Raw genomic sequence first — 44297 nt, forward strand, 5'->3', positions numbered from 1 at the left:
GGCCGGGGACCGGGCGGCGCTCGGCGCCGCCGCCCGGGCGCACGCGCTGGCCCGGTTCGACCTGGCCGTGGTGACCGACTCCTGGCAGCACCTGCTCCAGCAGGTCACCACCGGCCGTTAATGATCCGTCAGGAAGCCGTTCCGAAGCCTGGTGGTGCCGCAGGACCGCGCGCATACTGTGCGCGCGGTCCGCCGTACGTCGGCGGCCAACGGGGAGGACGACAGGCATGGGGATTTTTGTACTCGCGGGGATCGGCGCGCTGGCGGTGTTCTGGCTGGCGAAGGGATTCCGGGTGGTGCAGCAGTACGAACGCGGGGTGGTGTTCCGGCTCGGCCGGGTCCGCGGGACCGTCCGGGACCCCGGGCCGATGCTGCTGATCCCGCTGGTGGACCGGCTCAGCAAGGTCAACATGCAGGTGATCACCATGCCGGTGCCGGCCCAGGACGGCATCACCCGGGACAACGTCTCGGTCCGGGTGGACGCGGTGGTGTACTTCCGGGTGATCGACCCCGTCCGGGCCACCGTCGACGTGCAGAACTACAGCTTCGCGATGTCCCAGGTGGCCCAGACCTCGCTGCGCTCGATCATCGGCAAGAGCGAGCTGGACGACCTGCTCTCCGGTCGGGAGGGCCTGCACCGGGGGCTCGAACTGCTGCTGGAGAGCCCGGCCGTGGGCTGGGGCGTGCACATCGACCGGGTGGAGATCAAGGACGTCGCGCTGCCGGAGTCGATGAAGCGCTCGATGTCCCGGCAGGCCGAGGCCGAGCGGGAGCGGCGGGCCCGGATCATCACAGCCGACGGTGAGTTCCAGGCCTCCGCCAAGCTGGCCGAGGCGGCCCGGCAGATGGACGAGACACCGTCCGCCATGCAGCTGCGGCTGCTGCAGACCGTGGTGGAGGTGGCGGCGGAGAAGAACTCGACCCTGGTGCTGCCGTTCCCGGTCGAGCTGCTCCGGTTCTTCGACAGCGCGGCCCAGCAGGCCACCAAGGCCGTTGCGGCGCCAGTGCCAGTGCCAGTGCCAGTGCCGGAGCAGCAGCAGGAGAGCTGATCCGGCCGTTGGGCCGTCCGGGCGAAGATTCGCTCCGGACGGCCCGTCAACTGGCTCGGCGGGCAACTGTGCTGGCAGCATGCCGACCGTGAACCCGCTTCTGCGTACCGCCGTGCTGGCCGTTGTCGCCAGCGGACTGCTCGTCACCCCGGCCACCGCCGCCCCCGAGGTCCCGCACGAGGGCGGCCTGGTGGGCCGGATCGACCACCCCGGCCCGGTCCGGGCGGTGAAGCAGGAGGCGGTCGAGTTCTTCTGGTACGACTGCGGGCACTCGCAGCAGCTGGAGATCCCGCTGGAGCGCTGGGCGGAGAAGCACCGGGCCGACGTGACGCTCCGTCGGGTGCCGGCGGTCTGGGTGGGCAGCCACGAGGAGCAGGCCCAGCGCGGCCACGCCCGGCTGTACTACACGCTTGAGCAGCTCGGCGAGGTGGACCGGCTGCAGCTCGCGGTGTTCCGGGCGGTGCGCGAGCGGGAGACCGATGTCACCACCGAGGAGACCGCCGCCGCCTGGGCGCTGACGGTCGGTCTGGATCCGGACAAGTTCCGGGCGGCGTACCGGTCTTCGGCCGTCGAGCAGGCCACCGAGGCGGCCGCAGGCCTGCTGGTCAGGTACCAGGTGGACGAACTGCCGACCGTGCTGGTGGGGGGCGACCAGCGGGTGCAGCCGAGCCGCGACGGCGGGGTCGAGGGGATGCCCGCCGCGCTCGACCGGCTGGTCGACTGACCCGGCTCTGAGCAGCCCGAATTCTTCACCGAACCAGCCCCTTGCTCCCACACTCTGTGCCAGAGTGGTCGCCGCGGCCGAACTGCCTGAGCAGCGGCCCGGATTCGAGGCTTGTACCTCGGACGTCACCGAATCACTCGGCACCGGAGAAGGCGGGGTTCCGTGGGGGGACAGCGCGCGCAGGTCCTGGATCAGCGCGACAACCAGACCGAGGCGCGGCGGGCGGCGGCCGACGGTCCGCCTGCTGAACTGATCTTCAAACGAAGGCTGCGGCCCGCCCAGGTGGCCCGCGAGCTGCTCGGGGCACGCGAGTTGGTCCGCGCGCTGGCCGAGCGCGATCTGCGGGCCCGGTACAAGCAGGCGGTGCTCGGCTTCGCCTGGGCGGTGCTCACACCGCTCGCGCTGTGCGCGATCTTCACGCTGGTGTTCCAGCGCGCGGTGAAGATCGACACCAGCGGGGTGGCCTACCCGCTGTTCGCCTATGTCGGCCTGATCGTCTGGCAGTTCTTCAGCAACACGATGAACCAGGGCGCACTCAGCCTGGCCAACAACCTCAGCCTGCTGAACAAGGTCTACTGCCCGCGCGAGGTCTTCCCGCTCGCCACCATGCTGGTCGCCAGCGTGGACATGCTGATCGGCATCGGCGTGCTCGGGCTGCTCTTCCTGGTCTTCTGGACGGCGCCGGCGGTCACCTTCTTCTGGGTGTTCCCGCTGCTGCTGATCCAGATCGCCTTCACCTACGGTGTGGCGCTGGTGCTCTCGGTCGCGGTGGTCTACCTGCGCGACGTCCGGCACCTGCTGCCGATCATCACCCAGATGGGCGTCTTCGCGACCCCGGTCGCCTACCCGCTGTCGCAGATCCCGCAGGGCCTGCAGGAGATCTACGTCGGCTTCAACCCGCTGGGCGCGGTGATCGAGGGCTACCGGCGCGCCCTGCTCTACGGCCAGGCCCCGGACCTGGCCCTGACCGGTATCGCGGCCGCCAGCTCGGTGGTCTTCCTGGTCGGCGGCTACCTGGTCTTCAAGAAGCTGGAAACGGGGATCGCCGATGTCGCATGACCTTTCGAGCAGGCAGAGCCTCCCGCTGGGCACGATCAGGACCGAGCAGGTCTGGAAGCGGTTCAAGGCCGACCAGCAGCGGATGCTGCTGCGCGACAAGGTCGAGCAGCTGACCCGTCGGCTGCGCGGCGGCCGGGGCGAGGACTGGCGCTGGGCGCTGCGGGACATCAACCTGCACATCGAGCCCGGCGACTCGGTCGGCCTGATCGGCTCCAACGGTTCCGGCAAGTCCACCCTGCTCAAGATGCTGACCCGGGTGATGTACCCGTACGGCGGGGTGATCGACGTGCGCGGCCGGATCGGCGCGCTGATCGAGATCCGGGCCGGCATCCACCCCGACCTGACGGGCCGGGAGAACATCTACCTGTTCGGCGCGCTGCTCGGCCTCAAGCGCCGCGAGGTGGCCTCCCGGTTCGACGACATCGTCGAGTTCGCCCGGCTCGGCGGGGCGATCGACCGGCAGGTCAAGTACTACTCCTCGGGCATGCAGATGCGGCTCGGCTTCGCGGTGGCCGCCTATCTGGAGCCGCACGTACTGCTGGTGGACGAGGTGCTGGCGGTCGGCGACGCGGTCTTCCAGCAGCGCTGCCTGGACCGGATGCGCGAGGTCGCCGAGCAGGGCACCACGATCGTCTTCGTCTCGCACGACTTGCCGGCCGTCGAGTCGATCTGCCGCCGGGGCGTCTGGCTGGAGCAGGGCTCGATCCGGGTGGACGCGGGCATCAAGGAGGCGATGTCCGGTTACCGGGACTCGATCGAGGCGCAGTCGGAGGCAGGCGGCCGGGTCGGCGAGCCGCTCCAGCTGCTCAAGCACGAGATCGTCGGCGAGGGCCGGGAGAATCTCACCACCGACGAGCCGATGACCGTCGAGCTCACCCTCGGCGGCGACTACCGGGGCGATGCCACGCTGCACCTGGGCGTGAGCGAGGGCACCTCCAGCCCGATCTTCCAGATCAGCCACGAGATCCGGCTCACCGGGGAGGACCACCAGGTCGCCTGCATGATCCCCAACCTGCCGCTGCCGCGCGGCCGTTACACGCTCTGGGCAGGTGTCTACAGCATCGGCAGGACCGACGGCGGCACGCTGATGAGCTGGCACTCGGTCGGCCAGTTCGACGTCTTCGGCCCGATGCTGGACACCCCGCCACGGGCCGTGGTGCTGGCCGCACCGGTCTTCGTCCCGCACCGCTGGGAGGAGTGAACCGGTGAACGGCCTCAGAGTCCTGGTCCACCTCAACAACCTCGCGCTGGGCGGCGCGCAGCTGAACGCCGTCGACATCGCCCGCACCCTGCGCGACCGGGGCCACCACCCGGTGCTGTTCGCCCAGGGGGTGGACGGGCCCGCCCCGCTGGTCGAACTCGCGGCCGGCCACGGCCTGGAGCTGGTGGTCGAGGGCGGTCCCGACACCCCGGTCCGGGTGGTCAGGCAGCGGCTGAACCAGCTGGCCGAGCAGCACGGCAGCCAACTGCTGCACGCCTGGGAGGTCCGGGCCGCCCGGAACTCCTTCTTCGGCCCCGGCCGGCTCGGCCGACTGCCGGTGATCACCACCTTCTACGGCATCAGGATGCTGCGCGGGCTGCCCCGGCACCAGCCGCTGGTGCTCGGGCTCGGCGCCCTGCTGGGGGAGGGCCGGGCCTTCGGGCACCGAGACGTCCGGCTGATCGAACCGCCGGTGAACACCGTGACGGACGCTCCCGGGGTGGTGGACGGCGGCGCGTTCCGCCGCGAACACGGCATCGGCGAAGGGGAGTTGCTGCTCGCCATCGTCACCCGGCTGGTGCCCGACCTGGAGAAGGACGCGGGCGCGCTGCTCACCGTCGAGGCGGTCCGCCGACTGGCCGACCCGAGGGTACGGCTGGCGGTGGTCGGCGCCGGGCCCAGCCTGGAGCCGCTGCGGGCCGCAGCGGCGGCCGCCAACGCCGAACTCGGGCGCCAAGCCGTCCTGGTACCGGGCCAGTTGGCCGATCCCCGTCCCGCTTACCAGGCCGCCGACGTGGTGCTCGGGATGGGCGGCTCGGCGCTGCGCGGACTCGCCTTCGGCAAGCCGGTGGTGGTGCACGGCGCCGCCGGGTACACCGCGCCGCACGAGCCGGGCCCGCTGGTCGAGCCGCACGCCTCGCGCTGCATGTACGGCTTCGGCGACGGCTCCGGATCGCCCGAGCTGCTGGCCGAGCAGCTCCGCCCGCTGCTCGACGACCCGGCCCGCCGGGCCGCTCTCGGCGACTGGGGCCGGGACTGGGTGGTCGGCAGGTTCTCCCTGGAGAGTGTCGCCACGGCGTTCGAGGACCTCTACCGGGAGGTGGTCACCACCCCGCCGGGGAAGGCGAGTTGGCTCCGTGACCTGGAGCAGATGAGCCGGTTCGAGTACAGCAAGCCGACCGCCGCCCGGCTGCTCGGGCGCTAGGGGCCCGGCACGGAGCCGGGCCCGTGACAGTACGTCAGTCGGCGCGGCGGAGCAGCAGAGTGAGGAAACCGAGGGTGCCCCGGTAGCCGCCGAGCCAGCCCAACCGGTGCTCGGCGGCAATCGTGGCCGCCTCGGCGCTGTCCGGGTGCTCGGGGTGGTCCAGGGCCCATTCGGCGAGCGAGCCCGCCCAGGCCCACTCGTAGTCGTCCCACTCCTCCGGCGTGCTGATGTGGCCGAGCACCGGCACCCAGCCGGCCTCGGTGACCAGCCGGATCGTGCCGGTCAGGTCGGCGTGGTCGTCCGCGTTCGGGACACCGAGCCCGGCCAGTGCGGCCGCGTCCGGTTCCCGCTCCCAGAAGCAGTCGCCGATCAGCACCAGTCCGCCCGGCGCCAGGTGCTCCCGGGCCGCCGCCAGGGTCGGCAGCAGCCCGTCGAAGGCGTGCGTCGCACCGACCGTGAGCACCACGTCGAACGGCTGGTGGGCCTTGAACTCCTTGGCGTCCTGGTGGTGCAGCCCGATCCGCCGGGCCACCCCGAGTGCCTCGGCGTGTTCCCGGCCGAGCGTCAGCCCGGCCTCGTCCAGGTCGACGCCGACCGCCTCCAGTTCCGGGTGCGCGGCCAGCGCGCGGAGCAGCCAGGCGGCCTCCCCGCAGCCGAGGTCGAGCACCCGCCCGGCTCTGCCCCGGAGGGCCCGGTCCAGCAGCCGCTGGACGTTCCGGTCGGACAGTGGCGCGGCGATCGGGTGGTCGGAGTGGGCGATCCTGGTTCTGAGTTGACGGTCCATCGGGTCAGTCTGGCGCAGGACCGTCGCCCGGTTCCAGTACCTTTCCGTACGTCCGCCCCTTCCAGGCCGCGCCCCGTCCGCGCCAGTGCTGGACAGCCGAGTCCACCGTCATCAGCAGGTACAGCAGCGCGGTGAACGGCAGCAGCAGCGCGGCCGCCGCCGGCTGCCCGTAGTAACGGAGCATCGGCGTGAACGTCCCGGCCATCAGCGCCCAGGCCGCCGCGCCCGCCGCCGTGACCCACCACGCTCCGGTGACCGCCCCGGCCACGGTCGCCACCGGCGGCACCAGGTACACCAGCGTCAGCCCGAGCACCGTGCCGAGCAGCAGCAGCGGCGAGTGCCGCAGCTGCGCGTACGCGCTGCGCGAGACCATCCGCCAGAGCTGCCCCAGCTCCGGATAGGGCCGGACGCTGTCCACCTGCTCGGCCAGGCCGAGCCAGGTCCGGCCGCCGGTGCGCTTGACCGCCCTGGCCAGATTCACGTCGTCGATCACCGCACCCCGGATCGCGGCGATCCCGCCCGCCCGCTCCAACGCCGTCCGGCGCACCAGCGAGCAGCCGCCCGCCGCCGCAGCCGTCCGCGCGCCAGGGTGGTTGCTCCACCGGAACGGGTACAGCTGGGCGAAGAAGTACACGAAGGCCGGCACGATCAGCCGCTCCCAGCCGGTCTCCACCCGCAGCCGGGCCATCTGCGAGACCAGGTCGAGCCGGTGGCCCTCGGCCGCCGCCACCAGGGCGGCCAGCGAGTCCGGACGGTGCGCGATGTCGGCATCGGTCAGCAGCAGGTACTCCGCCCCGCCCGCCTGCTCGACGCCGTGCCGCAGCGCCCAGAGCTTGCCCGTCCAGCCCGGCGGCAGCGGCGGGGGAGTGGTCACGGTGAGCGCCAAGCCGCCGTCCGCCCCGAGCCGTCGGGCCAACTCACCCGTCCCGTCCGAACTGTGATCGTCCACCAGCACCACCCGGGCCCGCCCCGGGTACCGCTGCGCCAGCAGGCTGGGCAGACTCACCGGCAGCACCTCGGCCTCGTCCCTGGCGGGCACCAGCACCACCACCTCCGGCCACCGCCCGGTCGGCACCGGCGCGGGCAGCCGCTGGTCGGTCCGCCAGAAGAACCCCTGAGCCAGCGTCAGCCACACCCACGCCGCCAGCGACACCCACACCAGTACGGTCACCTTTCGCAGTCTGCCACCGCACCACCGGCTCGCGCCGTAGCAGGCGATCGGACATCAGCCATCAGGGGCTCGGGGAACTTTCGCAGTGACCCACACGCCAGATCTCCTCGCAGTTCCCCGAGCCCCTGGTCCGTAGGTGGCCGCTCTCTCCGGATGGTCTCCAGTAGAGTCGTCAACCGTGAAGATCGCACTGGTGGACTCAGGACTCGGACTGCTCGCGGCCGCCGCGGCCCTGCGCCGCCGCCGTCCCGACCTGGACCTGGTGATCTCCTCCGACCCCGACGGGATGCCCTGGGGGCCGCGTACGTCCGAGGACATCGCCGCGCACGCGCTGGCCTGTGCACGGGCCGCGGCCGAGCTGGAGCCGGACGCGTTGGTGATCGCCTGCAACACCGCCTCGGTGCACGCGCTGGACGTGATCCGCGCCGAGCTGGAGCCCGGGCTGCCGGTGATCGGCACCGTCCCGGCGATCAAGCCCGCCTCGACGGCCGGGGCCAAGGTGGCGATCTGGGCCACCCCGGCGACCACGGGCAGCCCCTACCAGCATCAGCTGATCCGGGAGTTCGGCGGCAGCGCGACCGTGACCGAGGTGGCCTGCCCCGGTCTGGCCGACGCGGTGGAGCGGGCCGACCAGCAGGCGATCGCCGCCGCCGTGGCCGACGCGGCCGCCCGGACGCCCGCGCACACGGACGCGATCGTGCTCGGCTGCACCCACTACGAACTGCTCGCGGACCAGATCCGGGCCGCCGTGGCCGCCCCGGGCGGTCCGCTGCCGGTCTGCCACGGCTCGGCCGACGCGGTCGCCGCCCAGGCGCTGCGCCGGATCGCCCCCGGCCGGCCCGAGGGCAGCGGCACCCTCACCGTGCTGCTCAGCGGCCGGGTCGGCAGTCTGCCGCCCGCCGTCCTGCACTACGCCGAGGGCCGGCTGCTGGCCGAGCCCGTCTCGGCCCTCTACCAGTGACCCGGCTGCCGCAGCCCTGACGGCAGCCGGGTGCTCGCGTCGCCGCGCGCCGCGTTGAGCTGAGCCTGGGTCAGGAAGAGCGCCCCGGTCAGGTCGGCCCCGGTCAGGTCGGCGTCCCGGAAGTCGACCCCGATCAGATCCGCCTCGCGCAGGTCGGCCCGCGTCAGGTCGGCCGCGATCAGGTACGCCCCGCGCAGGTTGGCGCCGCGCAGGTTCGCCCCGGCCAGCCGGGCGCCCATCAGGTCGGCGCCCCGGTGGTTGCGCTTCTTGCCGGGAACCCCGGCCCGGACCAGCTCGCTGACCCGCAGCAGCAGCTCGCCGACCTCCTGACGGATCGTCGGCACGTCCGCCGCGACCAGCTCCGCCGCACTGCCCCGGGTCAGCGCCCCGATCCGCTCCAGCTCCGCCCGCAGCTGCCCGTGTACCGACTTCGCGGCCCGCAGATCGAGCGCCTCGGTCAGGTAGTACAGCAGCTCGTGCAGCTGCCGCATCACCGGGAACACCTCGTACATCGCCCCGGCGGTCTCCGGCGCCTCCCGCCAGCTGCGCCCCTCGAAGGTGACCTGCGACACCTTCTGCCCGGCGCCGAAGCAGTCGAAGACCGTACAGCCGGTGAAGCCGCTGGTGCGCAGCTCGGTGTGGATGCCGCAGCGGAAGTCGGTCTTGAGGTTCTTGCACGGCGTGCCTGCCGCCTTGGTGACCGCGAAGTCGGTCGAACGCGCGAACGGCAGGGCCACGCAGCACAGTCCGAAGCAGTTCGCGCAGTCGGACAGCAGTTCAAGGTTCTCGGACACCACGCACGTACTCCCACCGCAGGACGGACACCGTGCTTCCCCCGGCGTCCTGGACAGGCCCCATTGTCCCCGATCGTCCGGCTGCTCCGGCCCCGGGTCCCGGCCGTTCGGATGCGGTCGAACGGCTGCTGGCCAGCGAGGACGGGTTACGTGTATACCAAGAGTTCGATGACCGGTCGCAGGACGGTCGCACCCACCGACCGAAAGGCCCACGGAGCCGATGTCTCCCCGACTCTCCGTCGTCGTCCCGATCTACAACGTCGAGCGCTACCTCCAGGAGTGCCTCGACTCGATAGCCGCCCAGACCTTCGAGGACTTCGAGTGCGTGCTGGTGGACGACGGCTCGACCGACGGCAGCGCGGCGATCGCTGAGGAGTACGTCGCCAAGGACGCGCGGTTCCGGCTGGTCCAGCAGGAGAACAAGGGCCTCGGCGCGGCCCGCAACACCGGCTGGCGGCACCTCGCCCCGGGCACCGAGTTCCTGACCTTCGTGGACAGTGACGACACCCTGCCGACCGGCGCCTACCAGCTGATGGTCTCGACCCTGGACGAGACCGGTTCGGACTTCGTCGCGGGCAACGCACTGCGGCTGCGGGTGGCCGGCCTTCTCCCCTCGCACGGCCACCGCCGGGCGTTCGCCGAGAGCAGGCTCCGCACCCACGTGCGCGAGGTGCCCGGCCTGGTCACCGACCGGACGGCGTGGAACAAGGTCTACCGCCGCTCGTTCTTCGACGCGGCCGGCGTGCTGTACCCCGAAGGCATCCTGTACGAGGACGCCCCGGTCAGCATCCCGCTGCACTACCTGGCGAAGAGCGTGGACGTGCTCTCCGAGCCGATCTACCACTGGCGGGTCCGGGAGAGCGGCGACCTGTCGATCACGCAGGTGAAGACCGACCCCAGGGGCGTGATCGACCGGGTCCGCTCGATCGAGCTGGTCCGGGAGTGGCTGCTGGCCAGGACCGAGCCCGAGTACGCCGAGTACCTGCGGTCCTACGACCACAACACGCTGATCGAGGAGCTCCCGATGTTCTTCTGGTCCGTGCCGGACGGCGACCGGGCCTACCGGGCCGCCTACCAGGAGCACGTCAGCCGCCTGCTGCGGGCGATCGGCGTGGAGTGGATCGACGCGCTGCCCGCCCAGCTGCGGCTCAAGTACCGCCTGACGCTGGCCAATCGGATGGAGCGGTTCGTCGCCGTCCAGCGGCTGCACCGCCAGGTCCGTAACCTCCGCTCCCGGCGCGCGGCGGCCTGAGCACCTGCGGCTCAGCTCCCGACGGCCGGGAGCTGAGCCACCGTCACTCCGCCACGGTCGGGCCCTTGCGCCAGCGCTGCACGGCGGGCTCCAGCCCGGACAGGATGGTGTCGAAGCGCCGGGTACTGGTGGTGCTGTCCACCTGGAGCCGGCTGATCCGGAGCGGGTGGACGGGCAGCCGGGGGCCGAGCTGGTGGTCGGACAGGAAGCCGAGCCGGTAGCCGAGCTGGCGCAGCAGGGTGTCGGCGCGCGGGTCGTAGCCGCCGTTCGGGTAGGCGAACGCGGTCGGCGGCTCGCCGAGCCAGCGGGTGAGCGCCTCGTGCGCCCCGGTGATCTCGGCCTGCACGGTCGAGTCGTCGCAGCGGGCCAGGCACGGGTGGCCGAGGGTGTGGTTGCCGACCGCGACCCCGCCGTCCTGGAGGGCCCGCAGGTCCTCGGGGGAGAGCTGCTCCTGGCCGGGCGGCCGGCGGCGGGCGCTGACCCGGAGCTCGTGCAGGCTGCGGCGGCGGTCCGGATCGGGCAGTGCCTTCAGCCGGGCGAGCAGCTGGTCCGGGCGGACGTGGCTGCGCAGTGAGCGGGCCTGACCGCCGTGCCGGGCCAGGAAGGCGGCCTCGTGCCACCAGAACGGCCGATCGGTGCCGATCAGCTCGGAGATCACGAAGGCGGCGGCCGGGATCTTGCGGGCCGTCAGCTCCGGCAGTGCGTGCGTGAGCACCGAGCGGTCGGCGTCGTCGAAGGTGATCAGCACCGAGCGCGGCGGCAGCGGCTTCCCCTCGGCGACCGCCTGCTCGACGTCCTGCACCGAGACCGGGGTGGCCAGTCGGCGCAGCCGGTCGAGCTGGGCGCCGAACGACCGGGGGTCGGTCACCCCGTGGTAGGCGAGCACCGCGAGCCGCTGGGCGGCCCGGGCGCGGAACAGCGGCTGGGCGGGCGAGAACCGCAGCCAGCCGCCCCGGTCGGACTCCGGCCCGGCCTCGGTCTCGGTGGCCGTGGCGGCGCCGGTGGTGCTGGTGGTCGGTGGCAGGCTGCTGACGGTACTGCTGAGCATGGCTTCGGACTGCGGCACTGGGCCCCCCTCGGTCGCCGGTGCGGCGTGGTGGTACCACCGGAGGGCCCTGACCGCCCTCCGGTCCCGGGGCGCGGCGGCGCCGCCCTCGGCTCGGCCGATCACGGTGGGGACTCCCAACCCGCTCCGCTGACGGCCTGGTTCGCTGCTCTCAACTGGTGCTGATTCTCCTGGACCGGACTGACGGTGGGCGGTGTGTGGGCACCGGCCGACCGGCAGGCAGGCTCGATCTGGATCGCTCAATGTAGTGGAGACCATCCACCGGCACCGATGGTTGTACGGCGTTTCGGCGAGTTTTCGCGGGCGCGCACAGAGCGCCCGGAGGAGCGCGGTAGGGTGCGCCGGCGCCGGGCCCGGCGGCTGCCGCCGGGTGGGACCCGGGTATACCGTGGGTGGCATGGGAGAGACGCAAGGTGATCATGGCAGTAAGCGCGCCGCCCGGATCTGGAGCGGCGCGGCCCTGCACCGGCACCAGCTGATGCTGACCGTGGCAGGCGCGGCCTGCATCGCGATGGGCATCGTCACCGCCGTCCTGGTCCCGGAGAGCGACGGCCCGGCCTGGGCGATGGCGGTGGCCGGCTGCCTGGCCGCAGGCGTCCTGCTGCTCGGCCGGATCGCCTTCGCGCTGCTCCGCCGGAACGGCCGCACCGCGCTCTAGTGCGGCAGCAGCCATCGACCGGCGGCCCGGACCGGTCAGATCCGGTCCGTGGTTGCGTCAGGCTGATCGGACCGGCCGATTTTCGGCCTATCTGCGCGCTTCTTTCACAACTTCCGGGCATCAGCGCCACACATCCCCCTAGTCTGAGTCCGCTCGGTAGGCGACTGCCGCCGTGCGCACGGCCACTTGCGGTGCCGGGGAGGGCACCGCAGAGGGGGAGACGATGGCGGGCAGTACCGTCCCCGGCGGCGTCCGGGGAAGAGTCAAACAGCAGTTGGCGCGGGTGGCGGGGGGTGTCCCCGGCGAAGGTGCCACCGTGCTGATCTACCACCGGGTCGGCGGCGGCTCCGCCGACGAACTCGACGTCACCACAGCCGACTTCACCGCTCAGGTGGACCTGCTGGCCGAGCTGCCGACGGGCCGGGTGGTCGGCCTGGACGAGGCCACCGACCGGCTGGAGGCCGGCCACCGGACCCCGAGCACCGTGCTCACCTTCGACGACGGTTTCGCCGACGTGTACGAGAACGCCTGGCCGCTGCTCAAGGAGCGCGGCCTGCCGTTCACCATCTACCTGGCAAGCGGTCAGGTCGGCGGCGAGATGCGCTGGGAGGGCTCGACCGCGAAGGAGTCCGGTGCCCCGGGCCTGAGTTGGGACCAGCTCCGCGAGATGGCCGGCTCCGGCCTCTGCACGGTGGCCAACCACACCCGCAGCCACGCCCGCCCCGCCCTGCTCAGCACCGCCGAGCTGGACGCCTGCAACGACGACGTCGAACAGCACCTCGGCACCCGGCCGAAGCACTTCGCCTACACCTGGGGCGTCCCCGTCCCGCACATGGATGCGGCGCTGCGCGCCCGGTTCCGTACCGCCGCCACCGGTCAGGTCGGCCGGAACGACCCCGGCTTCGATCCGGTCCGGTTCTGCCGGGTCCCGGTCCGCCGGACCGATCCGATCGACTTCTACCGGGCCAAGCTGTACGGCCGGCTGCTCCCCGAGCGGGCCTACGCCCGGATCGTGGCCACCGCGAAGGCGGTCGGCGCCCGTGCCTGAGACGCCGTCACCCCGGCTGCGCGGCCCCGAGGGCCGGCCGCTCCGAGTCGCCCACCTGACCACCGTGGACATGAGCCTGCAGCTGCTGCTGGCCACCGAGCTCAAGGTCGATGTGGAGTCCGGCTTCGAGACCTACGGCATCAGCGCCCCCGGTCCGTACCTGTCCCAGCTCGACGCGATCGGCATCCGGCACGAGCCGCTGCCCTCGCTCACCAGGGCCTGGCAGCCGGGCGCCGACCTGGCGGCGGCGCGCGAACTGCTCGCCGTGCTGCGCCGGATCAGGCCCGACGTGCTGCACACCCACAACCCCAAGACCGGCGTGCTCGGCCGGATCCTCGGCCGGCTGGCCGGTGTCCCGGTGGTGGTCAACACCTGCCACGGACTCTGGGCGCAGGCCCACGACCCGTTCGCCAAGCGGCTGTTGGTGCTCGGGGCGGAGGCCGTCGCGGCCCGCTTCTCGCACGCCGAGCTGTACCAGAACGGCGAGGACCGGCAGACCCTGGCCCGGTTCGTCCCGGCCCGCCGCTCCCGGGTGGTGGGCAACGGTGTGGACCTCTCCCGGTTCGGGCCCGATCCGGCCGCCCGGGCTCGGATCAGGGCCGAACTCGGCGTCTCCGACGACGAGTTGCTGGTGGCCGGAGTCGGCCGCCGGGTGGCCGAGAAGGGCATCGTCGAGTACGCGGCGGCCGCCCGCGCGCTGGCCGGAAAGGCCCGGTTCGCCTGGATCGGCCCGCAGGACGCCGACAAGCCCGACGCCCTGGCGGAGGAGGAGGCCGGGGTCGAGTTCCTCGGCAGCCGCTCCGACATGCCGGCGCTCTACGCCGCACTGGACGTCTTCGTTCTTCCCTCCTACCGGGAGGGATTCTCCCGCTCCGCCATGGAGGCCGCCGCCAGCGGCCTGCCGATGGTGCTCAGCGACATCCGGGGCTGCCGCGAGATCGGTACCCACGGCGAGCACCTGCTGCTCGCCCCGCCCGGCGACGCCGGGGCCCTCACCACCGCGCTCGGCTGGCTCCTCACCGAGCCCGCCCTGCGTGAGCAGCTGGGTGCGGCGGCCCGTCGCCGCGCCTTGGCCGAGTTCGACCAGCGCGGTGTCGCGGCGGTCTCCCTGGAGACGTACGCGGCCGTGGCCAGAGCCAAGCGGTTGGCCTGGTCGGTCGGCTGAAGCCAACCTCACACCACACCCGCTGGGGGAGAAATGAAACGAGGGGGGGACCTCGTGGTCACCACGCTGGCCGGAAGCATCGCGCTTCCGCTCGGTCTGGTGATCGCGATCCTGATCCGCTGCACCATGGGCGGCCCTGTGCTCTTCCGTCAGACCCGGACCGGCCGTGCCGGTGCGGAGTTCGAGATCCTCAAGTTCCGCACCATGAGGGACAAGCGCTTCGCCGACGAACCCGACGCGCCCCGGATCACCCGGCTCGGCGCGCTGCTCCGCAAGACCAGCCTGGACGAGCTGCCGCAGCTGTGGAACGTGCTGCGCGGCGAGATGGGCGTGATCGGCCCCCGGCCCACGCTGCCCGAGCAGGTCGTGCACTACTCGCCGCGGCAGCGCGGCCGGCTGGCGATCCGGCCCGGGCTGACCGGCTGGGCCCAGGTCAAGGGGCGCAACTCGATCAGCTGGCCGGAGCGGATCGAACTCGACCTCTGGTACATCACCAACCGGACGGTCGGACTCGACCTCCGGATCCTGCTGATGACCGCCCGTCAACTGCTCCGCCCGGCCGGGATCACCGCGGTCGGCGGGGTAAACCCGGGCTTCCCGATCCCGACCACCACCACCCGCATCGTGCTGCCCCGGCAGGCGACGGCCCCGCGCATTCCGGTGGAGGAGGCCTCCTGACGGGTACCACATGCGGCAGCATCGAGCCCCTGGGTGGTGCAACTTGACGAGGAGTGAGATGAACCTGTGGATCGTCGGGGCCGGCGGTGTCGGCCGGGAGGCGTTGGACACCGCGCTCGCGGCCGGTGTCCCGGTGGCCGGGTTTCTGGACGACCGGGCGCAGGGGGGCACCGTGCGCGGATTGCCGGTGCGGGCGCCGAAGGAGCTCGCCGCCGGGGCGGAGTACCTGATCGGGATCGCCGACCCGGCGGTGCGGGCCCGGCTGGCCGCGCTGCTGGACGGCCTCGGTGGGCGGGCGGTGACGCTGGTGCACCCGAGGGCGATCGTCGCGCCGGAGACCGAACTCGGCCCCGGCTGCCTGGTGATGGGGGGCGCGTACGTCTCCAGCAGCGTCCGGATCGGCGCGCACAGCCAGGTGCACTACAACGCGACGGTCGGCCACGACACGGTGCTGGCCGACCTGGTGACGGTCTATCCGGGCGGCAACGTGTCCGGTTCGGTGCACGCGGAGCAGGGCGCCACGGTCGGCAGCAACGCCGTGGTGCTGCAAGGCCGTCGCCTGGGCCGGTACGCCTTCGTCGGCGCCGCGGCCGTGGTCACCCGGGACGTGCCGGCGGCCGCCACGGTGGTCGGCTCGCCGGCTCGGCCGATGGCCCCTCGGGGAGTCTGACTCAGGGCTCACCGAGCAGGCGCTCGGCCTCCGGCAACTCGGTTCGGCCTCCACCCCGCCCTCCGCCAGTCCGTCGGCCAGCTGGGTCAGCACCGACCGGGCCCTCGGCAGGTCGCCGACGGCGGCGTTCGTCCAGACGGTCACCGCCTCCGCGAAGGGCAGCCCGGGACTTCACGGGTCGGCCGGTCGGTACGGCGGAGATAGTGAGCCGGTCGATCCGGCCGGCCTGGATCACCTTCCTGGCCTTGGACAGACCCGTGATCAGGTTCCGGATCGAGTCCTGGGAGTCATCGGCACCCCCCCGAGCGCATAGGGTCGGGCCATGGCCATTCCTTCCTTCCTGGCGGAGCTGCGCTCCGTCGTCGGCACCCGTCCGCTCTGGCTCTCCGGCGTGGGGGCGGTGGTCCGGGACGAGCAGGGCCGGGTGCTGCTCAACCGCCGTTCCGACTCCGGTCGTTGGTCGATCRTCGGCGGCATCCTCGACCCGGGGGAGCAGCCCGCCGACGGGCTGGTCAGGGAGGTGTTCGAGGAGACCGGCCTGGTGGTCGAGCCGGAGGCACTGGCGTCGGTGACCGTGTCGCCGCTGCTCAGCTACCCGAACGGGGACCAGGCCCAGTACCTGGACCTGACCTTCCGCTGCCGCCAGGTCTCCGGCGACGCCCGGGTGAACGACGACGAGTCGCTGGAGGTGGCCTGGTTCGCCCCGACCGAGCTGCCCGAGCTGGACGACTACGCCCGCTACCGGCTCGAACTGGCCCTGGCGGGAAAGGCCGAGACGGTGTTCTCCTTCACCCCGCCGACGGGCGACCCGGCCTGATCCGGAGTCAGTGACCGGGCCCGACCGGGGATCAGAGCGTCCGGAACCACTCGGCGGTGCGCTCGATGCCCTCGCGCAGCGGCACGGGTACCACCTCGGGGAACAGCTCCCGGAGCCGGCTGTTGTCGGCCTGCGAGTCGCGGACGTCACCGGCCCGGGGCTCGACGTGTTCGGCGGCCAGCGGCAGGCCGAGCACCGAGCCGATCTCGTCGATCAGCTCCAGCAGCGTGGTCCGGGTGCCGAAGGCCAGGTTCACCGGGTCGGCGTGCACCACCCGGCGGACCACCGCCTCGCTGATCACCTGGGTGACCGTGCCGACGTAGGTGAAGTCCCGGCTCTGGCCGCCGTCCCCGTGCACGGTCAGCGGCCGCCCGGCCAGCGCCGCGTCCAGGAAGGCGGGCAGCACGGCCGCGTACGCGTGCCCGGCGGGCTGCAGCGGGCCGAACACGTTGAAGAACCGCAGCGGCAGCACGCCCAGCCCGTAACAGTGGTGGTAGGCCGTCAGATACGCCTCGGTGGCCAGCTTGCTGACCGCGTACGGGCTCATCGGCGCCGTCCGCATGGTCTCCCGCTTGGGGAGCTCCCGGTTGGCCCCGTAGACCGAGGACGAGGACGCCGCCACCAGGTAGCCGACGCCCGCCCGGCGGGCCGCCTCCAGCACCTCCAGGGTGCCGGTGGCGTTGGCGTGGTGGCTGGCCAGCGGATCGGCCACCGAGCGCGGCACCGAGGGCAGCGCGGCCAGGTGCACCACCGCGTCGGCGCCCGCGAAGGCGCCGTCCAGCAGGGCCGGGTCCAGGATGGTGCCCTCGTGCAGGGTCACGTCCAGGCCGGCCAGGTTGGCCTTGCTGCCGGTACTGAGGTTGTCGACCACGGCCACGTGGTCCACCTCGGGACGGGCCAGCAGGGCCCGGGCGAGATTGGCTCCGATGAAACCGGCTCCGCCGGTCACGACCACCCGCATGTTCAAGCTCCCCCCACCGTCGGCCCGCGGCCTCCCCGCCTCGGGCGCACTGCGCCGCATGCTATCGGCGTGGCCACCACCGACGTGCGGATCTCGTGAACTCCGGTGCGGATCGGGTGGATCCGTGGCTCAGAGCTTGCGTTGGCGGTACATCTCCTCGGCCGCGTCCAGCACCGCCGCCAGGTCCCCGCCCGCGCTGGCGGTGGCCACCGCCGCCACCGCCCCCTCCACGAACGGGGCGTCGGCCAGCCGGACCGGGAACGGCAGCCCGTGCTCGTCCGCGTCGGTCAGCAGCGCCCGGACGGTGTCGACCGCGCTGCCCAGGTCGGCCAGGACCGCGACCCCGTGCCCCTGGTCCACTCGGCGGGCCGCCGCGGCCACCAGGACCGCGCTGGTACCGAGCCCGTCCGCCAGGCTGCCCCCGGTGGCGGCCACCGCCGCCGGGTCGTCGGTCCCGGTCAGCCCGACGGCGAGCGCGGCGACCGCCTCGGCCAGCCGCTGGCTGTGCGAGACCAGCACCACGCCGACCCGCCCGAGCCCGGCCGCCCGGGGGTGCCGCGGAACCTCGGATTCCGGCTCGCCGGGGTGCGGCGCGGACGGGGCCTGTGAGATGGGAATCACATCGGCCCGGGGGTCCTCCCGGCGTTCCATGACTGCTCCTCGGGGCCTCTGCGGTACACGGTCTGACGGGGCGTCCTCTGACGGGGCGTGGAACAACACTCTCGCAGCCGTACCCCGGTCGCGACCGGATCCGCCCGGCCCTAGCACAGCACGTGTCGCAGGCGGGGTGGAACGACTTATCCGGCCCCGTGCGGAGGGGCGAAAGCGGCAAGCCGGTGCAGGCCGGGCCCGGCTGGCTAGGGTGGGGTCACGTTCGACAGGGAGGAGCATCCAGTGGCGGCCGACAGTGGCACCAGCGTGGCGAGCGAGACCGGGGCAGCCCAGGGATGGGGCCCGAAGCCGGAGCTGGACCTCACCGGGGCGGAGTGGCTCTCCAGCGACCAGGGCGACGGCGCGGTACAGATCGCCTTCGTCGGCGAGTACATCGCGATGCGGGACGGGCGGGAGCCGGACGGGCCGGTGCTGGTCTTCACCCCGGCCGAGTGGCGCGCGTTCGTTCTCGGGGCGCGGGACGGCGAGTTCGACCCACGCTGACTCCTACTTCGTCAGCTCGGCGGGACGGCAGTCGGCACCGGAAAGAAATCTGATGGTCCGATAGTCGTTGACTGTCCGACAAGTAACGGCTCACAGTAAGAAGCAGACAGACGCCGTGCCCAACGCCCCCACGCGTCCAGGCACGGCGCCTGCTGTGCGGTCCGGGCACAAGTGCCGGACCCCTCCCGAGGTAGAACCCCGGACGCACCTGGGTGCGCCGTCGCCGGGAGGCGTGGCTTCGGCTCCGAGAGCGACTCGGAGACCGGTGCCGGGTTCCCGGGATCCGCACGCCCCCACGCGGCGGTGTCCCGGGCAGGTTCGCGAGCTGCGACGGGCCGGGGCCCCGCGAACCTGGTCTATGGGTGTTGTGTGTGCTGCTCTGCGCCTGACGCTACTCGACGGTCGGTGGACAGCGGAAAGTGCCTGTGCAGGTGACTCGGGTGTCGCACGACGATGTGCATGAGGGAACGCGCACGCGGACGCGCTGCGACAACACCGCCCCCCGGTGGATCGAGCCCACAGCGGCTGTCGTGCTGAACCGAACGTAGCCCGGACGGTTGCTCAGAGTCAACATTGGTCTCTGAGCGTGGATCTCGCCCGGGGCACCCACCCGCCCCGTGAGCAGGGCGTGACCGCACCGTACGATGGTGTCATGTCATTTCTCCGCCGCCGCTCCGGCTCTCCTGCGGGACCGGACTTCGACGTGCTCGCGATGGACCCGGGCGACTGGCCGGGCGACTTCGGCGCCATGATGATGAGCGGCCCGGACGGCTCCTGTCAGGGCATCTTCCTGCGGTACGACCTGTTCGGCGGTCGTGGCCCCGCGATGTTCATCGGGAATCTGCCCGAGGGATCGCCGGCCCGGGACGCCGAGGACGGTGTCCCGTTCGAGATCCGCCAGCTGCTCACCGCACTGGAGAACGAGGAGCCGGTCGAGTTCGTCTCGGCCGAGGACTTCCCGGTCATGCTCGGCGACGACCTGCTGATCGTCCGGAAGGTCAAGGTCAGCGAGGAGCGGGTGTTCTGCGCCCAGTTCGGCCGCAGCGACGGCGTCCAGGTCACCATCGCCTCCTGGGACCGGCCGATTGCGGACGATCTCTACCAGCTGCTCAAGCCGCTCCCGGCGGACATGTTCCAGCAGGGCTGATTTCCGGCCAGACCCTGCTTGACGGTACTGATCAACGCTTCGTACAGTCACCAGCATGTCGTGTCCCCGCCCCCTGCTGCTGACCCGGCGCAGCTATCTCGATCTGCGGCGTACCGCGAGCGCGGCGTGTCCGGGCCGCTGAGGGGGAGTCGACTCCTCCGGCGGCCCGCCTCCGGCTGAATCCAGCCGTTCTGCACGAGGTTGTCGCCTACGGTTCCGCGCGCCCTCGCCGGTGCGCCCGCCCGCAGTTCGCCGCGCACCACGCTGCCGCCCGGAGGCATCCGCACATGACCGTCACTGATGGCACCTCACCCGTCGCGGACGCCCTCGCCCGGCTGCCCCGGGTGGTCGACCTGCTGGCGGCCCGGGCCGAGGAGCACGACCGGGACGCCACTTTCCCGTACCAGGGCATCGAGGCCGTGCACGAGGCCGGGCTGCTCACCCTGACGATCGGTCAGCGCTACGGCGGCCCCGGCGGCACGCTCGCCGACACCGTCCGGCTGCTCGCCCAACTCGGGCGCGGGGACGCCTCGGTGGCGGTGCTCACCGCCTTCACCCTGCTCCAGCACGCCGAGCAGGCCAGGAACGGCAGCTGGCCGTCCGGGGTCTACCGCCGGCTGCTGACCGAATCCCGCCGGGGCCCCGCCCTGGTCAACACGCTGCGCGCGGAGCCCGGCGGCCGGCTGGCCACGGTGGCCCGCTGGGACGGCAGCGGCTGGCGGCTGACCGGCCGGAAGACCTTCTGCGCGGGAGCCGAGGCGCTGGCCTGGCTGGCGGKCCGGGCCCGGACCGAGGAGACCGTTCCGCGGACCGGCCTCTTCCTGGTCCGCGGTGACAGCCCGGGCATCGAACTCGACCCGGTCTGGGACCAGTTGGGTCTGCGGGCGAGCGCCGGGCACGACGTGCTGCTGACCGATGTCGCGGTGGCCGCCGACGCGGTGGTCGGGCTGGCCGGAACCCTTGCCGAGGAGCCGCCCGCCGACCGACTGGACCGGGCCTGGCGTGAACTCGCCCTCTCCGCCGTACACCTGGGCGTCGCCCGGGCCGCGCAGGAATGGCTGATTCGGTTCCTCGGCCAGCGGACTCCGGCCAATCTGACCGAGCCGCTGGCGACCGTGCCCAGGTACCGGACGGCGGTGGCCGAGATCGAAGCCTCGCTGATCGGCGCCGAGGAACTGCTGTACGGCCTGGCCGCCCGGGTGGACCAGGGCGACCAGGCGGCCGCCGCCCGCTCCGGGGCGGCCCAGCTGCTGGTCAACCGCACCGCCACCGCAGCCGTCCAGCAGGCCGTCACCCTCACCGGCAACCCCGGCCTCAGCCGCCGCCACCCCCTGGAGCGCTACCTCCGCGACGTCCTCAGCGGGCGCACCCACCTCGCACCCGAGGACATCGTCCTCGACGGTCTCGCCCGCACCCTCCTGGGCTAGCTATTCGGGCACACGCTGCGGCAGCCAGGGGCTCGGGGCCCTGCTGATGTGCGGCTCCGCCGCGTGGGCGACGCCGACCTGTGGAGCGTTGCACCTGTGTGGATGGTCAGGCACTTTCGCAGTGACCCGAACGCCAGATCTCCTCGCAGTTCCCCGAGCCCCTGGACCGTAACCGGCTGAGCACCTGCAAAGGCCTCTGCTCAGCGGGTACCCACGGCGGTGCGCACCGCCCGGCGGGCGAGTGCGGCGTCGTCGTAGAGGCGGCGGATCATGATGCGCTGCTCCTCGCCCGCACCCGGGACGTCGTGCAGGCGGATCTCCCGCATCAGCACCAGGACCAGGTTGACCAGGAACGCGTCCCGCGCCACCGTCCCGCCGGACTGGGCGAGTTGGCTGATCTGGCGGCGGGCGGCCGAGTCCCCGGAGAGGACGCTCCAGAGCACCGCCAGGTCGTACCCGGGCAGGTACCAGCCGGCCTGCTCCCAGTCGACCAGGACCGGGCCCGACGGAGCGAGCAGGATGTTGCCGAGCAGCGCGTCGCCGTGGCAGAGCTGGAGCGGGCTGCCGGCCAGGCCGTGCAGCAGGGCCCGCAGGTCGCTCGCGTCCCGGTCGGTGAGCTGGCCGACCGAGTGGAAGCGGGAGATCTCCAGCTGGTAGTCGAGCGGCTTGCCGAACACGTCGGTCGGCGGCCGCCAGAGGTTCAGCGAACGGATCGAGCCGAGCACCGCGCGCAGCTCGCCGGGGGTCGGCGCGCTCACCGGGTGCCGCTCGCGGGCGGCCTGACGGCCCGGTACCCGCTCCATCACGAGCACGCAGCGCTCGTGGTCGGCGGCCACCAGCCGGGGCAGCCGGACCGGCGGACGGTGCCGGACGAAGGCCCGGTAGACCGAGACCTCGTGGTGGAATCGTTCGATCAACTGCTCGGCGTGCTCGCTGCGAAGCGCCTGCGGAGCAAGGCACTTGGCGACCACGGGTGCCCGGCCGATGGTGCCGGCGATCAGGATGTGTCGGCTGCCTTCCCGCAGGACCTGGCGGGGAAGGAAGCCAGGGCATATCCGCGAGATGTTGGCGAGGGCGGCCCGTACGGCGGGCGTCTGCAGGGCGGCCGGGTCGAGCCGGTCGGCGGTGGCGGCCTCCAGGGCGCGGCCGCGGTGCAGCCGGTCGGTGCCGTTGCGGGCCGCCAGCTGGTCGGCCTGACGGGGGAGCAGGCCGCGTGCGGTGGCCAGCGCCCTCGGGTCGCGGTACGGGGCCGGTCCCTGGCCGGGGCGACCGCCGGCTGCGGTGGGGGGGCGCAGCGCGGTACGGGTCTGGGTGGAGGTGCCGGTGGTCGCTGAGGAGTACATAGGGTGGTGAGGGTCCCTTCCTGGCCGGCGGCTGGCCTCTGCCGGTGTCTGCTACGGACTGCCCCGGGTGACGGAGGTGTGCACCGTCGCGGTGCACCGCCGGGGCGGAGGGGTGGAGCGCAGGCGCCGGGCACGGAACTTGAGTGGCCGTCACGACCCGCACCCTGGGGAGTACGTGCCGTGCGCCTGCCCTGGCCATGCCCGGCGCCTGTGCGCCACCCTGCCGCGCCACCCCCTCGGGTGAGGCCCCGGAAAGTCCGTTGACGGCTGCTCAGGGCAGTCCCTGAGCCGTTTTCGGGCCTTCCGACCCGGAGTCGGGGTGGCGCATCTCTACCTGACACCCGGTCAGCACTGGTGCACCATGTGGCGGACCCTGGCGAAGCGTGGCGAATGGTCGCGCGGCACATGCCAGCGCACTAGGGTCGAGAGCAGCCGAGGATTCCTGGGGGCTTCACGTGAGCAAGGGGCCGAACGCCAGATTCGCCGACCTGTTCGCCCTGACCGGCTGGTCCAAGGGCGAGTTGGCGAGGTTGGTGAACCGGCGCGGTGCGGCGATTGGTCAGCAGCAGCTGTCCACCGACACCTCGCGGGTACGGCGCTGGATGGAGCAGGGGGAGATCCCCCGCGATCCGGTGCCGAGACTACTGGCCGCCGTGTTCACCGAGCGGCTCGGCCGTGTCGTCACCACTGAGGACCTCGGTCTGGAACGACACCGGCCCACCAGGTCCGGCAGCACGCCGTCAGCAGAACCCTGGGAGTCGGATCGGACGGCTGAAGTCCTCACCGAGTTCACGGGAATGGACCTCATGCTCAACCGACGCGGACTGGTGGGCGCGGGCACCGCGCTCGCCGCGGGCACAGTCATCGGCGACAACCTCTACGACTGGATGCGGGGCGCCGACGTGGCAGCCGCAGTCCAACGGCCGGGCCTCCGAAGAGTGATCACCCAGGGCGGGCCCCGGCCGGTCATCGACGTGTACGAGCCGGGCCCGGTGGGCGCGGAGGAAGTGACCGCGCTGGAGCGGTCGGTGGAGGTCTTCCGGGCCTGGGACGCCTCCCGGGGCGGCGGCCTGCAGCGCAAGGCGGTGGTCGGCCAGCTGAACGAGGTGGGCGGGCTGCTCACGCACGACCTGCGGCCCGACGTGAAGCAGCGGCTCTGGATCGTGGCCGCCAACCTGGCGGTGCTGGCCGGCTGGATGTCGCACGACGTGGGCCTGGAGCCCACCGCGCAGCGGTACTTCGTGATCGCGGCGCAGGCGGCCAGGGAGGCGGACGACCGGCCGCGGGCGGGTGAGGCGATCTCCCGGGCTGCCCGGCAGATGCTCCATCTCGGCCGGGCCGACGACGCGTTGGAGCTGATGCAGCTGGCCCGGGCCAGCAGCGGGGATCAGATGCTGCCGCAGACCAGGGCGATGCTGCACACCGTGGAGGCGTGGGCGCAGGCCGCGCTCGGCCGGGCCGACGCCACCCGCCGGGTGCTCGGCGAGGCGGAGGAGCTGTTCGTCCAGCACAGCGACCTGGCGGCGCCCACCTGGATGGCCACCTTCAACGAGGCCGAGCTGCACGGCATGCAGGCGCTGGTCTACCGGACGCTGGCCGAGCACGACCCGGGCGCGGCCCGGCTGGCCGAGCGGCACGCGCAGCGCGCGATGGACCTGCGGGCGACCACCGGCCGGGAGCGCTCCAGCCTGCTCGACGAGATCACCCTGGCCTCGGTCTACTGGCTCTCCGGCGAGCCGGAGGGGGCAATGACGCACGCCAAGCTGGCGCTCAACTCGATCGGCCAGACCTCCTCGACCCGGACCTGGGACCGGCTGCGCGAGATGTACCGGCTGTCCAGCCGCTACCAGGGCGTGCCGGCGGTGGCCGAGCTGCGGGCGGAGATCCACGCGGTGCTGCCCGAGGCCCGCCGGGAGATCTGAGCCCCGCAGGGTGGACGAGAGGGCTGCCGAGGCTCAGGCGAGCTGACGGAGTGACATCCGCAGGGCGGTCACCTGGCCGTCCTGGTCGAGCATGGGTACGCCGGTGACCTGGAGGTGGCGCGGCTCGTCGCCGGGCTGTTCGATCGGCACCAGGCCGGATTCGGCCTGCCCGCGCAGCAGCGCGGAGGTGACCACCCGGCGGAGCGTGGGCCGGTCCGCCCGGAGCAGCTGGTCGAGGCTGAGCGGCCCGAGCCGCGGATCACGGCCGAGCAGCCGGTAGACCTCGGGCTGCCAGCTGACCTGGTCGGTGCGCAGGTCCCAGACGGCGGTGCTCATCGCTACCCCTCACGAAGGTATGGGCAAGGAGGACGCCCAAGGCGTGCGGCGGTGGGAAGACTCTGCCATGGGGGCGGGACGGGTGTGAGGGGTTATGGCAATTCCTTCACGGAAGTTCCATTGGCATATGCGGCGACGAGGTCCGGGAACCGACCTGATCGGCCCTGTGTGCGTAAGGGGCGCCCAGGCGGTAACCTTCGGTGATTCCGGCGCCCGGGCGCCCTTGCAGGAGCCATCAGACCCCCCGGCGACGGAAATCCCGTTGCCACCACGACCGCCGCAACGGATGCTGACGTCATGTTCGAGCCAGTGATAGCGCCCAGTGCCAGCCTCCTCGGCCTCCTCCAGCGAGGCCGTGGTGACGGACAGCTGCATGCGCTCGCGGCCGACCGTCACGAGGCGATCGCCGCCCTGGAGGAGTGCGTCACCAACGACCCCAGGGCCGACTGGCAGGTCGAGAACCGCTCCCTTTACTACGCTCGCCTCTTCATGGAGCTGGAGGCGCCGCTCAGCGGGCTCGAGCAGCATCTGCACGCCACGGAGGACGTCTTCGAGCCGGACGAGTCGCGGACCGGCCTGGCCCTGGCGGTGCTCGGCCACCTGGCCGCGTACGGCCGCCGGGACGCCCTGGACCTGCTTCGCGGCTACGTCGCGGTCGGCACCAACTGGGCCTGGGCGCTGGACGAGCTGGCGCTGCGCGACGACGACCGCACCCTGCTCTCGTTGGCCCCGTCGGTGCTCGGCCGCTTCCCGGCCGACCCGCAGGGTGACGCCGGGCTGCGGGCCGCGATCAGAGCTGCGTACGAGCCCCGGCCGTGGCGGCTGTGGGCCGCGCACCACCCCCGGATCGCCGCCGCGAGCGAGCAGTCCCCGTTCGACCTGTGGCAGCGGCAGATGAACCGCGGCGGGATCACCCCCGGCTGGAGCACCACCGATGTGCTCGCCTGGGCGGACCAGGCCGAGCCCGGCGGCTCCGCCGAACGCCGCGCGGCCGCCGCCGCGCGCTGCCTGGCCGCCGTGGTGCGTCCCGAGGACCGGCAGACGGTGCTGGAGGCCGCCCGGACGGGCTCGCCCGGGGCCAGGACGGCCGCCCTCCGTTACCTGGTGGACCAGCAGGATCCGGACGCCGCCGATCTGATCGAGGCCGCCGCCGCCGACATCGACGAACGGGTCGTCAACGCGGCCCTGTCGGTGCTCGGCCGGATGCGCGGCCCGGCAGCCCTGGCCCATGCCCGCCGCTGGGCCGACCCCGCCACCGGTGGCGCCGACAGCGCGCTCGGCGAGGTCGCCGTCCAACTGCTCGCCGACGCCGGCGAACCGGCCGACGGGCCGTTGGTGGTCGACGGGCTGCGCCAGTGGATCTCGGTCCGGGGCGTGACCGGAGCCGGCCTCGGCACCCTGGTCGACGGTGTGGGGCGGCTGGCCGCCGCCGGAGCCGTCCCCGCCCTGCGTCACGTCTACGGCGAGGCGGGCTCCTCCGAGCTGCGCGGCCGGGCCGCCCGCGCGCTGGCCGTCACGGACCCGCACTTCGCTCGCGGGATAGCGGTCGAGTGCCTCTGGGACTGCGAGGAGGCCACCCGCGAGCTGGCCGCCCGCCACGTCACCACCACCGGCGACGTCCGGGTGCTGGAGCGGCTGCGCCGACTGGCCGCCGATCCGGCCGAGGAGGCCGAGCTGCACGCGGTCATCCGCGGGCGCCTGACCGGGCACTGAAGCAAGGTCGCCCTTTCGGGCCGACGAGCGCGGGGCGACTGGCATGATGGACGGGCCCTCCGCCCGTCCGTACCCGGGAGCCTCGCCGCTGATGATCCGTTACCGCTCGCTCGCCCGAGTCGCCGCGCCGACAGCCGCTCTGGCCGGGGTGGTGCTGCTCGGCGGCCCCGCCTTCGCGCACACCGGGGTCACCTCCCAGCAGGCCCAGGCACTGGCGGTGGACGCCGTGCTCTCGTTCAAGGCGGCGGGGGAGTCGGACACGGCCGGGATCGACGAGGTGCAGGTGGTGCTGCCGGCCGGGATCGCGCCCGCCGACGTGAGTCTGGTGAAGGCCCCGGAGGGCTGGACGTTCAAGCCGGGAGCCGAGGGCTTCTCGGTGGCCGGGCCCGGTCTGGCACCGGGTAAGAACGCCGAGTACCAGGTGAAGGTGCGTCAGCTGCCGGACGCCCAGCAGGTGGTGTTCAAGACCCTGGTGCTCTACACCGACACCCAGGTGGACCGCTGGATCGAGGTCCCGCAGGGCGGCAGCGAGCCGAAGAACCCGGCCCCGGTGCTCAAGCTGGCCAAGGCCGCCCCCGGCGCCGTGGTGCTGGCCGCACCGACTCCCAGCCCGACGCCGACCCCCACGCCGAGCCCGTCCCCGTCCCCGACGCCTTCGCCTTCGCCGGCGGCCTCCGCGACCACGGTGCTGGTCCTGGAGCAGCACACCGACCAGGGTGCGGGCAACGGCGGGATCGTCATCGGCACGGTCGCCGTCCTGCTGGTCGCGGTCGGCGGTGTGATCTGGTGGCGCCGCCGCTCGGCAGACAGCTGAGCGACGGCACCACCGGGGGTCACTTGACCGGGACGCCCGCGTCCGGCGCCAGCACGCCCGCCGTCACCAGGCCGATGATCAGGATGCCGAGCGCCACCCGGTAGATCACGAACGGCATGAAGCTGTGGCTGGAGATGTACTTCAGGAACCAGGCGATGGCCGCGTAGCCGACCACGAAGGCGATCAGGGTCGCCAGAATGGTCGGCCCCCAGGCCGGGGCCGGGCCCTCGCCGATCTTGAACAGCTCCAGCACGCCGGAGGCCAGCACGGCCGGGATGGCGAGCAGGAACGAGTACCGGGCCGCCGCCTCCCGGCTGTAGCCGAGCAGCAGGCCCGCGCTGATCGTGCCGCCCGAGCGGGACACCCCGGGGATCAGCGCCAGTGACTGCGCCAGCCCGTACCCGATGGCGTGAGGCAGCGTCAGCTCGCTGATCGGCTTGGCGTGCCGGACCGCTCGGGTGCGGTCGGCGATCGCCAGGATCACGCCGAACACGATCAGCGTGGTGCCGATCACCCGCAGATCGCGCAGGGTGGTCTCGATGGTGTCCTGGAACAGCGCCCCGAAGACGGCGATCGGCAGCGTGCCCAGGATGACGAACCAGCCGAGCCTGGCGTTCGGGTCGCTGCGCCGCTCGCGCTTGAAGAGCGCGACCACCCAGGCCGAGACGATCGCCGCGATGTCCTTCCGGAAGTAGATCAACACGGCCGTCTCGGTACCCAGCTGGGTCACCGCGGTGAAGGCCGCTCCCGGGTCCTGCCAGCCCACCAGGGCCGAGAACACCCGCAGGTGGGCGGAGGAGGAGACCGGGAGGAACTCGGTGAGGCCCTGGACGAGGCCGAGTACGGCGGCGTGGAACCACTCGATCACCGGGCACCCGCCGCGGTTATCTGGGGGAGGGTGCGCATCAGCTCTGGTCCTGTTCTGTTCACGGAAACCGGGGCGCGCCGCCCCGTCGTCGCACCGGCGCCGCCGGGCTCACAGGGCACCGTCCGGCGCAGCCAGATGATACGGGCTCAAGGTGTACGGCCGCCGCCGAGGGCCCGTACTGCCGACGGTTGGTGGACGGTCAGCTCGGTAGCCACGAGGGTGGTCGCGGTGGCGTCGGGTTCGCCGGTGCCGGGGTTGCGGGCGTACCGGGGGTGCGGTGCGCCGCTCAGCTGGAGACGGAGCCGGTGCCCGGCGGCGAAGCGGTGCGCGGTGTGGTCGAGGTCGACCATGACGGCGACCGGTCCGGACCCGGTCGGGGTGAGCCGGAGGACTCCGTCGCAGACGTTGACCGAGCGGCCGCGCGGGTCGACGTCGCAGAGCCGGGCGAACAGGTCGGTGTGCCCGGCGGTGACCAGCAGGTCCACGGCGACCGGGCCGAGCAGCTCGACCGGCTCGGAGAGCGGCGCGGTGCTGAAGGTCAGCACGTCCGGGCGGGCCTCCCGGCGGTCGTTCCGCCGGGGGCCGGCCTGCTGGGAGAGCAGCGGGCCGCCGGCCGAGGGCGTCGGGTCGGCCGGGTCGACCCGGAAGCCGACCGGCCCCGTCTCGGTCGGCTCGGGGGCCAGCCGTCCGTCCGCCAGGTACCAGCGCCGTTCGATACCCTCGCCCGGCCAGTCGGCCAGGTCGCGCCAGTTGTCGCCCAGGTTCACTCGTACGGGCTGCGCCCGCAGACCCGACGGGTCGTCGCACAGGTGCGCCCGGAGCCAGGCCAGGCTCTCCCGGAACACCTCGGGCAGGCCGGGGCCGAGCGTGGAGGTGTGCGTCCACGGCCCGATCAGCAGCGAGCTCGGGCAGCCGGCCGTGCGCAGCCGCTTCCACTGCCGCAGGGTCTGGTCGAGGCAGACGTCCGACCAGCCGGCGACCAGCGCGGTCGGTACGGCGTGCCGCTCGGCGACCGGGCCGAGGTCGGCGCCCGCCCAGTACGGATCGGTGGGGTCGGGGTGGTCCAGTGCCTCGTCCAGGAACGCCACCCGGCCCCCGGTCCCGGCCGGGTACGCCTCGCGCAGTGGCAGGCCCCGGGTGGCTCGGCGCAGGTTGTGCTGCAGCCGGGTGGAGGCGCGCMGCAGCGCGCCGAGGCCGTGTTCGAAGTTCACCAGGCCGACGGTGGCGACCAATGCGTTCTCGAGGTTGAGGACACCGCCGGAGTAGAAGAAGGAGTGCGGGTCGTGGATGCCGTTCTGCACCACCATGGCGCGCAGCTCCGGCGGCGGTTCGGCGGCCAGCGCCCACTGGGTGTAGCCGAGATAGCTGGGGCCGCCAGAGTGCGGCCTCGCCGTCCGAGCCGCCGGTGCCCCGGCAGCGCGCCCTGATGCACCGTCACCCCTGGCTGCCCACCGCCCTCCCGCTCCGCCGCACCATCGGGCCCGGCACGCTGGCCTCGCTGGAGCACGCGCTCGCGGTGCTGGCGCCGACCGGGCTGCCCGGCGCGGCCCGGCTGGAGGTCTTCGCCCTGCTCACCGGCTTCGTGGCCAGCCACGTCGGGTACGAGGTGGCGCAGCGTTAGGCGCTGGAACGTTCCACCCGGAGCGCCGCCGACCTCGGCGCGGCCCAGCTCCGCTACCTCACCACGATGGCGGAGACCGGCCGCTACCCCCAGCTCGCCGCCACCCTGGCCGAACCGCCCGCTCCCGCCGACCCGGAGTCCACCTTCGAGCGGCTGCTCGGCAGGCTGGTCAAATCGTTGTTGCCGTGATCAGGGCATGTGGCATCATCCCGGGATGATCACTGCGGCGAACTCCGGCACCTGGACCCTCGGCGACCTCACCGTCAACCGGCTCGGCTTCGGTGCGATGCGGCTGACCGGCAGCGCCGCCTTCGACCTGGGCACCCCCAGCAACCGGGAGCGCTCAATAGCCGTGCTCCGGAAGGCCGTCGAGCTCGGCGTCAACCACATCGACACCGCCGCCTTCTACTTCTCCCCGCTGCGCTCCGCCAACGAGCTGATCAACCGGGCGCTCGCCCCGTACGCCGACGACCTGGTGATCACCACCAAGGTCGGCCCCGGGCGCGGCCCGTCCGGCGACTGGCTGGACTGGCCCCGGCCCGACCAGCTGCGCGGTCAGGTCGAGGAGAACCTGCGCCAGCTCGGCCGCGACCACCTGGACGTGGTCAACCTGCGGATGCAGGGACGGGGTCCGCTCGCCGAGCACTACGGCGCCCTGGCCGAGCTGCGGGCGGCCGGCCTGATCCGCCACCTCGGTATCTCCAACGCGGACGCCGCCCAGCTGGCCGAGGCCCAGACCGTCGCGCCGGTGGTCTGCGTGCAGAACCGGTTCGGGCTCGGCGCCGCTGCTGCCCAGCAGGAGCTGCTGCGCAGCTGCGGCGAGCAGGGCGTGGCCTTCGTCCCGTTCTTCGCGATCGCGGGGGAGGGCAAGGAGAGCGGCGTGGGTGGCACCGACAGCCCCGAACTGCTCGCGGTGGCAGCCGCGCACGGCGCCTCCCCGGCCCAGATCCGGCTCGCCTGGACGCTGGCCCAGGGCCCGCACGTGCTCGCCATCCCCGGCACCGGCAACCCCGACCACCTGGTGGAGAACATCGCGGCCGGCGCCCTCCGGCTGTCCGCCGCCGAGCTGGCCACCCTGGACGCCCTGGCCGCCCGATGACCGTCACCGCGGCGGAGCTGGCGCTCCGTCACATCGAGGCCCGGTCCACCGGCGGGCCGCTGACCGCGGGCCTGCGGGTCACCCTCAACTTCCACCCGGACCGGGCCTTCGCGGGCGGCCGCCCGATCCTGCGCGCGCTGGCCGAGGACGGCGCCTACCACTCCCAGTTCGTCACCGGCACCAGCAACGGCGGCCTGACCGCCCACCCCGGCGGCGACCGCTGGCACTGGGAGAGCCGGATCTTCGGGAGTGCGTACGACGCCGCACCCGCCGAACAGCGCCCGGTGTACGGCGCGCTGAACTTCCGTCACCAGCCGGCCGGGGCCGCCCCGAGGTTCGGCTCCGCGCACCTCCGGCTGACCGCCGAGGCGCTCGCCCGGACCACCTTCTGCTACCCCGACAGCTTCCTGGAGCCGGCCGACTTCGGCACCGCCGCACGGATGTCCCTGGTCGAACTGGCCGAGGCCGACGAACAGGACGCCCTGGACGACTACGTCGAGGCCCATGTGCACGGCGGCGTCCGGCTGGACCGCGACGTCGAGGCCCTGGTGCTGGACCCGAGCTTCCGGGGCACCGCCGTCGAGGCCGACGCGGCCGGGCTGCCCTGCCCGGTCGAGTGGCACCCGGGGTACCGGCTCGCGGTCACCGAGCTGCGCCGCCACCCGGACTACCGGCGTGCCGAGTACGTCGAGCTGGGTGCCGCGATCGCCGAGGACGGGTGGCTCGACCCCCGCGTGCTCGGCGCGGCGGTGGCCACCGGGGAGCACGATCCGCAGGACCTCAAGAAGGTCTGGCACTACCTGGCCCGGTTCGGTACGGCAGGCTGATTATTGACGGGCTTTCGACCCGGCCGGTCGGTAGCCTGCGCGGCATGGACCTCGAAACCCTGCCCGTGATGGAGTTCGCCTTCCCCGGCCCGCTGCGCGACCAACTCGTCGCAGCGGTCCTGTCCGGCGCCAAGACCACCACCTCCGCCCTGGCGGCCGGTTACGAGTACGACGGTGAGCCATTGCCGGAGGCCGGTCTGCGGTCGGCAGTGATTGACTCGGCGGGCCGCCGGGTCGCGGCGATCGAGCTCACCGAGGTCCGGGTGGTCCGGCTCGCCGACATCGACCTCCGGCACGCCCTGGACGAGGGCGAGGGCTACGAGTCGGTGGCCCAGTGGCGGGCCGGGCACGAGGAGTTCTGGCACAGCCCGGAGGTCCGCGCGGAGCTCGGCGCCGACTTCACGGTCGACGACGGCACCCTGGTGGTGGCCCAGCGCTTCCGGCTGCTGGACCCCGATCACGGTGAGAGCTGATCAACTGCCTTGGTACGGTGAGCGGGTACCTCACCCGGACCGTTCAACGGAGCACCCATGGCAGAGCCCCTGATCGCCGCAGTCGCCGGCCGGACGCCGAAGGTCGACCCGACCGCGTTCGTCGCCGCCAACGCGGTGGTGGTCGGATCGGTCACCCTCGGCCCCGGCGTGAGCATCTGGTACGGCGCGGTGCTGCGCGGCGACGCCGAGTCGATCACGGTGGGCGCGGACACCAACATCCAGGACAACTGCACGGTGCACGCCGACCCGGACTTCCCGGCGGTGCTCGGCGAGCGGATCTCGGTCGGCCACAACGCGGTGCTGCACGGCTGCACCGTGGAGGACGACGTACTCGTCGGGATGAGCGCCACCGTACTCAACGGCGCCCGGATCGGCGCCGGTTCGCTGGTCGCGGCGGGCGCGGTGGTCCCGCAGGGCATGCAGGTGCCGCCGGGCTCGCTGGTGGCCGGAGTGCCCGCCAAGGTGAAGCGCGAACTCACCGAGGACGAGCGCTCCGGGATCAAGCTCAACGGCCAGGGCTACCTGCTGCTCGCCCGGGCCCACGCCACCGAGCTGGGCCAGGAGTAGTCAGCTCTCGATGGCCATCCGAACACCGAGAAGGACCAGTACAGAGCCGGAGACCTGTTCGAGGCGCTTGCGGACCGTGGCTCGGGAGATGACCTTCTTCATCCGGCCGACGAACCAGACGTACAGGCCGTAGTAACCGATCTCGAAGACGGCCCAGACGGCCGCCAGACCGATCATGGTGGGCAGCTGAGGGGCGCCCGCGGGCACGAACTGCGGGAGGAAGGACATCGCGAACACCGCGGCCTTGGGGTTGGCGAGGTTCAGCAGCAGGCCCGAGCGGTAGGAACTCCAGCCGGAGCGCGCTGTCTGGGGATCCTGCTGCTCCTCCGGTCGCTGCTCGCCGCGGGCGTCCAGCAGCGTCTTCACACCGAAGACGACCAGCGTCACGGCACCGGCGATCCGCATGATGTCGTACGCCAGCTGGGACGCCGCCAGCAGCGCGGTGAGCCCGAGCGCGGCGGTGACACCCCAGACGAAGACGCCGGTCTCATTGCCCAGCACGGTGAGGAATCCGGCACGTCGGCTGCGCAGGGACTGACGGATGATCAGCATCGTGCTCGGGCCGGGTGAGGCCGCGATCAGGGTGCAGGCGCCGAGGAAGGCGAGGAGAGAGCTCAGCATGGGCCTCATCCTGGGGTCCGCTGCTGGTCATGTCCATAGACCTCGTCCCGAGCCCCGGCTCTGCCCGGTTCACACGTCGCGGCGGCGGATCACCAGCAGGGCGAGGGCGAGCACGACGAGCGGCCAGAGTGCGAACACGGCCCAGGAGTCCGGGACGCCGGCTATCCGGATCGGATCGTCGAGCTGACCCCAGGTCTGCACCAGCCGTCGCCAGGCGCTGACCACCATCGTCTGGTTGACGTCGGCGGACCACTGGTTGGTCGGTGCGAACAGCATCGGCAGGATCAGCAGGCTGAAGCAGGTGGCGAGCACGGCCGCCGCGCTGTGCCGGATCAGCACCCCGAGGCCCAGCCCGATCAGTGCGCAGACCGGAGCCGCCAGTACGGAGGCCAGCAGGGCCCGGCCCACCCCGGGGTGGGTGATCGGGACCCCGGCGCCCCGTCCGCTCAGGATCGCCTGGGAGAGCAGGAACGAGGTGAGCGAGACGGCCACCCCGACCACGGCCCAGACCGTGGCGAGCAGCACCGCCTTGGCCAGCACCACCGATCGGCGGGCGGGGACGGCCACGCTGGTGGTGCGGATCAGTCCGCTGCCGTACTCCCCGGCCATGGTGATCGCCCCGATGCTGCCGGAGACCAGCATCAGGGAGACGTAGCCGGCCGGCGGGAAGGCGTCGAAGCACCGGAACCCCTCGAACTCCCGGGATTCCGGGAGGCTGTTCGCCAGGTTCTGATAGTCCCCCAGCGCGGCCGCCACAGCGGATCCGATGACGAACAGGGTGATCAGGGCGAGCGTCCACGGCGTGGAGCGCAGCGAGCGCATCTTGATCCACTCGGCGGCGACCAGATCGCCGAAGCGGACCGGGGGGAGGGTGGGGGCGAGTGTGGTCATCGGGGACGTCCTGCCAGGTAGTCGACGCTGTCGGCGGTCAGTTCCATGAACGCCTCTTCCAACGAGGCGGTCCGGGTGGTCAGTTCGTGCAGGGCGATCCGGTGTTCGAGGGCGAGCGCCCCGATCCGGGCGGCCGGCAGGCCGGTCACGGCGAGCCGTTCGACTCCGGCCGAGCCCTCCGGTTCCACGGAGGCTCCCGCTGCAGTCAGCAGGGCGGCCAGTTCGGCGGCCTGCGGCGTGCCCACCACGACGCTGAGCCGGGCGCTGCGGGCAGCGAACGTCTGCACCGATTCGGCGGCGATCAGCCGGCCCTGACCGATCACCACCAGATCGTCGGCGGTCTGCTCCATCTCCGTCATCAGGTGGCTGGAGAGGAAGACCGTCCGGCCTTCGGCAGCCATCCGGCGGAACAGGTGGCGGACCCAGAGCACACCCTCGGGGTCCATGCCGTTGACCGGTTCGTCGAACATCAGCACCGGCGGGTCGCCGAGCAGTGCGGTCGCGATGCCGAGCCGCTGCTTCATGCCGAGCGAGAAGCCACCGATCCGCCGCCGGGCCACCTCGGCCAGGCCGACCTCCGCCAGCACCTCGTCCACCCGGCGCAGCGGGATGCCGTTGCTGCGGGCCAGGGCGGACAGGTGGGCGGCGGCACTGCGGCCGCCGTGGACGTGGCCCGCGTCGAGCAGCGCGCCGACGTGGTGCAGCCCGCGCCGGTGCTGCCGGAAGGGGACACCGCTGACGGTGGCGGTGCCGCCGGTGGGGGTGTCCAGGCCGAGGATCATCCGCAGCGTGGTGGTCTTGCCGGCCCCGTTGGGCCCGAGGAAGCCGGTCACCCGGCCGGGCCTGACGGTGAAGGAGAGCTGCTGCACGGCCGTCTTGCGGCCGTAGGACTTGGTGAGTTCGTTGACTTCGATCACGGGAGCAACACTGCCGCCGGACCCCCGGAGCGGGCATCGGGCCGGGGGCGGCAATCATCCGGGCAGGTCAGCCCGGGGGCGTACATCCGGGGGCCGATGTCCGGCGGGTGGTGGGCGGATAGTGTCGCGGGATGACGAAGACAAGGGCGACAGCCTGGGGCGGGGGACTGCTGTACCCCCTGGTCCTGCTCCTGTTGGTGGGCGGCGCGTTCCGTTCCCCGAACCTGTACGGGCTGGGGGCGCTGCTCGCGGGTGGTCTGCTGATCGGTGTGCTGCGCCGATCCCCGCTGTGGGCGCTGGTGTTGACCCTGCTCGGCGCGCTCGTGATGGTGGCGGTGGGCGGCCCGGGGCAGAGCCCGGGCCGGTTCATGCCGTTCCTGGCAGCCGACCTGGTCCTGGGCTTCATCGTCGCCACCCGGTCCCGGCGGGTCTCGATCACCGCCGGTGTGCTGTCGTCCCTGTTGCAGGTCGTCACCGCCTTCGGCTTCATGTCCGGGCCCGACCACCAGGTCGCCGTCGCGATCATCTCCGTGCTGCTGCTCGGTACCTGCTGCCTGGGCGGACTGCTGTTCCGGGAGCGCCGCGAGCATGCGGTGGCCCTGCGCTCGCAGGAGGTGTCCGAGGCGGTGACCGCCGAACGGCTGCGAATCGCCAGGGAGTTGCACGACATGGTGGCCCACAGCATCGGGATCATCGCGATCCAGGCCGGGGTCGGCAGCCGGGTCATCGAGACCCAGCCCGCCGAGGCCAAGCAGGCACTGCAGGCGATCGAGGCCACCAGCAGGGAGACCCTGTCGGGGCTGCGGCGCACGCTGGTGGCGCTGCGTCAGGCCGACCCGCAGGCCGAGGCCCCGCTCGGTCCCGCCCCGGGCCTGGCCGACCTCGAACGGCTGGCGGCGGCGACCGCCGACGCGGGGGTCAGGGTCGAGCTCCGCTGGGCCGGTGACCAGCGCCAACTACCGGCCGACATCGACCTTTCGGCCTACCGTATCGTGCAGGAGGCGCTGACCAACGTGGTCCGTCACGCGGGCACCGGGCACTGCTGGGTGACCGTCGACTACGGGGTGGAGGAGCTGTCCGTGGAGGTGCTCGACGAGGGGCGCGGGGTGCCGGGTACCGGGGGTTCCGGGTTCGGAATCACCGGCATGCGGGAGCGGGTCGGCCTGCTGCACGGTCGGTTCAGCGCCGAGCCACGCCCCGAGGGCGGCTTCCGGGTGGCGGCCCGGCTGCCGCTGCCCGAGCCGGCCGTGGCCGGGGTGACCGTGGCCGGGGCGGAGGCGCGATGAGCATCCGGGTGGTGCTCGCCGACGACCAGCCGCTGGTCCGGTCCGGCCTGCGGGTGATCATGGCCGACCACCCCGACCTGGAGGTGGTCGGCGAGGCCGGGACGGGCACCGAGGCGGTCCGGCTGGCCCAGGAGCTGAGCCCCGACGTGGTGCTGATGGACATTCGGATGCCCGGGATGGACGGAATCGAGGCGACCCGCCGGATCATCTCCGCCGGTGGCGCCACCCGGGTCCTGATGCTGACCACCTTCGACGAGGACGACCACGTCTACGGCGCCCTGCGGGCCGGGGCGAGCGGATTCGTGGTCAAGGACATGGCGGTGGACGACATCCTCGGCGCCATCCGGGTGGTCGCCGCCGGGGACGCGCTGATCGCCCCGGGCGTCACCCGCCGCCTGATCGCCGACTTCCTCGACCACCCCGGCCCCGGGCGCACCCCGCAGCCGATCGAGGGCATCACCGAACGGGAACGGGAGGTGCTCACCCTGGTCGGCCGGGGCCTCTCGAACACCGAGATCGCCGAGCAGCTGTTCATCTCGGTGGCCACCGCCAAGTCCCACGTGGCCCGGCTGTTCAGCAAGCTGGGCGCCCGGGACCGGGTCCAACTCGTCATCACCGCCTACGAGATGGGCCTGGCCGGACCCTCGCGCTGATCCGGTGTCAGCGGGTGAGCGGCACGAACCGCACCGGCGTACCGGGGCGGGCCTGGGCGGCGGCGGGCAGGTCGGCGGCCGGCACGATGCCGATCACCGGGTAGCCGCCGGTGGTGGGATGGTCGGCGAGGAAGATCACCGGGCGGCCGTCCGGCGGGACCTGGACGGCGCCCAGCACCATGCCCTCGCTGGGGAGTTCACCCGCCCGGGCCCGGGGGAGCGGCGGGCCTTCGGTGCGTAGGGCGATCCGGTTGCCGGCGGCTGCGACCAGATACTGCGAGCGGGCCAGCAGCGGTCGGGCCGCCGCCGCGAACCAGTCCAGGTGCGGGCCTGGGTACAGCCGGAGCACCAACTCGTCCGGGGGCGCGGGCAACGGGACCAGCTCTGCTCGGCTCAACGGGAAGCGCGGCCCGACCGGCAGTAGCTGACCGGCCGTCAGCGGGGCCGGGCCGAGGCCGGAGAGCAGGTCGGCGGAGCGGCTGCCCAGTACGGGCGGGACGGCCGGACCGCCCGCCACCGCGAGATAGCTCCGGACCCCGTGGGTGGCCGGGCCGAGATCGAGCACCGAGCCGTCCGGTACGACGACCGCCGCCCCCCAGGCGACCGGCCGCCCGTCCAGCCGGACCGCCGCCGGTGCGCCCGTGACAGCGATCAGCTGCGGGCCGACCGCCCTCAGCGCCACGCCCCCGAGTGTGGTCTCCAGACCGGCCGTCCCGGCGGGGTTGCCGACCAGCCGGTTGGCCGCCCGCAGCGCGGGTTCGTCCAGTGCCCCGGCCCGGGGCACACCGAGGTGGGCCACCCCGCGCCGCCCCAGGTCCTGAACCGTCGTCAGCGGCCCGGGCCGGACCACCAGCAGGCCGATCACCCCGCAGCCACCGGCACGAACCGCACCCGGACGCCCGGCGCGAGCAGCGCGGCGGGCTCCCGGCCAGTGTCCCAGAGCACCACCGAGGTCCGGCCGAGCAGTTGCCAGCCGCCGGGTGAGGAGCGCGGGTAGACCCCGGTGTACGGTCCGGCCAGTGCGACCGACCCGGCCGGTACGGCGCTGCGCGGGGTGTCCCGGCGCGGCACCTCGTACGGGGCGGGCAGCCCGGTCAGGTAGCCGAAGCCGGGGGCGAAGCCGCAGAACGCGACCCGGTACTCGAAGGAGCTGTGCAGCCGGACGGCCTCCGCCGTGGAGCACCCCCAGAGCCCGGCGACCTCCGCCAGGTCCGCGCCGTCGTAGACGGTGGGCAGCTCGATCAGCGGGCCGTCGGCGGGCGGGTGCGGCGGCAGCTGCCAGCCGGCCAGCCGCTGCCGGGTCAGGGCCGGATCGGCGAGGCCGTCGAGCAGGACGGTACGGGCGGCGGGCACGATCTCGGTGATCGCCGGGAGTTCGTCCCGGCGGGCCAGCAGGGCGGCGTAGAGCGCGGCGACGCTCTCGCCGTCGGGGGCCCGCACCAGCAGTGCGTCGGCGCCGACCTGGCGGAACGTCAGGTGCATCAGAGCCTCCGTCGGTTGGGGGGTGGGTGAAGGAGCGATGTTGGGGTGCGTGGCTCGGCGGTGCCGAGGAGGGAGTAGCAGCGGAGCTGCGGCGACTGACGAGAAGCCGGCGAGGTGCGTGCCCCGGCGCCGCGACGCTGCCCACCAACCGACGGAGGCTCTAAACGAACGCCTCGACCCGTACCCCGGCGGAGGCGAGCGCGCCCCGGACCCGCCAGGCGAGCTGGGCCGCGCCGGGGGTGTCGCCGTGTACGCAGAGGGAGCGGGCCTCGACCGCGACCGGCTCGCCGCCGACGGCGGTGACCAGGCCGTCCCGGGCGATGCCGACCGCGCGGGCGATCACCGACTCGGGGTCGTGCACCACGGCCTCCGGGTCGCGGCGCGGCACCAGGGTGCCCGCCCAGGTGTAGGCCCGGTCGGCGAACGCCTCGGTGACCACCGGGAGTCCGACGCCCTCGGCCACCGTGAGCAGCCGGGAGCCCGGCAGGCCGAGCACCGGCAGCGGGCCGTCGCAGATCGCACCGGCCCGGAGCACGCCCGCGACCACGGCCTCGGCCTGTTCGGAGTCGGTGACCACCTTGTTGTACAGGGCACCGTGCGGTTTGACGTAGGAGACCCGGGAGCCGGCGGCGCGGGCGAAGACCTGGAGGGCGCCGATCTGGTACGCGATCTCGTCGGCCAGTTCCTCGGGCGGGACGTCCATCGGGCGGCGGCCGAAGCCGGCCAGGTCGCGGTAGGAGACCTGGGCGCCGATCCGGACGCCGCGTTCGGCAGCCAGCGCGCAGACCCGGCGCATGGTGGAGGGGTCGCCCGCGTGGAAGCCGCAGGCCACGTTGGCGCTGGTGACCACGGAGAGCAGGGCCTCGTCGTCGGTCAGGGTCCAGCGTCCGAACCCCTCGCCGAGGTCCGCATTGAGATCGATCACCGATTCGGTCACGCCAACGCCCGCCTCCCGCACCTGTCCGTCGCCGTTCGCTGGGGGTGATCGTAGGGCCTGCGCGCGGGCGCGTGTGCACGTGACCCGAGCCCGGAGCGCGCACCGGATGGTGCGAAGCACGATCAACAGCGGGATCACCCCGATGACTCCGAACGACATGTCGATGAAGCGCCATGCCAGCGGTATCCCGCGCAGCGGCCCGCAGATCAGGGCGAGCGGGATGATCGCGGCGCAGGCGATCATCGCCCACTGGATCACCCAGACGTTGCGGACCGGGTCCCGGTACGGCCCCCAGAACCCGATCGCGATCACCAGGTGCGCGAAGGCCAGCCAGTCGGTGCCGTAGGCGAGGAAGGGGTAGCGGACGTTGGTCTCGGCCACCCCCTCCCGGACCCGCTCGATCCAGGCGGCGGCCGCCGGGAAGTGCTCGGCCAGCGGTGAACCGGCCACCAGATCGGCCAGCCAGCGGGTCTCGGTCTCCAGCGGAAAGGCCGTCAGGCCACTGAGCACCAGGCAGACGATGAAGATGCCGATCCACCGCCGGACCCGGCGCAGGGTGGCGGCCTCGGTGGCCCTCTGATCCTCGGTCATGTCGCAAAACCCCCCATACGGGTAGTGCGGGTCGGGTTCACTGCCCCGGCCTGCGCAGAGCTGACTCTAAAGGGATAACTGAACATGTTCAACTCTCTTCGAAAACAGGGACAACCGGGGTCGTTTCGGACTCTGTCGGGATGAACCTCTAACCTTGACCACCGTGACCGCCATCGCAGACCGACCCACCGGGCAACCGCCCCGCCCGCCCGCCCCCGGCGTCGCCCGGCCCGCCCCGGGCCCGGCCGCCGACGAGGGGCTGGCCCGTCGGCTCAAGGCGCTGGCCTGCACCGCTCCGCTGCACGACCTGGAGAGCCGGAAGGTCAACCTGGCCGGCGAGTACAGCTCGTACGCGATGGCCGAGATCGGGCTCGCCGTGATCGACCTGGTCACGCTCAACATGGACTTCGACACCGGGGCCGACCGCGACATAGTGCTCGGCCGGCTGCACCCCCGGGTCGCCGCGCAGAACCCGGGCCGCCCCGTCGCCGAGCACGAGCGGGTGGCCCGCTGGGTGCTGGAGTCGCTGATCAACGTCGGCAGCGTGGACCGCGGCTTCCGCGCCGTCTACGGCACCTTCGGCTCCGACGGTTCGTACGTCCGCCGCGACTACGACTTCAAGCTGATCGAGGAGGTACCGGGCCCCGACGGCGGTGTCTACCTGCGCACCACCGACGAGGCGGTCAACGTCCTGGTCGGCGCCCTCGACACGGACGTGACGTCCGCTCAGATCGCCGCCGAGGTCAAGCTCGAGGTGTTGATCAGCCGGGGCCGGCTGGCCGACGCCCAGCTCGCGGCCGAGCAGGCCCGCTACCGCACGGTCCAGTACGCCGAGACGCTGCGCCGCGCCCTGGACGCCACCCGGCGCAACGTCCGCGCGGTGGACTGGATGCAGGCCGTCCCCGACCTGATCGACGAGGCGCTCGACCACATCGCCGACCGCTACCGGCACGAGAACGCGATCCTCACCAACATCCGCAAGGCCCGCGACGAGTCCGAGGACGCCGAGCAGAAGCGCCGGGCCGCCGAGCTGGTCGACATCGTCAAGGACTGCATCCGCCGCCACACCCAGCTGCAGACCCGGTTGCTGGAGGCCGGTCCGCTGTTCCGCGCCGAGCAGGACCGGCAGGCCTTCGCCGCCCCGACCGCGCGCAGCGGCATCGACCTGTACGGGCAGCTGCTCGCACCGCTGCTGGAGCTGCCGGTCGATCAGGCCACCCGGCCCACCGACGCGTTCTTCGCCCGGGGCATCGGGCTGCGCACCCCGGTCTCGGTCCGGGTCGCCGACCTGGTCGAGCTGCTGCTCACCCCGCCGGTCGAGCGCGAACACCTCGGCGCCGAGCTCCCCGACCCGGACCTGGTCGCCACACCCGACGACAGTCGCTTCACCGAAGCCCAGCTGGAGTCCGCCCTGGAGCTGCTCGACCTCCCGCCGGACGCCCCCCGACGGCTCTCCGGCCTGCTCGCCGAAGCCCGCGAGCGCGACGCCGAGCTGCCCTACCTGGTCGCGCTGCTCGCCGTGCACGCGGCCAGCCCGCCGGTCGGGACGGCGTACCGTCAGGGCGAGGAGCGGCTGCTCTTCGCGGTGGACGACGGGACTCGACTGGACGACTGGGAGTTCGGCGGGGCCGACCTGATCGTGGGCAGCGCCCTGCTCGACGCGGTCGGCATGGCTGCGGACCGCAAGGACGCCAGCTGATATGCGTGTCGGGTCATGCGAACAGGGGCGCGGGGAACTGCGCGAATCGGAAGGCAACCGATCCCGCAGGTTCCCCCGGAGAGCAAGCTGCACTGTTCCACCGTCGCGGAGTGGCCACCCGGAGACCTTCCGATTCGCGCAGTTCCCCGCGCCCCTGGGTGCACCAATCCATGAGGAGTACCGCCCGTGAGCACCGACACCTGGGAGCCCGAGGCTGAACCGCAAGCCGCCCCGGCGGCAGCCGCCCTCACCCCCGCCGACGTGGCCGACGCCGCGCGGCTGGTCTCGTTCGGCCTGCAGGCCAAGCTGCTCCCGGCCAGGGACGCGGAGTACGCCGACCTGATCCGCCGTCACCGCGAGGACCCGGCGTTCGCCCGGCTGGCCGACGCGGTGGCGACCGGTATGGGCCTGGTGGTGCTGGAGGTCTCCCCCCGGGCGGGCATGGCGGTGGCCGCCGACGAGGACTCGGTCTTCGCCGTCCGGATGGGCGACTACTCGCGCCGGGCCGCCGGCGAGACCACCGACCGGTTCCTGCACGGCCTCGCTCACCTCGCGGTGGCCGCGATGGCGTTCCCCCGCCCGGAGGACCTGGCCGACGACGGCTACCTGGGCCGGATCACCGTCAACGGCATCGACGCCTTCGTCCGGCAGGCCTGCCGCCGGCTGGAGGAGCGGGCCGAGGTGGAGGGCACCAACACCGACCCRACCACCGACGCCCCCGGCCTGGAGGCGGCCTGGCGGGTCTGGGCCCGCCGCTCCGCCACCGGTGCCACCAAGGACGCGCGCCGCCTGTCTGGCTCGACCATCGGCATCGTCTCCAAGGCGGTGCTCTTCCTGGTCGACTCCGGCTTCCTGCAGAAGACCTCGGACGACGCCGGCGGCACCTACCGCACCACCGCCCGCTACCAGCTCCAGGTCCGCGACCTGGCGAGCAGCGCCGCGATGGCCGAGCTGCTCGACCTGGGCGTGGTCCCGGTCAGCGACGGCACCGCCACCCTGCTGCCCGCCGACCACAGCGAGGAGCTGGTCGCCGACGCGGGTCTGCCGTTCCACTCCCTCTGAAGACTCCTCCGAAGTCCTGATCCACCGTCAAGCTGGAGAACCGCCGCACATGTACGAGCTCAACCGGGTCCGCCTGTACTCGATCGGACCGGCCGGTGCACGCTATGCCGACACGGTGCTCGACCTGCGCGGAGTCGGTGAGCCGGTGGCCGAACCCCGGCCGCAGCAGATCGGCCTGTTCGGCGAGGAGCCGGAGGGCCCGCAGCGGCGCCCGGCCCCGGCCGGTGTGCTGTTCCTGGAGAACGGCGGCGGCAAGTCCGTCCTGCTCAAGCTGATCTTCTCGGTGATGCTGCCCGGCCACCGCAACACCCTGGGCGGCGCCAGCTCCGGCGTGCTGCGCAAGTTCCTGCTCGCCGACGACTGCGGTCACGTCGCGCTGGAGTGGCAGCACACCGTCACCGGTGAGCTGGTCGTGGTCGGCAAGGTCAGCGAGTGGAGGGGGCGTCAGGTCTCGTCCGACCCGCGCAAGTTCGCCGAGACCTGGTACTCGTTCCGACCCGGCGACGGTCTGACCCTGGACGCGCTGCCGGTGGCCGAGCGGATCAGCCTGACCGGCGAGCAGCGGGTCCGAGGCCGTCGCCGCACCATGAAGGGCTTCCGGGACGCGCTGACCGAGGCGGGCAAGGCGTACCCCGCCCTGGAGCTGGTCTTCGAGGACGGCCACGACCGGTGGAACGAGCACCTCGCCGACCTCGGTCTCGACCCCGAACTCTTCCGCTACCAGCGCGAGATGAACGCCGACGAGGGCGAGGCGGCCGGCCTCTTCGCGGTCAAGCACGACGCGGACTTCACCGACCTGCTGCTGCGCGCCGTCACCGACACCCGGGACACCGACGGCCTGGCCGACCTGGTGCACGGCTTCGCCGCCAAGCTCGGCCGTCGCTCCGAGCTCACCGCCGAGCGTGACTTCACCGCAGGCTCGGTCGACCTGCTGCAGCGGATCATCGACGCCACCACGGCGCGCGAGTCGGTCCGCGAGCTGCACCGCACCACCGAGCGCCGCACCCGCAGGCTCGCCCACGCGCTGGCCGCCCGGGGCGGCGCCGAGCGCGATCGGGCGCACGACCTGGCGATCGAGGTGGCGGCCGCCGCGAGCGCCGTCACCGCCGCCGAGGCCGACCGCACCCGGCACTCGCTGATCACCGCCGAGCTGACCTACCGTCACGCCACCCTCGGCCTGGCCGCCGCCACCACCGACGCGGCTGCCCTGCGCCGCGAGCTCACCGAGGCCCGTACGCTGCACGCTGCCTGGCAGGCCGCCGAGGCGGTTCTGCGCCAACGCGCCGCCACCGACCGGGTGGCCCGGGTCGCGGTCGCGATCCGGGAGGCCGAGCTGGACGCCGCCCCCGCGCTGGCTGCCCGGGCCCGCGCGGCCGGAGCGCTGGCCCGTGCGCTGGAGACCGCGGCCGGGGCGGCCGAGACCCGCGCCGACCAGGAGGAGCTGCGGGCCGGGGAGTTGCAGTCCGACGGCGCCACCGCGCAGGCCGAGGCCACCGCCGCCGCGACCGCCGCCCAGAAGGCCCGCTCCGAGGCGGGCCACCTCGGCCAGCGGCTGGCCGAGGT

The 44297-nt window shown here is 72.9% G+C and carries 44 protein-coding genes and 2 pseudogenes; 30 read left to right on the top strand and 16 right to left on the bottom strand.

The features are described from left to right. Window positions 1–227: 227 nt before the first annotated feature. The 5 genes from ACXJMZ_RS21385 (at window position 228) to ACXJMZ_RS21405 (ending at window position 5237) form a co-directional block, all read left to right on the top strand. A complete protein-coding gene (locus ACXJMZ_RS21385) occupies window positions 228–1049 on the top strand; it encodes an SPFH domain-containing protein (RefSeq protein WP_457031669.1) in 822 nt (273 codons plus the stop codon). 88 nt (window positions 1050–1137) lie between these two features. After that, on the top strand, window positions 1138–1773 hold the full coding sequence (locus ACXJMZ_RS21390; protein ID WP_457031670.1) for a thiol:disulfide interchange protein DsbA/DsbL: 636 nt from the start codon (window positions 1138–1140) through the stop codon (window positions 1771–1773). Between the two features lie 162 nt (window positions 1774–1935). Beyond that, on the top strand, window positions 1936–2832 hold the full coding sequence (locus tag ACXJMZ_RS21395; RefSeq protein ID WP_457031671.1) for an ABC transporter permease: 897 nt from the start codon (window positions 1936–1938) through the stop codon (window positions 2830–2832). After that, a complete protein-coding gene (locus ACXJMZ_RS21400; RefSeq protein WP_057233237.1) occupies window positions 2822–4033 on the top strand; it encodes an ABC transporter ATP-binding protein in 1212 nt (403 codons plus the stop codon). Before ACXJMZ_RS21395 ends, ACXJMZ_RS21400 begins: the two co-directional genes overlap by 11 nt. 4 nt (window positions 4034–4037) lie before the next feature. Continuing rightward, window positions 4038–5237, top strand: coding sequence for a glycosyltransferase family 4 protein (locus ACXJMZ_RS21405; RefSeq protein ID WP_457031672.1), 1200 nt, complete (start codon window positions 4038–4040; stop codon window positions 5235–5237). Between the two features lie 34 nt (window positions 5238–5271). Here the strand turns inward: ACXJMZ_RS21405 and ACXJMZ_RS21410 are convergent, their stop codons facing one another. Both ACXJMZ_RS21410 and ACXJMZ_RS21415 read right to left on the bottom strand, forming a co-directional pair. Next, entirely contained in the window at window positions 5272–6021 is a 750-nt protein-coding gene (locus tag ACXJMZ_RS21410; RefSeq protein ID WP_457031673.1) for an SAM-dependent methyltransferase, read from the bottom strand. A gap of 4 nt (window positions 6022–6025) precedes the next feature. Beyond that, window positions 6026–7192 (bottom strand): glycosyltransferase, encoded by a 1167-nt coding sequence (locus ACXJMZ_RS21415; protein ID WP_457031674.1) that lies wholly within the window; start codon window positions 7190–7192, stop codon window positions 6026–6028. Window positions 7193–7370: 178 nt separating this feature from the next. On the opposite strand from ACXJMZ_RS21415, the gene ACXJMZ_RS21420 reads away from it, so the two are divergent. After that, window positions 7371–8153, top strand: coding sequence for a glutamate racemase (locus tag ACXJMZ_RS21420; RefSeq protein WP_457031675.1), 783 nt, complete (start codon window positions 7371–7373; stop codon window positions 8151–8153). On the opposite strand, the gene ACXJMZ_RS21425 is transcribed toward ACXJMZ_RS21420, so the two are convergent. Continuing rightward, window positions 8144–8947: a pentapeptide repeat-containing protein gene (locus ACXJMZ_RS21425; RefSeq protein ID WP_457031676.1), complete on the bottom strand. Its 804-nt coding sequence runs from the start codon at window positions 8945–8947 to the stop codon at window positions 8144–8146. The two genes, ACXJMZ_RS21420 and ACXJMZ_RS21425, sit on opposite strands and share 10 nt — an antisense overlap. A 220-nt stretch (window positions 8948–9167) precedes the next feature. Here ACXJMZ_RS21425 and ACXJMZ_RS21430 point away from each other — a divergent pair, with 220 nt between their 5' ends. Continuing rightward, entirely contained in the window at window positions 9168–10199 is a 1032-nt protein-coding gene (locus ACXJMZ_RS21430; RefSeq protein WP_457031677.1) for a glycosyltransferase family 2 protein, read from the top strand. A 43-nt stretch (window positions 10200–10242) separates the two neighbouring features. Here the strand turns inward: ACXJMZ_RS21430 and ACXJMZ_RS21435 are convergent, their stop codons facing one another. Beyond that, entirely contained in the window at window positions 10243–11247 is a 1005-nt protein-coding gene (locus ACXJMZ_RS21435; protein WP_457031678.1) for a polysaccharide deacetylase family protein, read from the bottom strand. Window positions 11248–11662: 415 nt separating this feature from the next. On the opposite strand from ACXJMZ_RS21435, the gene ACXJMZ_RS21440 reads away from it, so the two are divergent. From ACXJMZ_RS21440 to ACXJMZ_RS21465, 6 genes are all read left to right on the top strand, one after another. Beyond that, window positions 11663–11923 carry a hypothetical protein gene (locus ACXJMZ_RS21440; protein ID WP_457031679.1) on the top strand — a complete coding sequence of 87 codons (261 nt, stop codon included), beginning with the start codon at window positions 11663–11665 and terminating at the stop codon, window positions 11921–11923. 223 nt (window positions 11924–12146) lie between these two features. After that, complete coding sequence (locus ACXJMZ_RS21445) at window positions 12147–12971, top strand: polysaccharide deacetylase family protein (protein WP_457031680.1); 825 nt, start codon at window positions 12147–12149, stop codon at window positions 12969–12971. Continuing rightward, complete coding sequence (locus ACXJMZ_RS21450) at window positions 12964–14136, top strand: glycosyltransferase (RefSeq protein ID WP_457031681.1); 1173 nt, start codon at window positions 12964–12966, stop codon at window positions 14134–14136. The genes ACXJMZ_RS21445 and ACXJMZ_RS21450 overlap by 8 nt, the downstream gene beginning before the upstream one ends. A gap of 33 nt (window positions 14137–14169) precedes the next feature. Then, window positions 14170–14814, top strand: coding sequence for a sugar transferase (locus ACXJMZ_RS21455; RefSeq protein WP_457031682.1), 645 nt, complete (start codon window positions 14170–14172; stop codon window positions 14812–14814). A 58-nt stretch (window positions 14815–14872) separates the two neighbouring features. Then, entirely contained in the window at window positions 14873–15484 is a 612-nt protein-coding gene (locus tag ACXJMZ_RS21460) for an acetyltransferase (protein ID WP_457031683.1), read from the top strand. 322 nt (window positions 15485–15806) lie between these two features. Next, window positions 15807–16301, top strand: coding sequence for an NUDIX hydrolase (locus ACXJMZ_RS21465; protein WP_457031684.1), 495 nt, complete (start codon window positions 15807–15809; stop codon window positions 16299–16301). Window positions 16302–16332: 31 nt separating this feature from the next. Here the strand turns inward: ACXJMZ_RS21465 and ACXJMZ_RS21470 are convergent, their stop codons facing one another. Next, a complete protein-coding gene (locus ACXJMZ_RS21470; RefSeq protein ID WP_457031685.1) occupies window positions 16333–17262 on the bottom strand; it encodes an NAD-dependent epimerase/dehydratase family protein in 930 nt (309 codons plus the stop codon). A gap of 129 nt (window positions 17263–17391) precedes the next feature. Then, the gene (locus ACXJMZ_RS21475) at window positions 17392–17913 is read right to left on the bottom strand and encodes a PTS sugar transporter subunit IIA domain-containing protein (RefSeq protein WP_457031686.1); all 522 of its coding nucleotides are present in this window, start codon (window positions 17911–17913) and stop codon (window positions 17392–17394) included. A gap of 267 nt (window positions 17914–18180) precedes the next feature. On the opposite strand from ACXJMZ_RS21475, the gene ACXJMZ_RS21480 reads away from it, so the two are divergent. From ACXJMZ_RS21480 to ACXJMZ_RS21490, 3 genes are all read left to right on the top strand, one after another. Continuing rightward, window positions 18181–18417 (top strand): DUF397 domain-containing protein, encoded by a 237-nt coding sequence (locus ACXJMZ_RS21480; protein WP_457031706.1) that lies wholly within the window; start codon window positions 18181–18183, stop codon window positions 18415–18417. A gap of 652 nt (window positions 18418–19069) precedes the next feature. Further along, window positions 19070–19564, top strand: a complete 495-nt coding sequence (locus ACXJMZ_RS21485) for a hypothetical protein (protein WP_184922226.1) — start codon at window positions 19070–19072, stop codon at window positions 19562–19564. Between the two features lie 287 nt (window positions 19565–19851). Beyond that, window positions 19852–20991 carry an acyl-CoA dehydrogenase family protein gene (locus ACXJMZ_RS21490; RefSeq protein WP_457031687.1) on the top strand — a complete coding sequence of 380 codons (1140 nt, stop codon included), beginning with the start codon at window positions 19852–19854 and terminating at the stop codon, window positions 20989–20991. A 200-nt stretch (window positions 20992–21191) separates the two neighbouring features. Here ACXJMZ_RS21490 and ACXJMZ_RS21495 read toward each other — a convergent pair whose 3' ends face one another. Continuing rightward, entirely contained in the window at window positions 21192–22334 is a 1143-nt protein-coding gene (locus ACXJMZ_RS21495; RefSeq protein ID WP_457031688.1) for an aminoglycoside phosphotransferase family protein, read from the bottom strand. A 455-nt stretch (window positions 22335–22789) separates the two neighbouring features. Here ACXJMZ_RS21495 and ACXJMZ_RS21500 point away from each other — a divergent pair, with 455 nt between their 5' ends. Next, the gene (locus ACXJMZ_RS21500; RefSeq protein ID WP_457031689.1) at window positions 22790–24256 is read left to right on the top strand and encodes a DNA-binding protein NsdB; all 1467 of its coding nucleotides are present in this window, start codon (window positions 22790–22792) and stop codon (window positions 24254–24256) included. A gap of 33 nt (window positions 24257–24289) precedes the next feature. Here the strand turns inward: ACXJMZ_RS21500 and ACXJMZ_RS21505 are convergent, their stop codons facing one another. After that, window positions 24290–24592 (bottom strand): PAS domain-containing protein, encoded by a 303-nt coding sequence (locus ACXJMZ_RS21505; protein WP_057233917.1) that lies wholly within the window; start codon window positions 24590–24592, stop codon window positions 24290–24292. Window positions 24593–24889: 297 nt separating this feature from the next. On the opposite strand from ACXJMZ_RS21505, the gene ACXJMZ_RS21510 reads away from it, so the two are divergent. Both ACXJMZ_RS21510 and ACXJMZ_RS21515 read left to right on the top strand, forming a co-directional pair. Beyond that, window positions 24890–26305 carry a HEAT repeat domain-containing protein gene (locus tag ACXJMZ_RS21510; protein WP_457031690.1) on the top strand — a complete coding sequence of 472 codons (1416 nt, stop codon included), beginning with the start codon at window positions 24890–24892 and terminating at the stop codon, window positions 26303–26305. Between the two features lie 91 nt (window positions 26306–26396). After that, window positions 26397–27119, top strand: a complete 723-nt coding sequence (locus tag ACXJMZ_RS21515; protein ID WP_457031691.1) for a DUF1775 domain-containing protein — start codon at window positions 26397–26399, stop codon at window positions 27117–27119. A gap of 19 nt (window positions 27120–27138) precedes the next feature. Here ACXJMZ_RS21515 and ACXJMZ_RS21520 read toward each other — a convergent pair whose 3' ends face one another. Continuing rightward, entirely contained in the window at window positions 27139–27984 is an 846-nt protein-coding gene (locus ACXJMZ_RS21520; RefSeq protein ID WP_457031707.1) for an undecaprenyl-diphosphate phosphatase, read from the bottom strand. 149 nt (window positions 27985–28133) lie between these two features. After that, a pseudogene (locus ACXJMZ_RS21525) lies at window positions 28134–29348 on the bottom strand (CocE/NonD family hydrolase); the annotation flags it as partial. A gap of 65 nt (window positions 29349–29413) precedes the next feature. On the opposite strand from ACXJMZ_RS21525, the gene ACXJMZ_RS21530 reads away from it, so the two are divergent. From ACXJMZ_RS21530 to ACXJMZ_RS21555, 6 genes are all read left to right on the top strand, one after another. Then, entirely contained in the window at window positions 29414–29608 is a 195-nt protein-coding gene (locus tag ACXJMZ_RS21530; protein WP_457031692.1) for a TetR/AcrR family transcriptional regulator C-terminal domain-containing protein, read from the top strand. Between the two features lie 66 nt (window positions 29609–29674). After that, window positions 29675–29797, top strand: coding sequence for a hypothetical protein (locus tag ACXJMZ_RS21535; protein WP_457031693.1), 123 nt, complete (start codon window positions 29675–29677; stop codon window positions 29795–29797). Between the two features lie 25 nt (window positions 29798–29822). Then, on the top strand, window positions 29823–30707 hold the full coding sequence (locus ACXJMZ_RS21540; protein WP_457031694.1) for an oxidoreductase: 885 nt from the start codon (window positions 29823–29825) through the stop codon (window positions 30705–30707). Continuing rightward, window positions 30704–31534 carry a DUF3626 domain-containing protein gene (locus ACXJMZ_RS21545; protein WP_457031695.1) on the top strand — a complete coding sequence of 277 codons (831 nt, stop codon included), beginning with the start codon at window positions 30704–30706 and terminating at the stop codon, window positions 31532–31534. The genes ACXJMZ_RS21540 and ACXJMZ_RS21545 overlap by 4 nt, the downstream gene beginning before the upstream one ends. A 44-nt stretch (window positions 31535–31578) precedes the next feature. Next, window positions 31579–32007: an ASCH domain-containing protein gene (locus ACXJMZ_RS21550; protein WP_457031696.1), complete on the top strand. Its 429-nt coding sequence runs from the start codon at window positions 31579–31581 to the stop codon at window positions 32005–32007. Between the two features lie 57 nt (window positions 32008–32064). Beyond that, window positions 32065–32595, top strand: coding sequence for a gamma carbonic anhydrase family protein (locus tag ACXJMZ_RS21555; RefSeq protein WP_457031697.1), 531 nt, complete (start codon window positions 32065–32067; stop codon window positions 32593–32595). Here the strand turns inward: ACXJMZ_RS21555 and ACXJMZ_RS21560 are convergent, their stop codons facing one another. The 3 genes from ACXJMZ_RS21560 to ACXJMZ_RS21570 form a co-directional block, all read right to left on the bottom strand. Continuing rightward, on the bottom strand, window positions 32596–33216 hold the full coding sequence (locus ACXJMZ_RS21560) for a LysE family translocator (protein WP_457031698.1): 621 nt from the start codon (window positions 33214–33216) through the stop codon (window positions 32596–32598). Between the two features lie 69 nt (window positions 33217–33285). Next, complete coding sequence (locus ACXJMZ_RS21565) at window positions 33286–34107, bottom strand: ABC transporter permease subunit (RefSeq protein WP_457031699.1); 822 nt, start codon at window positions 34105–34107, stop codon at window positions 33286–33288. Next, window positions 34104–35024, bottom strand: a complete 921-nt coding sequence (locus ACXJMZ_RS21570) for an ATP-binding cassette domain-containing protein (RefSeq protein ID WP_457031700.1) — start codon at window positions 35022–35024, stop codon at window positions 34104–34106. The genes ACXJMZ_RS21565 and ACXJMZ_RS21570 overlap by 4 nt, the downstream gene beginning before the upstream one ends. Window positions 35025–35155: 131 nt before the next feature. On the opposite strand from ACXJMZ_RS21570, the gene ACXJMZ_RS21575 reads away from it, so the two are divergent. Continuing rightward, complete coding sequence (locus tag ACXJMZ_RS21575) at window positions 35156–36310, top strand: sensor histidine kinase (protein ID WP_457031701.1); 1155 nt, start codon at window positions 35156–35158, stop codon at window positions 36308–36310. Next, window positions 36307–36963: a response regulator gene (locus ACXJMZ_RS21580; protein WP_457031702.1), complete on the top strand. Its 657-nt coding sequence runs from the start codon at window positions 36307–36309 to the stop codon at window positions 36961–36963. Before ACXJMZ_RS21575 ends, ACXJMZ_RS21580 begins: the two co-directional genes overlap by 4 nt. A gap of 7 nt (window positions 36964–36970) precedes the next feature. On the opposite strand, the gene ACXJMZ_RS21585 is transcribed toward ACXJMZ_RS21580, so the two are convergent. The 3 genes from ACXJMZ_RS21585 to ACXJMZ_RS21595 form a co-directional block, all read right to left on the bottom strand. After that, entirely contained in the window at window positions 36971–37828 is an 858-nt protein-coding gene (locus tag ACXJMZ_RS21585; RefSeq protein ID WP_457031703.1) for a 5-oxoprolinase subunit C family protein, read from the bottom strand. Continuing rightward, a complete protein-coding gene (locus ACXJMZ_RS21590) occupies window positions 37825–38445 on the bottom strand; it encodes a 5-oxoprolinase subunit B family protein (RefSeq protein WP_457031704.1) in 621 nt (206 codons plus the stop codon). Before ACXJMZ_RS21590 ends, ACXJMZ_RS21585 begins: the two co-directional genes overlap by 4 nt. A 160-nt stretch (window positions 38446–38605) precedes the next feature. Continuing rightward, window positions 38606–39370, bottom strand: coding sequence for a LamB/YcsF family protein (locus ACXJMZ_RS21595; RefSeq protein ID WP_457031708.1), 765 nt, complete (start codon window positions 39368–39370; stop codon window positions 38606–38608). 775 nt (window positions 39371–40145) lie between these two features. Between ACXJMZ_RS21595 and ACXJMZ_RS21600 the strand changes: the two genes are divergently transcribed. The 3 genes and pseudogenes from ACXJMZ_RS21600 to ACXJMZ_RS21610 all read left to right on the top strand — a co-directional run. Next, the gene (locus tag ACXJMZ_RS21600) at window positions 40146–41672 is read left to right on the top strand and encodes a hypothetical protein (RefSeq protein WP_457031709.1); all 1527 of its coding nucleotides are present in this window, start codon (window positions 40146–40148) and stop codon (window positions 41670–41672) included. A gap of 186 nt (window positions 41673–41858) precedes the next feature. Further along, window positions 41859–42734 (top strand): hypothetical protein, encoded by an 876-nt coding sequence (locus tag ACXJMZ_RS21605; protein WP_457031705.1) that lies wholly within the window; start codon window positions 41859–41861, stop codon window positions 42732–42734. A 49-nt stretch (window positions 42735–42783) separates the two neighbouring features. Continuing rightward, window positions 42784–44297 (top strand): annotated as a pseudogene (locus tag ACXJMZ_RS21610) (hypothetical protein); the annotation flags it as partial.

Source organism: Kitasatospora sp. P5_F3 (assembly GCF_054049135.1).

What these genes read in the sequence shown, in the direction of transcription:
- ACXJMZ_RS21535 (WP_457031693.1), top strand. Translation starts at nt 29,675, where the DNA reads ATGGCGGAGACCGGCCGCTACCCCCAGCTCGCCGCCACCCTGGCCGAA.
- ACXJMZ_RS21410 (WP_457031673.1), bottom strand. Translation starts at nt 6,021, where the DNA reads ATGGACCGTCAACTCAGAACCAGGATCGCCCACTCCGACCACCCGATC.
- ACXJMZ_RS21555 (WP_457031697.1), top strand. Translation starts at nt 32,065, where the DNA reads ATGGCAGAGCCCCTGATCGCCGCAGTCGCCGGCCGGACGCCGAAGGTC.
- ACXJMZ_RS21545 (WP_457031695.1), top strand. Translation starts at nt 30,704, where the DNA reads ATGACCGTCACCGCGGCGGAGCTGGCGCTCCGTCACATCGAGGCCCGG.
- ACXJMZ_RS21530 (WP_457031692.1), top strand. Translation starts at nt 29,414, where the DNA reads ATGCACCGTCACCCCTGGCTGCCCACCGCCCTCCCGCTCCGCCGCACC.
- ACXJMZ_RS21515 (WP_457031691.1), top strand. Translation starts at nt 26,397, where the DNA reads ATGATCCGTTACCGCTCGCTCGCCCGAGTCGCCGCGCCGACAGCCGCT.
- ACXJMZ_RS21460 (WP_457031683.1), top strand. Translation starts at nt 14,873, where the DNA reads ATGAACCTGTGGATCGTCGGGGCCGGCGGTGTCGGCCGGGAGGCGTTG.
- ACXJMZ_RS21445 (WP_457031680.1), top strand. Translation starts at nt 12,147, where the DNA reads ATGGCGGGCAGTACCGTCCCCGGCGGCGTCCGGGGAAGAGTCAAACAG.
- ACXJMZ_RS21505 (WP_057233917.1), bottom strand. Translation starts at nt 24,592, where the DNA reads ATGAGCACCGCCGTCTGGGACCTGCGCACCGACCAGGTCAGCTGGCAG.
- ACXJMZ_RS21590 (WP_457031704.1), bottom strand. Translation starts at nt 38,445, where the DNA reads ATGCACCTGACGTTCCGCCAGGTCGGCGCCGACGCACTGCTGGTGCGG.
- ACXJMZ_RS21575 (WP_457031701.1), top strand. Translation starts at nt 35,156, where the DNA reads ATGACGAAGACAAGGGCGACAGCCTGGGGCGGGGGACTGCTGTACCCC.
- ACXJMZ_RS21435 (WP_457031678.1), bottom strand. Translation starts at nt 11,247, where the DNA reads ATGCTCAGCAGTACCGTCAGCAGCCTGCCACCGACCACCAGCACCACC.
- ACXJMZ_RS21540 (WP_457031694.1), top strand. Translation starts at nt 29,823, where the DNA reads ATGATCACTGCGGCGAACTCCGGCACCTGGACCCTCGGCGACCTCACC.
- ACXJMZ_RS21580 (WP_457031702.1), top strand. Translation starts at nt 36,307, where the DNA reads ATGAGCATCCGGGTGGTGCTCGCCGACGACCAGCCGCTGGTCCGGTCC.
- ACXJMZ_RS21440 (WP_457031679.1), top strand. Translation starts at nt 11,663, where the DNA reads ATGGGAGAGACGCAAGGTGATCATGGCAGTAAGCGCGCCGCCCGGATC.
- ACXJMZ_RS21475 (WP_457031686.1), bottom strand. Translation starts at nt 17,913, where the DNA reads ATGGAACGCCGGGAGGACCCCCGGGCCGATGTGATTCCCATCTCACAG.
- ACXJMZ_RS21510 (WP_457031690.1), top strand. Translation starts at nt 24,890, where the DNA reads ATGTTCGAGCCAGTGATAGCGCCCAGTGCCAGCCTCCTCGGCCTCCTC.
- ACXJMZ_RS21385 (WP_457031669.1), top strand. Translation starts at nt 228, where the DNA reads ATGGGGATTTTTGTACTCGCGGGGATCGGCGCGCTGGCGGTGTTCTGG.
- ACXJMZ_RS21470 (WP_457031685.1), bottom strand. Translation starts at nt 17,262, where the DNA reads ATGCGGGTGGTCGTGACCGGCGGAGCCGGTTTCATCGGAGCCAATCTC.
- ACXJMZ_RS21430 (WP_457031677.1), top strand. Translation starts at nt 9,168, where the DNA reads ATGTCTCCCCGACTCTCCGTCGTCGTCCCGATCTACAACGTCGAGCGC.
- ACXJMZ_RS21485 (WP_184922226.1), top strand. Translation starts at nt 19,070, where the DNA reads ATGTCATTTCTCCGCCGCCGCTCCGGCTCTCCTGCGGGACCGGACTTC.
- ACXJMZ_RS21550 (WP_457031696.1), top strand. Translation starts at nt 31,579, where the DNA reads ATGGACCTCGAAACCCTGCCCGTGATGGAGTTCGCCTTCCCCGGCCCG.
- ACXJMZ_RS21400 (WP_057233237.1), top strand. Translation starts at nt 2,822, where the DNA reads ATGTCGCATGACCTTTCGAGCAGGCAGAGCCTCCCGCTGGGCACGATC.
- ACXJMZ_RS21455 (WP_457031682.1), top strand. Translation starts at nt 14,170, where the DNA reads ATGAAACGAGGGGGGGACCTCGTGGTCACCACGCTGGCCGGAAGCATC.
- ACXJMZ_RS21565 (WP_457031699.1), bottom strand. Translation starts at nt 34,107, where the DNA reads ATGACCACACTCGCCCCCACCCTCCCCCCGGTCCGCTTCGGCGATCTG.
- ACXJMZ_RS21495 (WP_457031688.1), bottom strand. Translation starts at nt 22,334, where the DNA reads ATGTACTCCTCAGCGACCACCGGCACCTCCACCCAGACCCGTACCGCG.
- ACXJMZ_RS21560 (WP_457031698.1), bottom strand. Translation starts at nt 33,216, where the DNA reads ATGCTGAGCTCTCTCCTCGCCTTCCTCGGCGCCTGCACCCTGATCGCG.